This is a genomic window from Rhodococcus aerolatus, assembly GCF_054783215.1.
Window position 1 is genome coordinate 1 of the sequence record NZ_BAAGQZ010000030.1, and the last position, 57671, is coordinate 57671.

At 75.1% G+C, this 57671-nt stretch carries 55 protein-coding genes and 1 pseudogene (1 of these 56 running past the window's edge); 41 read left to right on the top strand and 15 right to left on the bottom strand.

Going from position 1 to position 57671, the window contains the following annotated elements:
* A pseudogene (locus ACYVOF_RS12340) lies at positions 1–776 on the top strand (primosome assembly protein PriA); the annotation flags it as partial.
* Here the strand turns inward: ACYVOF_RS12340 and ACYVOF_RS12345 are convergent.
* Positions 773–1261, bottom strand: coding sequence for an SRPBCC family protein (locus ACYVOF_RS12345; RefSeq protein ID WP_460866885.1), 489 nt, complete (start codon positions 1259–1261; stop codon positions 773–775). The pseudogene ACYVOF_RS12340 and the gene ACYVOF_RS12345 overlap by 4 nt on opposite strands.
* Positions 1262–1360: 99 nt before the next feature.
* On the opposite strand from ACYVOF_RS12345, the gene def reads away from it, so the two are divergent.
* From def to secG, 19 genes are all read left to right on the top strand, one after another.
* A complete protein-coding gene (gene def / locus ACYVOF_RS12350) occupies positions 1361–1909 on the top strand; it encodes a peptide deformylase (protein ID WP_460866886.1) in 549 nt (182 codons plus the stop codon).
* Position 1910: 1 nt separating this feature from the next.
* Positions 1911–2837, top strand: a complete 927-nt coding sequence (locus ACYVOF_RS12355; RefSeq protein ID WP_460866888.1) for a methionyl-tRNA formyltransferase — start codon at positions 1911–1913, stop codon at positions 2835–2837.
* On the top strand, positions 2834–4249 hold the full coding sequence (locus ACYVOF_RS12360) for an RsmB/NOP family class I SAM-dependent RNA methyltransferase (protein WP_460866890.1): 1416 nt from the start codon (positions 2834–2836) through the stop codon (positions 4247–4249). Before ACYVOF_RS12355 ends, ACYVOF_RS12360 begins: the two co-directional genes overlap by 4 nt.
* A 239-nt stretch (positions 4250–4488) precedes the next feature.
* Positions 4489–5175 carry a ribulose-phosphate 3-epimerase gene (gene rpe / locus ACYVOF_RS12365; RefSeq protein WP_460866892.1) on the top strand — a complete coding sequence of 229 codons (687 nt, stop codon included), beginning with the start codon at positions 4489–4491 and terminating at the stop codon, positions 5173–5175.
* A complete protein-coding gene (ribD, locus tag ACYVOF_RS12370) occupies positions 5175–6200 on the top strand; it encodes a bifunctional diaminohydroxyphosphoribosylaminopyrimidine deaminase/5-amino-6-(5-phosphoribosylamino)uracil reductase RibD (RefSeq protein WP_460866893.1) in 1026 nt (341 codons plus the stop codon). The genes rpe and ribD overlap by 1 nt, the downstream gene beginning before the upstream one ends.
* 1 nt (position 6201) lies before the next feature.
* The gene (locus ACYVOF_RS12375) at positions 6202–6852 is read left to right on the top strand and encodes a riboflavin synthase (RefSeq protein WP_460866895.1); all 651 of its coding nucleotides are present in this window, start codon (positions 6202–6204) and stop codon (positions 6850–6852) included.
* Positions 6849–8165, top strand: a complete 1317-nt coding sequence (locus tag ACYVOF_RS12380; protein WP_460866897.1) for a bifunctional 3,4-dihydroxy-2-butanone-4-phosphate synthase/GTP cyclohydrolase II — start codon at positions 6849–6851, stop codon at positions 8163–8165. Before ACYVOF_RS12375 ends, ACYVOF_RS12380 begins: the two co-directional genes overlap by 4 nt.
* Positions 8162–8650 carry a 6,7-dimethyl-8-ribityllumazine synthase gene (ribH, locus tag ACYVOF_RS12385; protein WP_460866899.1) on the top strand — a complete coding sequence of 163 codons (489 nt, stop codon included), beginning with the start codon at positions 8162–8164 and terminating at the stop codon, positions 8648–8650. Before ACYVOF_RS12380 ends, ribH begins: the two co-directional genes overlap by 4 nt.
* On the top strand, positions 8647–9171 hold the full coding sequence (locus ACYVOF_RS12390) for a PH domain-containing protein (protein WP_460866901.1): 525 nt from the start codon (positions 8647–8649) through the stop codon (positions 9169–9171). The genes ribH and ACYVOF_RS12390 overlap by 4 nt, the downstream gene beginning before the upstream one ends.
* Positions 9168–9584 carry a Rieske (2Fe-2S) protein gene (locus ACYVOF_RS12395; protein ID WP_460866902.1) on the top strand — a complete coding sequence of 139 codons (417 nt, stop codon included), beginning with the start codon at positions 9168–9170 and terminating at the stop codon, positions 9582–9584. The genes ACYVOF_RS12390 and ACYVOF_RS12395 overlap by 4 nt, the downstream gene beginning before the upstream one ends.
* A gap of 48 nt (positions 9585–9632) precedes the next feature.
* Positions 9633–11729: an excinuclease ABC subunit UvrC gene (gene uvrC, locus ACYVOF_RS12400; RefSeq protein ID WP_460866904.1), complete on the top strand. Its 2097-nt coding sequence runs from the start codon at positions 9633–9635 to the stop codon at positions 11727–11729.
* Positions 11726–12610: an RNase adapter RapZ gene (gene rapZ / locus ACYVOF_RS12405; RefSeq protein WP_460866906.1), complete on the top strand. Its 885-nt coding sequence runs from the start codon at positions 11726–11728 to the stop codon at positions 12608–12610. The genes uvrC and rapZ overlap by 4 nt, the downstream gene beginning before the upstream one ends.
* Complete coding sequence (locus ACYVOF_RS12410; RefSeq protein ID WP_460866907.1) at positions 12607–13644, top strand: gluconeogenesis factor YvcK family protein; 1038 nt, start codon at positions 12607–12609, stop codon at positions 13642–13644. The genes rapZ and ACYVOF_RS12410 overlap by 4 nt, the downstream gene beginning before the upstream one ends.
* Positions 13641–14618 (top strand): DNA-binding protein WhiA, encoded by a 978-nt coding sequence (whiA, locus tag ACYVOF_RS12415; RefSeq protein ID WP_460866972.1) that lies wholly within the window; start codon positions 13641–13643, stop codon positions 14616–14618. Before ACYVOF_RS12410 ends, whiA begins: the two co-directional genes overlap by 4 nt.
* A 187-nt stretch (positions 14619–14805) precedes the next feature.
* The gene (gene gap / locus ACYVOF_RS12420; protein ID WP_460866909.1) at positions 14806–15825 is read left to right on the top strand and encodes a type I glyceraldehyde-3-phosphate dehydrogenase; all 1020 of its coding nucleotides are present in this window, start codon (positions 14806–14808) and stop codon (positions 15823–15825) included.
* Positions 15826–15845: 20 nt separating this feature from the next.
* The gene (locus ACYVOF_RS12425) at positions 15846–17057 is read left to right on the top strand and encodes a phosphoglycerate kinase (protein WP_460866911.1); all 1212 of its coding nucleotides are present in this window, start codon (positions 15846–15848) and stop codon (positions 17055–17057) included.
* A gap of 3 nt (positions 17058–17060) precedes the next feature.
* Positions 17061–17846: a triose-phosphate isomerase gene (gene tpiA / locus ACYVOF_RS12430; RefSeq protein WP_460866913.1), complete on the top strand. Its 786-nt coding sequence runs from the start codon at positions 17061–17063 to the stop codon at positions 17844–17846.
* A 3-nt stretch (positions 17847–17849) separates the two neighbouring features.
* Positions 17850–18077 (top strand): hypothetical protein, encoded by a 228-nt coding sequence (locus tag ACYVOF_RS12435; RefSeq protein WP_460866914.1) that lies wholly within the window; start codon positions 17850–17852, stop codon positions 18075–18077.
* Positions 18078–18113: 36 nt separating this feature from the next.
* Complete coding sequence (secG, locus tag ACYVOF_RS12440; RefSeq protein ID WP_460866916.1) at positions 18114–18347, top strand: preprotein translocase subunit SecG; 234 nt, start codon at positions 18114–18116, stop codon at positions 18345–18347.
* A gap of 139 nt (positions 18348–18486) precedes the next feature.
* On the opposite strand, the gene pgl is transcribed toward secG, so the two are convergent.
* From pgl to tkt, 5 genes are all read right to left on the bottom strand, one after another.
* A complete protein-coding gene (gene pgl / locus ACYVOF_RS12445) occupies positions 18487–19212 on the bottom strand; it encodes a 6-phosphogluconolactonase (protein ID WP_460866917.1) in 726 nt (241 codons plus the stop codon).
* A gap of 43 nt (positions 19213–19255) precedes the next feature.
* Positions 19256–20215 carry a glucose-6-phosphate dehydrogenase assembly protein OpcA gene (opcA, locus tag ACYVOF_RS12450; RefSeq protein WP_460866919.1) on the bottom strand — a complete coding sequence of 320 codons (960 nt, stop codon included), beginning with the start codon at positions 20213–20215 and terminating at the stop codon, positions 19256–19258.
* 34 nt (positions 20216–20249) lie between these two features.
* Positions 20250–21788, bottom strand: coding sequence for a glucose-6-phosphate dehydrogenase (gene zwf, locus ACYVOF_RS12455; protein WP_460866921.1), 1539 nt, complete (start codon positions 21786–21788; stop codon positions 20250–20252).
* Between the two features lie 69 nt (positions 21789–21857).
* A complete protein-coding gene (gene tal, locus ACYVOF_RS12460; RefSeq protein ID WP_460866923.1) occupies positions 21858–22976 on the bottom strand; it encodes a transaldolase in 1119 nt (372 codons plus the stop codon).
* Between the two features lie 5 nt (positions 22977–22981).
* Positions 22982–25078, bottom strand: a complete 2097-nt coding sequence (gene tkt / locus ACYVOF_RS12465; protein ID WP_460866925.1) for a transketolase — start codon at positions 25076–25078, stop codon at positions 22982–22984.
* 323 nt (positions 25079–25401) lie between these two features.
* On the opposite strand from tkt, the gene ACYVOF_RS12470 reads away from it, so the two are divergent.
* The gene (locus ACYVOF_RS12470; RefSeq protein WP_460866927.1) at positions 25402–26358 is read left to right on the top strand and encodes a heme o synthase; all 957 of its coding nucleotides are present in this window, start codon (positions 25402–25404) and stop codon (positions 26356–26358) included.
* 43 nt (positions 26359–26401) lie between these two features.
* Here the strand turns inward: ACYVOF_RS12470 and ACYVOF_RS12475 are convergent, their stop codons facing one another.
* Positions 26402–27391, bottom strand: coding sequence for a quinone oxidoreductase family protein (locus tag ACYVOF_RS12475; protein ID WP_460866928.1), 990 nt, complete (start codon positions 27389–27391; stop codon positions 26402–26404).
* Between the two features lie 72 nt (positions 27392–27463).
* Here ACYVOF_RS12475 and ACYVOF_RS12480 point away from each other — a divergent pair, with 72 nt between their 5' ends.
* The 3 genes from ACYVOF_RS12480 (at position 27464) to ACYVOF_RS12490 (ending at position 29816) form a co-directional block, all read left to right on the top strand.
* Entirely contained in the window at positions 27464–27826 is a 363-nt protein-coding gene (locus ACYVOF_RS12480) for a hypothetical protein (protein WP_460866930.1), read from the top strand.
* A gap of 108 nt (positions 27827–27934) precedes the next feature.
* Positions 27935–28906 carry an IS481 family transposase gene (locus ACYVOF_RS12485; protein WP_460866932.1) on the top strand — a complete coding sequence of 324 codons (972 nt, stop codon included), beginning with the start codon at positions 27935–27937 and terminating at the stop codon, positions 28904–28906.
* Positions 28907–28910: 4 nt separating this feature from the next.
* Complete coding sequence (locus ACYVOF_RS12490; RefSeq protein ID WP_460866934.1) at positions 28911–29816, top strand: ATP-grasp domain-containing protein; 906 nt, start codon at positions 28911–28913, stop codon at positions 29814–29816.
* Here ACYVOF_RS12490 and ACYVOF_RS12495 read toward each other — a convergent pair.
* From ACYVOF_RS12495 to mptB, 4 genes are read right to left on the bottom strand one after another with little or no spacing between them, the layout of a single operon-like run.
* The gene (locus ACYVOF_RS12495) at positions 29735–30742 is read right to left on the bottom strand and encodes a COX15/CtaA family protein (protein ID WP_460866936.1); all 1008 of its coding nucleotides are present in this window, start codon (positions 30740–30742) and stop codon (positions 29735–29737) included. The two genes, ACYVOF_RS12490 and ACYVOF_RS12495, sit on opposite strands and share 82 nt — an antisense overlap.
* Positions 30743–30762: 20 nt before the next feature.
* Positions 30763–31587, bottom strand: a complete 825-nt coding sequence (locus ACYVOF_RS12500; RefSeq protein WP_460866938.1) for an ABC transporter permease — start codon at positions 31585–31587, stop codon at positions 30763–30765.
* A complete protein-coding gene (locus tag ACYVOF_RS12505; RefSeq protein ID WP_460866939.1) occupies positions 31584–32528 on the bottom strand; it encodes an ABC transporter ATP-binding protein in 945 nt (314 codons plus the stop codon). The genes ACYVOF_RS12500 and ACYVOF_RS12505 overlap by 4 nt, the downstream gene beginning before the upstream one ends.
* Complete coding sequence (gene mptB, locus ACYVOF_RS12510; protein ID WP_460866974.1) at positions 32525–34183, bottom strand: polyprenol phosphomannose-dependent alpha 1,6 mannosyltransferase MptB; 1659 nt, start codon at positions 34181–34183, stop codon at positions 32525–32527. Before mptB ends, ACYVOF_RS12505 begins: the two co-directional genes overlap by 4 nt.
* Positions 34184–34502: 319 nt before the next feature.
* Between mptB and ACYVOF_RS12515 the strand changes: the two genes are divergently transcribed.
* The 7 genes from ACYVOF_RS12515 to ACYVOF_RS12545 all read left to right on the top strand — a co-directional run bounded on the left by ACYVOF_RS12515 (position 34503) and on the right by ACYVOF_RS12545 (position 41019).
* On the top strand, positions 34503–35234 hold the full coding sequence (locus tag ACYVOF_RS12515) for a helix-turn-helix transcriptional regulator (protein WP_460866941.1): 732 nt from the start codon (positions 34503–34505) through the stop codon (positions 35232–35234).
* Positions 35231–36688 (top strand): Fe-S cluster assembly protein SufB, encoded by a 1458-nt coding sequence (gene sufB / locus ACYVOF_RS12520; protein WP_460866943.1) that lies wholly within the window; start codon positions 35231–35233, stop codon positions 36686–36688. The genes ACYVOF_RS12515 and sufB overlap by 4 nt, the downstream gene beginning before the upstream one ends.
* Positions 36689–36737: 49 nt before the next feature.
* Positions 36738–37943, top strand: coding sequence for a Fe-S cluster assembly protein SufD (gene sufD, locus ACYVOF_RS12525; RefSeq protein WP_460866975.1), 1206 nt, complete (start codon positions 36738–36740; stop codon positions 37941–37943).
* A gap of 76 nt (positions 37944–38019) precedes the next feature.
* Positions 38020–38823: a Fe-S cluster assembly ATPase SufC gene (sufC, locus tag ACYVOF_RS12530; protein WP_460866945.1), complete on the top strand. Its 804-nt coding sequence runs from the start codon at positions 38020–38022 to the stop codon at positions 38821–38823.
* A gap of 2 nt (positions 38824–38825) precedes the next feature.
* Positions 38826–40100: a cysteine desulfurase gene (locus ACYVOF_RS12535; RefSeq protein ID WP_460866947.1), complete on the top strand. Its 1275-nt coding sequence runs from the start codon at positions 38826–38828 to the stop codon at positions 40098–40100.
* Entirely contained in the window at positions 40100–40609 is a 510-nt protein-coding gene (gene sufU, locus ACYVOF_RS12540; RefSeq protein WP_460866949.1) for a Fe-S cluster assembly sulfur transfer protein SufU, read from the top strand. Before ACYVOF_RS12535 ends, sufU begins: the two co-directional genes overlap by 1 nt.
* Positions 40606–41019, top strand: a complete 414-nt coding sequence (locus ACYVOF_RS12545) for a metal-sulfur cluster assembly factor (RefSeq protein ID WP_460866951.1) — start codon at positions 40606–40608, stop codon at positions 41017–41019. The genes sufU and ACYVOF_RS12545 overlap by 4 nt, the downstream gene beginning before the upstream one ends.
* Before the next feature lie 48 nt (positions 41020–41067).
* On the opposite strand, the gene ACYVOF_RS12550 is transcribed toward ACYVOF_RS12545, so the two are convergent.
* Entirely contained in the window at positions 41068–42219 is a 1152-nt protein-coding gene (locus ACYVOF_RS12550) for a lycopene cyclase family protein (RefSeq protein WP_460866952.1), read from the bottom strand.
* 92 nt (positions 42220–42311) lie between these two features.
* On the opposite strand from ACYVOF_RS12550, the gene ACYVOF_RS12555 reads away from it, so the two are divergent.
* Together ACYVOF_RS12555 and ACYVOF_RS12560 are read left to right on the top strand one after the other, a co-directional pair.
* Positions 42312–42971, top strand: a complete 660-nt coding sequence (locus ACYVOF_RS12555; protein ID WP_460866954.1) for a hypothetical protein — start codon at positions 42312–42314, stop codon at positions 42969–42971.
* A gap of 2 nt (positions 42972–42973) precedes the next feature.
* Positions 42974–43639: an acVLRF1 family peptidyl-tRNA hydrolase gene (locus tag ACYVOF_RS12560; protein WP_460866955.1), complete on the top strand. Its 666-nt coding sequence runs from the start codon at positions 42974–42976 to the stop codon at positions 43637–43639.
* 12 nt (positions 43640–43651) lie between these two features.
* Here the strand turns inward: ACYVOF_RS12560 and ACYVOF_RS12565 are convergent, their stop codons facing one another.
* Entirely contained in the window at positions 43652–44449 is a 798-nt protein-coding gene (locus tag ACYVOF_RS12565) for an SDR family oxidoreductase (protein WP_460866957.1), read from the bottom strand.
* 129 nt (positions 44450–44578) lie between these two features.
* Here ACYVOF_RS12565 and ACYVOF_RS12570 point away from each other — a divergent pair, with 129 nt between their 5' ends.
* Both ACYVOF_RS12570 and ACYVOF_RS12575 read left to right on the top strand, forming a co-directional pair.
* A complete protein-coding gene (locus tag ACYVOF_RS12570; RefSeq protein WP_460866958.1) occupies positions 44579–46210 on the top strand; it encodes an ABC-F family ATP-binding cassette domain-containing protein in 1632 nt (543 codons plus the stop codon).
* A gap of 105 nt (positions 46211–46315) precedes the next feature.
* Positions 46316–46525 carry a helix-turn-helix domain-containing protein gene (locus ACYVOF_RS12575; protein ID WP_460866960.1) on the top strand — a complete coding sequence of 70 codons (210 nt, stop codon included), beginning with the start codon at positions 46316–46318 and terminating at the stop codon, positions 46523–46525.
* 58 nt (positions 46526–46583) lie between these two features.
* Here ACYVOF_RS12575 and ACYVOF_RS12580 read toward each other — a convergent pair whose 3' ends face one another.
* Positions 46584–47153: a TetR family transcriptional regulator gene (locus tag ACYVOF_RS12580; protein WP_460866961.1), complete on the bottom strand. Its 570-nt coding sequence runs from the start codon at positions 47151–47153 to the stop codon at positions 46584–46586.
* A 116-nt stretch (positions 47154–47269) separates the two neighbouring features.
* Between ACYVOF_RS12580 and egtA the strand changes: the two genes are divergently transcribed.
* The 5 genes from egtA (at position 47270) to ACYVOF_RS12605 (ending at position 53830) form a co-directional block, all read left to right on the top strand.
* Positions 47270–48508 (top strand): ergothioneine biosynthesis glutamate--cysteine ligase EgtA, encoded by a 1239-nt coding sequence (gene egtA / locus ACYVOF_RS12585; protein ID WP_460866963.1) that lies wholly within the window; start codon positions 47270–47272, stop codon positions 48506–48508.
* Between the two features lie 23 nt (positions 48509–48531).
* Positions 48532–49860, top strand: a complete 1329-nt coding sequence (gene egtB, locus ACYVOF_RS12590; protein WP_460866976.1) for an ergothioneine biosynthesis protein EgtB — start codon at positions 48532–48534, stop codon at positions 49858–49860.
* Between the two features lie 10 nt (positions 49861–49870).
* Positions 49871–50713, top strand: coding sequence for an ergothioneine biosynthesis protein EgtC (gene egtC / locus ACYVOF_RS12595; RefSeq protein WP_460866965.1), 843 nt, complete (start codon positions 49871–49873; stop codon positions 50711–50713).
* A complete protein-coding gene (gene egtD, locus ACYVOF_RS12600) occupies positions 50710–51681 on the top strand; it encodes an L-histidine N(alpha)-methyltransferase (protein WP_460866967.1) in 972 nt (323 codons plus the stop codon). The genes egtC and egtD overlap by 4 nt, the downstream gene beginning before the upstream one ends.
* A 292-nt stretch (positions 51682–51973) precedes the next feature.
* Complete coding sequence (locus ACYVOF_RS12605) at positions 51974–53830, top strand: BCCT family transporter (protein WP_460866978.1); 1857 nt, start codon at positions 51974–51976, stop codon at positions 53828–53830.
* Between the two features lie 235 nt (positions 53831–54065).
* Here the strand turns inward: ACYVOF_RS12605 and acnA are convergent, their stop codons facing one another.
* A complete protein-coding gene (gene acnA / locus ACYVOF_RS12610) occupies positions 54066–56864 on the bottom strand; it encodes an aconitate hydratase AcnA (RefSeq protein ID WP_460866968.1) in 2799 nt (932 codons plus the stop codon).
* Positions 56865–57123: 259 nt separating this feature from the next.
* Between acnA and ACYVOF_RS12615 the strand changes: the two genes are divergently transcribed.
* Positions 57124–57671, top strand: partial view of an AMP-binding protein gene (locus ACYVOF_RS12615; protein ID WP_460866969.1) — the 5' portion only. The gene runs 994 nt beyond the window's last position; only the first 548 of its 1542 coding nucleotides appear in the window; the start codon lies at positions 57124–57126; its stop codon lies off the right edge, out of view.

The following is a 57671-nucleotide window of genomic DNA, read 5'->3' on the forward strand; positions in this document are numbered from 1 at the left end:
GCCGCGACGGGGAGCCCGCCGCCCCCCGCTGCCGGTGGTGCGGGATCGTCGAGCCCGCGTTCCGGTGCGCGGCCTGCGGCGGCCGCGGCCTGCGGGCGCGCATCACCGGCTCGGCGCGGACCGCCGAGGAGCTGGGCCGGGCCTTCGCCGGGGTGCGGGTGCGGGTCGCCGGCAGCGGGGACGACGGCGCGGTCGAGGTGCCCGACGACGTCGCCCCCGGCGAGCTCGTCGTCGCCACCCCGGGGGCCGAGCCCACCGTGCCCGGCGGCTACGGCGCCGCCCTGCTGCTGGACGCGTGGGCGCTGCTGGGCCGGGAGGACCTGCGCGCGGGGGAGGAGACGCTGCGCCGCTGGATGGCCGCCGCCGCCCTGGTGCGCCCGGCCGGGAGGGGCGGGCAGGTGGTGGTGGTCGCCGAGGCCGACCTCGCCCCCGTGCAGTCGTTGGTGCGGTGGGACCCCGTCGGGGCGGCCGCGGCCGAGCTGGCGGGCCGCGCCGAGGTCGGGTTCCCGCCCGCGGTGAGCCTGGCCGCGGTCGAGGGGTCCGCGGCGGCCGTGGCGGCCGTCGTCGGGGCCGCCGTCGCCGAGCTGGGGGACGACGCCCCCGGTGTCCTCGGCCCGGTCGACGCCCCCGACGGCCGGGAGCGCACGATGCTGCGCGCCGCGCGGGGGCAGGGGTGGCGGCTGGCCGCGGCGCTGGCCCACGCCCAGGCGGCCCGGACGGCCCGCAAGGACCCCGACCCGGTGCGGGTGCAGGTCGACCCGCACGAGGTGGGCTAGCGCCCCGCCCCGGCGGCCAGGGTGCGGTCGAGGATCCCCAGGGTGGCCTTGAGCCCGGCCTCGGGTATCACCGGGAAGATCCCGCGGTCCCGGACCTCCTGCCGGATGCGGCTCCAGTCGTAGTACGAGGTGACCCGCGTGCCGGTGCCCGCGGGCTCGAGCCGGTAGCCGTAGCGGTGCTCGATCGGCGGCTGCACCGTGCCCGAGATCGACCACTCCAGGTGCCGGTCGGGCTCGAACGCGGTGATGATCACGGTGACGTCGTAGCGGCCCATGGGCAGGTCGCCCAGCGACTCCCGGTCCATGTGGACGACGAAGGTGTCGCCGACACCGGTGACGCGCTCACCCTCCGCGGACTGCAGCATCCCCGAGCTGTCGATGGCCACGTGGCCCTCCGGCCAGCAGAGCAGCGCAAACACCAGCTCCGGCGGGGCGCCCACCACCCGCGACACCTCGAACCGCTCGGACCCGCCCGTCGTCGTCACGCCGCCATCATCACCCTCGCTCCGGTGGGCGGCACCCGGCGGCTCACTAGACTGGGCCGGTCAGTCCCGACCGCCCGACCCCCCAGGAGCGTCCCCCGCGTGAGCGTGCTGCCCGTCCGGCTCTTCGGCGACCCCGTGCTGCGCACCCCCGCGGTCCCGGTGACCGACTTCGACGCCGAGCTGGCGACCCTGGTGCGCGACCTCACCGACACCATGCACGCCCAGGGCGGGGCGGGGATCGCGGCGCCGCAGCTCGGGGTGGGCCTGCGGGTGTTCACCTGGACCGTCGAGGGCGTGGACGGCCACCTGGTCAACCCCACCGTCGAGGTGGTGGGGCAGGACTCGCAGCTCGGGCCCGAGGGGTGCCTGTCCATCCCGGACCTCAAGTTCGACTGCCTGCGCCACCTGCAGGTGCGGGCCACCGGGTTCGACGTGCACGGCGAGCGGCTGGTGGTGCCGGCCGAGGGGCTGCTGGCCCGGGCGGTGCAGCACGAGGTCGACCACCTCGACGGCGTGCTGTTCGTCGACCGGCTCGACCCGGCCACCCGCAGGGAAGCCATGCGGGCGATCCGGGCGGCCGAGTGGTTCGGCGAGGCCCCGCCCGTGGTCAAGCAGAACCCGCTCGGCCTGCACGGCACGGCCCGCTGAGGTGCGCCTGGTCTTCGCCGGCACCCCCGCCCCGGCCGTCCCCTCGCTGCGCCGACTCCTGGCCGCCGACCGCCACGACGTCGTCGCCGTGCTCACCCGCCCCGACGCGGTCGCCGGGCGCGGCCGGAAGGTCTCGCGCTCACCCGTCGCCGAGGTGGCCGACGAGGCGGGGGTGCCCGTGCTGACCCCGGCGCGGGCGTCGGACCCCGACTTCCTCGCCGAGCTGGCCGGGCTGGAGCCGGACTGCTGCCCCGTCGTCGCCTACGGCGCGCTGCTGCGGCCCGCCGCCCTCGCGGTGCCCGTCCACGGCTGGGTCAACCTCCACTTCTCGCTGCTGCCCGCCTGGCGCGGCGCGGCCCCCGTGCAGGCCGCGATACGCGCGGGGGACGAGGTGAGCGGGGCCAGCACCTTCCGCATCGAGGAGGGCCTCGACACCGGGCCGGTGTACGGCGTGCTCACCGAGGAGGTCCGCCGCACCGACACCGCGGGCACGCTGCTGGGCCGGCTCGCCGAGGCCGGGGCCGCGCTGCTGGAGGCCACGCTGGACGGCATCGCCGACGGTGCGCTCGACCCCGTGCCGCAGCCCGCCGACGGGGTCTCCCACGCCCCCAAGCTCACCCCCGACCTCGTCCGGGTCCGCTGGGACACCCCCGCCACCGCCGTGGACCGCGGCGTCCGGGCCGCGACCCCGGACCCGGGGGCGTGGACCACCCGCGGCGACGTCCGCCTCAAGCTCGGGCCCGTCACCGTCGAGGAGCGCGACGACCTGGCCCCCGGCGAGCTGGCCGTCGACCGCCGCGGGGTGTCGGTGGGCACCGCCACCACCGCCGTCCGGCTCGGGGACGTGCAGGCCCCGGGCGGGCGGGCGCTGCCGGCCGCCGACTGGGCCCGCGGCGCGCGGGTCGCGGTGGGGGAGCGGCTCACGTGAGCGAGTCCCGCCGCCCGGCCCGGCGCACCGGGGGGACGTCGCGACCCCGCCCGGGTGGCCCGCAGGGCCCCGCCGCCGTCGACCTCGCCCGCACCGCCGCCCGCGACGTGCTGCGCGCCGTCCGCGAGCGCGACGCCTACGCCAACCTCGTGCTGCCCGGGCTGCTGCGCGAGCGCCGCATCACCGGCCGCGACGCCGCCCTGGCCACCGAGCTCGCCTACGGGGCCTGCCGGGCGCAGGGGCTGCTCGACGTGGTCCTCGGGGCCGCCGCGGGTCGGCCGGTCGCCGACATCACCCCGCCCAGCCTGCTCGACGCGCTGCGCCTCGGGGCCTACCAGCTGCTGCGCACCCGGGTCCCCGCCCACGCCGCGGTGTCCGGTGCGGTCGACCTGGTGCGCGCCGAGGGCGGGTCCGGCCGGGCGGGGTTCGTCAACGCCGTCCTGCGGAAGGTCGCCAGCCGCGACGAGGCCGCCTGGGTCGCCGAGCTCGGCCCCGCGGACGACCCGGTCGGGGCGCTCGCCCTCGCCACCGCGCACCCCCGGTGGATCGCGCAGGCCTTCGCCGACGCGCTGGGTGCGGACGCGGGTGAGCTCGGGGACGCGCTGCGCGCCGACGACGCCCGACCGGTCGTGCACCTCGTCGCGCGGCCGGGGGAGATCACGGCCGACGAGCTGGCCGCGGTCACCGGGGGCGAGCCGGGGCGCTTCTCGCCCTACGCCGTGCACCTCGACGACGGCGGGGACCCCGGCGTGCTCGACCCCGTCCGCGACGGCCTGGCCGGGGTGCAGGACGAGGGCAGCCAGCTGGTGGCCCGGGCGCTGACCCTGGCCCCGCTCGACGGCCCCGACGGGGGGCGCTGGCTCGACCTGTGCGCCGGGCCCGGGGGCAAGGCCGCGCTGCTGGGCTCGCTGGCGGGCATCGACGGGGCGCACCTCGACGCGGTGGAGCCCAGCGCGCACCGCGCGGAGCTGGTGCGCACGGCCTGCGCCGGGATGCCCGTCACCGTGCACGAGGTCGACGGCCGCTCCAGCGGGCTGGCCCCCGGCTACGACCGGGTGCTCGTCGACGCGCCGTGCACCGGTCTCGGGGCGCTGCGCCGCCGGCCGGAGGCGCGGTGGCGGCGGCAGCCGTCGGACGTGGCCGAGCTGGTGGCGCTGCAGCGCGATCTGCTGGCCGCGGCGCTGGACCTCGTGCGGCCGGGCGGGGTGGTGCTCTACGCCACGTGCAGCCCGCACCTGGCCGAGACCACCGGGGTGGTGGGGGACGCGCTGCGACGGGGTGGGCTGACCGCGCTCGACACCCGGGAGCTCGTGCCGGAGGTGCCGCGGCTCGGCGACGGCCCGCACGTGCAGCTGTGGCCGCACCGCCACGGCACGGACGCCATGTTCGCGGCCGCGCTCCGCCGCACCTGAGCCCCGCTCACTGCGGGCACTGTGCGTCCCCCCGGGCGCGCCCCCGGCCACACCGCGGGCAGTGTGCGGTCCCCCGGGCGCGCCCCCGGCCACACCGCGGGCAGTGTGCGGTCCCCGGCCGTTCGCATGTAGCGGGCTTCTTGCGGTCGGGGGCGGGGGATCGGGCGCGTGTAGCGGGCTACCTGCAGGCGTGACGGGGTGCGCGGACCGGGGGACGGCCGCCGGTAGGGTCCTCGTCCGTGGCCGCGCCGATGATCGCCCCGTCCATGCTCGCCTCCGACTTCGCCCGCCTCGCGGACGAGGCCGAGCGGGTCCGGGGCGCGGACTGGCTGCACGTCGACGTCATGGACGCCCACTTCGTGCCCAACCTCACGCTGGGCCTGCCGATCGTGCAGAGCCTGCTCGCAGCCACGGACACCCCGCTCGACTGCCACCTCATGATCGACGACCCGGCCCGCTGGGCCCCGCCGTACGCCGAGGCCGGCGCCCACAACGTCACCTTCCACGTCGAGGCCGCCGCCGAGGCCGGGAACGACCCGCGCGCCGTGGCCCGCGACATCCGCGCGGCCGGCGCCAAGGCCGGGCTGAGCGTCAAGCCCGGCACCCCGATCGAGCCCTACCTCGAGCTGCTCACCGACTTCGACACCCTGCTGGTGATGAGCGTGGAGCCCGGCTTCGGCGGGCAGTCGTTCATGCCCGAGGTCCTCGACAAGGTCCGCACGCTGCGCCGCCTGGTCGACACCGGGCACCTGCAGCTGCTCGTCGAGATCGACGGGGGCATCGCCGCGGACACCGTCGAGGCTGCCGCCGAGGCCGGGGTGGACTGCTTCGTCGCCGGGTCCGCGGTCTACGGCGCCGACGACCCCGCCGCGGCCGTGGCCGCGCTGCGGGCCCGGGCCGCCGCCGCCTCGCCCCACCTGGGCTGATGCCCGCCGACCTGCAGCACGCCCGCGACCTCGCCGTCGCTGCGTCGCAGCAGGTCCGCGGCACCACCTCGCCCAACCCGCCCGTCGGCGCGGTCGTCCTGGACGCGGACGGACGGGTCGTCGGGGTCGGGGCCACCGCACCCCCGGGCGGGCCGCACGCCGAGGTGCTGGCCCTGCGCGAGGCCGGGGAGCGCGCCCGCGGCGGGACGGTCGTCGTGACCCTGGAGCCGTGCGCGCACACCGGCCGCACCCCGCCCTGCACCGGCGCGCTCCTGGCCGCCGGGGTCGCCCACGTCCACCTCGCCGTCGCCGACCCCAACCCCGTCGCGGCCGGCGGCACGGCCGTCCTCACCGCGGCCGGCGTCGAGGTGACCCGCTGGCCGGACCCCGCGCCCGTCACCCGGGGCCCGCTGCGCGCCTGGCTGCACCACGCCCGCACCGGCCGCGCCCACGTCACCTGGAAGGTCGCCACCAGCCTCGACGGCCGGGTCGCCGCCGCCGACGGCACCAGCCGCTGGATCACCGGGGGCCCCGCCCGCGCCGAGGTCCACGCCGAGCGCGCCCGGCTCGACGCGGTCGTCGTCGGCACCGGCACCGTCCTCGCCGACGACCCCTGGCTGACCGCGCGCGACGCCGACGGCGGCCTCGCCGCCCACCAGCCCACCCGCGTCGTCGTCGGGCGCACCCCGCTGCCCGCCGGTGCCCGGGTGCTCGACGCCGCGGCCCCCACGGTCCTGGTGACCAGCCACGACCCGGCCGACGTGCTGTCCGCCCTGCCCGGCTGCGTCGACGTGCTCCTCGAGGGCGGGCCCACCCTGGCCGGCGCGTTCGCCCGGGCGGGGCTCGTCGACCGCGTGCTGCACTACGGGGCGCCGGTGCTGCTCGGCGCGGGGCCCCACGCCCTCGCCGACGCGGGGGTCGGAACGATCCGCGACGCGCTGCGGTTCTCCCTGGAGAGCGTCGAGCGCGTGGGCGAGGACGTCCGCACCAGCCTGGTGCGACGCGACGAGCAGGAGGCGGGCTGAGATGTTCACGGGGATCGTCGAGGAGCTCGGCGAGGTGGTCTCGCGCGACGAGCTGGCCGACGCCGCACGGCTGCGGCTGCGGGGACCGGTGGTGACCGGTGACGCCCGCCACGGCGACTCCATCGCCGTCAACGGGGTGTGCCTGACCGTGGTCGACGTCACCGACGGCGCGTTCACCGCCGACGTGATGGACGAGACGCTGCGCCGCAGCAGCCTCGGCGCGCTGGCCCCCGGCAGCCGGGTCAACCTGGAGCGGGCGGCCACGCTGGGCTCGCGGCTGGGCGGGCACCTGGTGCAGGGCCACGTCGACGCCACCGGCGAGGTGCTCTCCCGCACCCCCTCGGAGCACTGGGAGCTGGTGCGCATCTCGTTGCCGCAGGCCATCTCCCGGTACGTGGTGGAGAAGGGGTCGATCACCGTGGACGGGGTGTCGCTCACCGTCGCCGCGCTCGACGAGGAGAGCCTGACCGTCTCGCTGATCCCCACGACGCTGGAGCTGACCACCCTCGGCCGCGCCGCGGTGGGCACCACGGTCAACCTCGAGGTCGACGTCATCGCGAAGTACGTGGAGCGCCTGGGCGCGGCCGGGCCGGGAGCCGGTGCCGGGGGCCCGTGGCAGCATGGCGGGGGAGACCAGGAGGCCACACGGTGAGCGAGACCGGGCAGGACAGCAGGTTCGACAGCATCGAGCGGGCGATCGCCGACATCGCGGCGGGCAAGCCGGTCGTGGTGGTCGACGACGAGGACCGCGAGAACGAGGGCGACCTCATCTTCGCCGCGGAGAAGGCGACCCCGGAGCTGGTGGCCTTCATGGTCCGCTACACCTCCGGCTACCTGTGCGTGCCGATGGTGGGTGAGGACTGCGACCGGCTCGGGCTGCCGCCGATGTTCTCCACCAACCAGGACAAGCACGGCACGGCCTACACCGTCACCGTCGACGCCCGCCTCGGGATCGGCACCGGCATCTCCGCCGCCGACCGGGCCGCGACCATGCGGCTGCTCGCCGACCCCACCTCGGGCGCGTCGGACTTCACCCGGCCCGGGCACGTCGTGCCGCTGCGCGCCAAGGAGGGCGGGGTGCTGCGCCGCGCCGGCCACACCGAGGCCGCGGTGGACCTGGCCCAGCTGGCCGGCCTGCGCCCCGCCGGGGTCATCTGCGAGATCGTCAGCCAGAAGGACCCGGGCGAGATGGCCCGCACCGACGAGCTGCGCGTCTTCGCCGACGAGCACGAGCTGGCCCTGGTCAGCATCGCCGACCTCATCGCCTGGCGGCGCCGCCACGAGAAGCTGGTGCGCCGGGTGGCCGAGGCCCGGGTGCCCACGCCGCACGGGGACTTCCGCACCGTCGGCTACGAGGCCATGTACGAGGAGGCCGAGCACGTCGCCCTCGTCGTCGGGGACGTCGCCGGCCCGCCCGCCGGGGGCGGCGACCCGGGCAGCGACGTGCTGGTGCGGGTGCACTCGGAGTGCCTCACCGGGGACGTCTTCGGCTCGCTGCGCTGCGACTGCGGCGCCCAGCTCGACGCGTCGCTGGCCGCGGTGGCCGCCGAGGGCCGCGGCGTGGTGCTCTACATGCGCGGGCACGAGGGCCGCGGCATCGGCCTGCTGCACAAGCTGCAGGCCTACGCGCTGCAGGACCTGGGCCAGGACACGGTGGACGCCAACCTCAACCTGGGCCTGCCCGCCGACTCCCGCGACTACGGCATCGGCGCGCAGATCCTCGTCGACCTGGGCATCCGGTCGATGCGGCTGCTGACCAACAACCCGGCCAAGCGGGTGGGTCTGGACGGCTACGGCCTCGACATCACCGAGCGGGTGCCGATGCCGGTGCGGGCCAACCCGGAGAACATCCGGTACCTGCGCACCAAGCGCGACCGCATGGGCCACGACCTGACGGGCCTGGGCCAGGAGGGTGACGCGGCCGCCGACGCCCCGCCGGCCACGGCCGGGGACCCCGCCCGGTGAGCGGGCAGGGCCTGCCCGACGTCCCCGTGCCCGACGCGTCGGGCACCACCCTCGGGGTGGTCGCGGCCCGGTGGCACACCGAGCTGTGCGAGGCGCTGCTCGCCGGCAGCCTGCGCGCCGCCACCGAGGCGGGCGTGGCCGAGCCCGTCGTGGTCCGCGTGGCCGGGGCCGTGGAGCTGCCCGTCGTCGCCCAGGAGCTGGCTCGGCGCTGCGACGCGGTCGTGGCCCTCGGCGTCGTGGTCCGCGGCGGTACCCCGCACTTCGAGTACGTCTGCGACGCGGTCACCGCGGGGCTGACCCGGGTGGCGCTCGACGAGTCGACGCCCGTCGGCAACGGCGTGCTCACCACCGACACCGAGGAGCAGGCGGTGGCCCGCGCCGGGCTGCCGGGCTCCACCGAGGACAAGGGCTACGAGGCCACCCTGGCCGCGCTCGACACCGCCGTCGGCCTCGCCGTGCTCCGCACCGGGGGCGGCCCGGCGTGAGCGCCCCCACGGCCGACGCGCTGGTCGTCCGCCCGCACCGCGTGCGCTGGGTGGCGGGGGTGACCGCGGTCGCCGTGGTCGCCGTCTTCACGGTGGTGGCGGTGCTGCTGCGCGGCGACGGCACGGGCGTGTACTTCCGACCCGCCGACCAGGTGTCGATGGTCCTGCTGGGCCTGCTCATCGGCGGGGCGGCGCTGCTGCTCACCCGGCCGCGGCTCCGCGTCGTCGACGACGGCCTGCTGGTGCGCAACGTGCTGGGGGAGCGGCTGTTCCCCTGGGACCTGGTGCAGGACGTCACCTTCCCCGACGGCGCGTCCTTCGCCCGGCTCGAGCTGCCCGACGACGAGTACGTGGCCGTGATGGCCATCCAGGCCGCCGACGGGGAGAAGGCCGTCGCCGCCATCCAGGGGGTCCGCACCCTGCACCGCACGCACGCCCGGGCCGCCGGCCCCGACCCCACCGGCCCCGACCCCACCGGCCCCCGGCCCGACCAGGCCCCCGACGACAGGAGCCCCACGTGAGCCCCTCCCGCCGCACCGTCCTCTGCGGCCTGGCCGCCGGCGCGCTCGCCCCCGGCCTGCTGGCCGCGTGCGCCTCCGGCGGGGGAGCGTCGAGCACCGCCACGCCCACCGCGGCCGCGGGCACGCCCGTCACGCCGCTGGCCGACGTCCCCGTGGGCGGGGGCGTCGTGGTCACCGGCGGCAGCGTCCCGCTGCTCGTCGTGCAGCCCACCGCCGGGACGGTGGCCGCCTTCAACGCCCGCTGCCCCCACGCCGGCACCGCCGTCGACGCGCCGGTGGACGGCGTGGTCGTGTGCCCCAACCACGGCAGCAGGTTCGACCTCACCACCGGGGCCGTCGAGCAGGGGCCGGCGCGGACCGGGCTGACGCCCGTCGCGGTGCGCGTCGAGGGCGACCAGGTCGTCACCGCCTGAGCCCCGGGCGGCCCGGCCGTGTCGGTGGGGCGGACTAGCCTCGGAGACGTGCCCGACCCGTCCAGCTACCGCCCGGCGACGGGCTCCATCCCCGAGCGGCCCGGCGTCTACAAGTTCCGCGACCCGCACGGCCGCGTCATCTACGTCGGCAAGGCCAAGAGCCTGCGCAGCCGGCTCAACTCCTACTTCGCCGACCTCTCCGGGCTGCACCCCCGGACCCGGCAGATGGTCACCACCGCGGGCAGCGTCGAGTGGACCGTCGTCGGCACCGAGGTCGAGGCGCTGCAGCTCGAGTACAACTGGATCAAGGAGTTCGACCCGCGGTTCAACGTCCGCTACCGCGACGACAAGACCTACCCGGTGCTGGCCGTCTCCGTGGGCGAGGCCTACCCGCGGCTGTTCGTCTACCGCGGCCCGCGCCGCAAGGGCGTCCGGTACTTCGGCCCCTACGCCCACGCCTGGGCCATCCGGGAGACCCTCGACACCCTGCTGCGGGTGTTCCCGGCGCGGACCTGCTCCGCCGGGGTGTTCAAGCGCCACGGCCAGATCGGCCGGCCCTGCCTGCTCGGCTACATCGACAAGTGCTCCGCGCCCTGCGTCGGCCGGGTCAGCGAGGAGGAGCACCGCGGCATCGTCGAGGACTTCTGCGACTTCCTCGCCGGGCGCACCGACAAGCTGGTACGCCAGCTCGAGCGGGAGATGGCCGGGGCGGCGGACGACCTGGACTTCGAGCGGGCCGCCCGGCTGCGCGACGACCTCGGTGCCATGCGCCGGGCCATGGAGAAGCAGGCCGTGGTCATCGGCGACGGCACCGACGCCGACCTGGTCGCGTTCGCCACCGACGAGCTCGAGGCGGCCGTGCAGGTGTTCCACGTCCGCGGCGGCCGGGTGCGCGGGCAGCGCGGCTGGGTCGTCGAGCGCACCTCCGCCGAGCCCGACCAGGAGCCCGCGCACGCCGTGTCCGAGCTGGTGGCGCAGTTCCTCACCCAGTTCTACGGCGAGCAGGCCGCCCTGGCCGAGGGCGACGCGGCCGTCAACGCGGTGCCGCGCGAGGTGCTGGTGCCCGAGCTGCCCGACGACGCCCCCGCCATCGAGGACTGGCTGTCGGGCCTGCGCGGCGCGCGGGTGAGCCTGCGGGTGCCCCAGCGCGGGGACAAGCGCGCGCTGGCCGAGACCGTGCGCCGCAACGCCGAGGAGGCCTTCGCCCAGCACAAGCTGCGGCGGGCGGGGGACCTGACGGCGCGCTCGGCCGCGCTGCAGGACATCCAGGACGCGCTGGGTCTCGACGCCGCCCCGCTGCGCATCGAGTGCATCGACGTCAGCCACGTGCAGGGCAGCGACGTCGTCGCCTCGCTGGTCGTGTTCGAGGACGGCCTGGCCCGCAAGTCCGACTACCGCCACTACGCCATCCGCGAGGCCGCGGGGGACGGGCACTCCGACGACGTGGCCAGCATCGCCGAGGTCGTGCGCCGGCGCTTCCTGCGCCACCGCGCGGCGGAGGACGGGGCGGGGGCGGCACCGGAGGACCTGCCGCTGGAGCCCGACGCGGCCCCCATCCCCGAGCCCACCCCCGGCATCGACCCCACCACCGGCCGGGCCCGGCGCTTCGCCTACCCGCCCAACCTGTTCGTCGTCGACGGCGGCCAGCCCCAGGTCACCGCGGCGGCCGCGGTGCTCGACGAGCTGGGCGTCACCGACGTCGCGGTGGTCGGCCTGGCCAAGCGGCTCGAGGAGGTGTGGGTGCCCGGGGAGGACGACCCGGTCATCCTGCCCCGCACCTCGGAGGGGCTCTACCTGCTGCAGCGGGTCCGCGACGAGGCGCACCGCTTCGCCATCACGTTCCACCGGTCCAAGCGCTCCAAGCGGATGACCGCCTCCGCGCTGGACTCGGTGCCCGGGCTGGGGGAGACGCGCCGCACCGCGCTGGTGCGCCACTTCGGCTCCGTGGCCCGGCTGCGCAGCGCCAGCGTCGAGGAGATCACCGAGGTCCCCGGCATCGGCCCGGCCACCGCGGCCGCCGTGCTCACCGCCCTGGGTGGCGGCGACGGGACCGGGACGGCGGGCAGCGGGACGGCGGGCAGCGGGACGGCGAGCATCGGGCAGGCCGACCCCGCCCCCGAGCCGACGGCAGGAGCCCGCACGTGAGCACCCCCGCAGCAGCAGGACCGGGCATCGAGGTCGCGCTGGTGACCGGTCTGTCCGGCGCCGGTCGCAGCACCGCGGCCAAGGTGCTGGAGGACCTCGGCTGGTACGTGGTGGACAACCTGCCGCCCGAGCTGATCGCCACCATGGTCGACCTCGGGGCGCGGTCCAGCGGCACCATCACCCGGCTGGCCGTGGTGATGGACGTCCGCAGCCGCGCCTTCTCGGGGGACCTCGCCTCCGTGCTGGCCGACCTCGACTCCCGCGGCGCCCGGCCCCGGGTGCTGTTCCTCGAGGCCTCCGACCCGGTGCTGGTGCGCCGCTTCGAGCAGGTGCGCCGCGGGCACCCGCTGCAGGGCGGCGGTCGCCTCTCCGACGGGATCGCCGCGGAGCGCTCGCTGCTGGCCCCGCTGCGCGCCGACGCCGACCTCGTCGTCGACACCAGCACCCTGTCGGTGCACGACCTGCGCTCCACCCTGGAGGCCGCCTTCGGCGGGGCGCAGACGCCGGCCACCAAGGTCACCGTGCTCTCGTTCGGCTACAAGTACGGGCTGCCCATGGACTCCGACCTCGTGGTCGACGTCCGCTTCCTGCCCAACCCGCACTGGATCCCCGAGCTGCGCGAGCACACGGGGCGCGACGCCGACGTCCGCGACTACGTGCTCGCGCAGGACGGGGCGGTGGAGTTCCTCGACCGCTACCACGAGCTGCTGCGGCTCATCGGCGCCGGCTACCACCGCGAGGGCAAGCGGTACCTCACCATCGCGGTCGGCTGCACCGGCGGCAAGCACCGCAGCGTCGCGATCTCCGAGCAGCTCGCCGCCCGGCTGGAGGGGGACGGTCTCGAGGTGCGGACCGTCCACCGCGACCTGGGCCGGGAGTGAGCGCGCCGGCCGGGCCCGCGCTCGTCGCCCTGGGCGGCGGGCACGGCCTGCACGCCACCCTCCGCGCCGCCCGCACCCTGACCGACGACGTGACCGCCGTGGTCACGGTGGCCGACGACGGCGGGTCCTCGGGCCGGCTGCGCCGCGAGCTCGACGCGCTGCCACCGGGGGACCTGCGCATGGCCCTCGCCGCGCTCGCCGACGACCACGGCCCGGCCGCGTCCTGGTCGCAGGTGCTGCAGCACCGCTTCGCCGGGTCGGGTGCGCTCGCCGGGCACCCGGTGGGCAACCTGCTGCTCGCCGGGTTCGCCGAGGTCCTCGGCGACCCGGTCGCCGCGCTCGACGCCGTCGGCCGGGTGCTCGGGGTGCGGGGCCGGGTGCTGCCGATGAGCTGCGCCGCGCTCGACATCGAGGCCGACGTGGTGGGCCTCGCGGACGACCCGCGGGTGAGCAGCAAGATCCGCGGCCAGGTGGCGGTGGCGACGACCCCGGGGCAGGTCCGCCGGGTGCGGCTGCTGCCGGAGGAGCCCCCGGCCTGCCCGGAGGCCGTGGCCGCCGTCGGCCGCGCCGATGCGGTGCTGCTCGGGCCGGGGTCCTGGTTCTCCAGCGTCATCCCGCACCTGCTGGTGCCCGGGCTGCGCGACGCGCTGCAGACCTGCCGCGGCCGTCGGGTCGTGGTCGCGAACCTGGGCCCGGAGGCGGGCGAGACCGCCGGCTTCACCACCGAGCGGCACCTGCACGTACTCTCCCAGCACGCCCCGGACCTCCGGGTCGACACCGTCGTCCTGGACCCCGGCGCGGTGCCGGCAGGTCGGGACCGCGAGCACCTCGACCGTGCCGCGGCCGCGCTCGGGGCCCGGGTCCACGTGGCCCCCGTCGCCGGTGCCGGGGGTGTCCACGACCCGGCCCTGCTCGCCGCCGCGCTCGGTAGCGTGCTGGGCGGGGACGATCACGGGGCAGCCGCACCCGCACCGGGTGGCGGCGGGACGGCCGGGCGACGGCACGAGCACGAGGAGGCGGGACGGTGGCGATGACCGCTGCGGTGAAGGACGAGCTGAGCAGGCTCGTCATCACCCGGACGAGCTGCCGCCGTGCCGAGGTGGCGGCCCTGCTGCGCTTCTCCGGCGGGCTGCACATCGTCTCCGGGCGGGTGGTGGTGGAGTCCGAGCTGGACGCCGGCGTCATCGCGCGGCGGCTGCGCAAGGAGATCCACGAGCTGTTCGGATACCCCGCCGACGTGCACGTACTCGCCCCGGGCGGGCTGCGCAAGCAGACCCGCTACGTGGTGCGGGTGGTCAAGGACGGCGAAGCCCTGGCCCGCCAGACCGGGCTGCTCGACCAGCGGGGACGCCCGGTGCGCGGCCTGCCCGCGCAGGTGGTCTCGGGCGCGGTCGTCGACTCCGCCGCGGCGTGGCGTGGCGCGTTCCTGGCCCACGGGTCGCTCACCGAGCCCGGCCGGTCCTCCGCGCTCGAGGTCAGCTGCCCCGGCCCGGAGGCCGCGCTGGCGCTGGTCGGGGCGGCCCGACGGATGGGCATCTCGGCCAAGGCCCGCGAGGTGCGCGGTGCCGACCGCGTCGTGGTCCGCGACGGGGAGGCGATCGGGGCCCTGCTCACCCAGATGGGGGCGCAGGACACCCGGCTGACCTGGGAGGAGCGGCGGATGCGGCGCGAGGTCCGGGCCACCGCCAACCGGCTCGCGAACTTCGACGACGCGAACCTGCGCCGCTCCGCCCGGGCCGCGGTCGCCGCGGCCGCGCGGGTCGAGCGGGCGCTGGCCATCCTCGGCGAGGACGTCCCCGACCACCTGGCCACCGCCGGGTCGCTGCGGGTGACGCACCGGCAGGCGTCGCTGGAGGAGCTGGGGCAGCTCGCGGTGCCGCCCATGACGAAGGACGCCGTGGCGGGCCGCATCCGCCGGCTGCTGTCCATGGCCGACCGCAAGGCCCGCGAGACCGGGGTGCCCGACACCGAGTCGGCCGTCACCCCGGACATGCTCGACGACGCGTAGCGCAGCGGAGCCGGAGCGACGGCACGACGCGTGGCGCAGCGGAGCCTGAGCCGCTGGTGCGTGACCGTCACCACGTGGGACCGCTGCTCACCCGTGGTCGGCTACCCGGCGGTAGCCGATAGGGTCGTCCCCGGCGCGCCCGGACACCCCGGGCGTGGTCACGGACAGCCACGGTGAGGGAGCAGCAGTGACGGTGCGCGTAGGGGTCAACGGGTTCGGCCGGATCGGCCGCAACTTCTTCCGGGCGGTCGAGGCGCAGAACGCGCTCGGCACGACGGACGTCGAGATCGTCGCGGTCAACGACCTGACCGACAACGCCTCGCTGGCGCACCTGCTGAAGTACGACTCGATCCTCGGCCGCCTCCCGCAGGACGTCTCGGTCGAGGGCGACGAGATCGTCGTCGGCTCGCAGCGCATCAAGGCCCTCGCCATCAAGGAGGGCCCCGCGGCCCTCCCCTGGGGCGACCTGGGCGTCGACGTCGTCATCGAGTCGACCGGCATCTTCACCAACGCCGAGAAGGCGCGCGGCCACATCGAGGCGGGCGCCAAGAAGGTCATCGTCTCCGCGCCGGCGACCAACGAGGACGTCACCATCGTCATGGGCGTCAACCACGAGGACCTGCAGGCGAGCCACGACGTCATCTCCAACGCCTCCTGCACCACCAACTGCCTGGGCCCGATGGCCAAGGTGCTCGACGAGACGTTCGGCATCGAGCGTGGCCTCATGACCACCATCCACGCCTACACCGCCGACCAGAACCTGCAGGACGGCCCCCACAAGGACCTGCGCCGCGCCCGCGCCGCCGCGCTCAACGTGGTGCCCACCTCCACCGGTGCGGCCAAGGCCATCTCGCTGGTGCTGCCGCAGCTCAAGGGCAAGCTCGACGGCTACGCGCTGCGCGTCCCCGTGCCCACCGGCTCGGCCACCGACCTCACCGTCGACGTGGGCGGCTCGCCCACCGTGGAGTCCGTCAACGCCGCGTTCAAGGCCGCCGCCGAGGGCCCGCTCAAGGGCTTCCTCGTCTACACCGAGGCGCCGATCGTGTCGTCGGACATCGTGACCGACCCGGCGTCGTGCATCTTCGACTCGGGCCTGACCAAGGTCATCGGCAACCAGGTCAAGATCGTCGGCTGGTACGACAACGAGTGGGGCTACTCCAACCGCCTCGTGGACCTGACGGGCCTCGTCGGCTCGCTGATCTCCTGAGCGCGGGGACGACGCAGCCGATGGCCGTGCGGACCCTGACCGAGCTCCTCGACGCCGGCGTGGCCGGGCGCACCGTGCTGGTGCGCTCCGACCTCAACGTCCCGCTCGACGAGGGCACCATCACCGACACCGGGCGCATCGACGCCTCGGTGCCGACGCTGCGGGCCCTGGCCGAGGCCGGCGCACGGGTCGTCGTCACCGCCCACCTGGGGCGACCGAAGGGCGAGCCCGACCCGCAGTTCTCGCTGGCCCCCGTGGCCGCGGCGCTCGGCTCGGCGCTCGGCCGCGAGGTCACCCTCGCCGGTGACGTGGTCGGGGAGGGCGCCCGGTCGGCGGTGGGCGACCTGGCCGACGGCGGCGTCGTCCTGCTCGAGAACGTCCGCTTCGACGCCCGCGAGACGTCGAAGGACGACGCCGAGCGGGGCGCGCTGGCCAACGAGCTCGTCGCCCTGACGGGCCGCGACGGTGCGTTCGTCTCCGACGGGTTCGGGGTGGTGCACCGCAAGCAGGCGTCGGTCTACGACGTCGCGTCCCGGCTGCCCGCCTACGCCGGCGGCCTGGTCGCCACCGAGGTCGACGTGCTGCGCAAGCTGACCGAGGACCCGGCCACGCCGTACGCGGTGGTGCTGGGCGGCTCGAAGGTGTCGGACAAGATCACGGTCATCGAGGCCCTGGCACCCAAGGTCGACGGCCTGTTCATCGGCGGCGGGATGTGCTTCACCTTCCTCGCCGCGCAGGGCCACGGCGTCGGGGACTCGCTGCGCCAGGACGAGATGCTCGACACCTGCCGCGACCTGCTGGACCGCTTCGGCGACAAGATCTACCTGCCCGTCGACGTCGTCGTGGCCGAGGCGTTCTCCGGGACGGTGCCGGTGCACACCGTGCCCGCCACCGAGATCCCCGACGGCCACATGGGCCTCGACGTCGGCCCGGCCACGGTCGAGCGCTTCGGCGGCGGCCTCGGCACGGCGCGGACCATCTTCTGGAACGGGCCGATGGGCGTGTTCGAGATGGCGAACTTCGCCGGCGGCACCCGAGGGGTGGCCCAGGCGATCATCGACGTCACCGCCCAGGGCGCGTTCTCCGTCGTCGGCGGCGGCGACTCCGCCGCGGCCGTGCGGCAGCTCGGCCTGGCCGAGGACGGCTTCTCCCACATCTCGACCGGTGGCGGCGCGTCGCTGGAGTACCTGGAGGGCAAGACCCTCCCCGGTCTGTCCGTCCTGGAGGCCTGACCCGTGGCGCGCACCGTGCTCATCGCCGGCAACTGGAAGATGAACCTCAACCACCTCGAGGCCATCGCCCTGGTGCAGAAGATCAGCTTCAGCCTGCCCGAGAAGTACCTGACGAAGGTCGACGTCGCCGTCATCCCGCCGTTCACCGACCTGCGCAGCGTCCAGACCCTGGTCGACGGGGACAAGCTCGGCCTCGTCTACGGCGCACAGGACGTCAGCACCGAGGACGCGGGCGCGTTCACCGGGGAGATCAGCGCGGCCATGCTGGCCAAGCTGGGCTGCACCTACGTGGTGGTCGGGCACTCCGAACGGCGCACCCGCCACGAGGAGTCCGACGCCACCGTGGCCGCGAAGGCGGGCAAGGTCCTCGCGGCGGGCATGACCCCGATCGTGTGCGTCGGCGAGGGGCTCGAGGTCCGCGAGGCCGGCACCCACGTCCAGCACACCGTGGACCAGCTCCGCGGCTCGCTGGCGGGGCTCAGCGCCGAGCAGGTGGCGCAGGTCGTCGTCGCCTACGAGCCGGTGTGGGCCATCGGCACCGGCCGGGTCGCCACCCCCGCCGACGCCCAGGAGGTGTGCGGGGCGCTGCGCGGCGCGCTCGCCGAGCTGGGTGGTGCCACCGCGGGTGACGCCGTCCGCGTGCTGTACGGCGGGTCGGTGGCGTCCAAGAACGTCGGCGAGATCGTGGCGCAGGACGACGTCGACGGCGCACTCGTCGGCGGTGCGAGCCTCAAGGCGGACGAGTTCGCCCAGCTCTGCGCCATCGCCGCCGGCGGTCCGCTGCTCTAGCCCGTGACCGGCCCCGCCGTGGTGGCCCTGCGGGTCGGGGTCTGGGCGTTCACCCTGCTCGTCGTCGGCTACACCGTGGTGGTCGGCGTCGCCGTGGCCCGCGGTGGGGTCGACCGGGTCGGCCCCACCGTCGCGGCGCTGGCCGTGCTGCTCGGTCTGGCGGTGCTCGCCCACGTCGTCCGCCGCCGGGTGGACCGTCGCCCGGCGGGGGCACGTCGCCGCACCCGTTAGGCTGGTCGACGGCCCGCACTCGACCGAGGGAAGTCCATGCAGCTGTTCCTGCAGATCGTGCTCATCGTCGCCAGCCTCGGGCTGATCCTGTTGATCCTGCTGCACCGCGGCAAGGGTGGCGGGCTCTCGACCCTGTTCGGCGGCGGCGTGCAGTCGAGCCTGTCCGGGTCCAGCGTGGTGGAGAAGAACCTCGACCGGCTGACCCTGTTCGTGGGGCTGGTCTGGATCGTGTCCATCATCGGGATCGGCCTCATCGTCAAGCTCGGCTAGGCCCCCGCGCCGCGCTGGGCGCACTTTCCGCGGTCCAGGGGCGTCCCGGCCAGCGCTGGGCGCACTGTCCGCGGTTCAGGGCCGTCCCGGGCCGCGTTGGGCGCACTGTCCGTGGTCCGGCCTGGGTGGCCCGCCGGGGTCAGGGGAGCCGGGACGCGGCCTCGCGGTCGACGAGCCACAGCGTGCGCTCGGCCCCGCGGGCGCCCGCGGCGGGCCAGTCGACCTCCGAGGCCCCGCCCACGGCGGCGGCCACGGCCTCGGCCTTGCCCTCCCCGGCCACGCACAGCCACACCTCGCGGGCGGTGCGGATCATGGGCAGGGTCAGGGTGATCCGCGTCGGCGGCGGCTTCGGGCAGTCCCGGACGGCGACGACGCCCGCCTCCGCCGAGTGCACGGCGGGGGAGTCGGGGAACACCGAGCCCACGTGGCCCTCGGGCCCCATCCCCAGCATGAGGACGTCGATGCCGGCCACGGGGGCGGTGCGCGCGTAGTCCGTGGCCGCGGCGTCCACGTCGTCGCCGAACGGCCCGTCCGACGCCGGGATCGGGTGCACCCGGGCGGGGTCGACGTCGACGTGGTCGAGCAGGGCCTCGCGCGCCTGGCCCTCGTTGCGCTCCGGGTCGTCGGCGGGGACGAAGCGCTCGTCGCCCCACACCACGTTCACCCGGCTCCAGTCGACGGCCACCGAGGCGGGCGACTCCCGCACCGAGCGCAGCAGCGCGGTGCCCACCCCGCCGCCGGTCAGCGCCACCGTGGCCTCCCCGCGGTGGGACTGGGCGTCGATGATGGCCACGACCAGCCGGGCGGCGATGGCGGCGGCCAGGGTGTCGGTGTCGGGGTGGACGACCACCTCGTGGCGGCTCACGGCGTTGCTCCTCCGGTCGGGGTGGGGTCGGGCGGCGTCGGGGTCACTCGGTGTCGCGGCCGGCGCGCGACCGGCTGCCGCCGGAGCGGGACCGGCGCACGTCGGCCAGCCCCGTCAGGGCCTCGGCGTAGACGTCGTCCGCGTCGAGCCGGCGCAGCTCCTCGGCCAGGCAGTCGCGCAGCGAGCGGCGGTTCAGCACCACCCGGCGCTCCGGCTGGCCGGGCTGGGTCAGCGACGCCACGCCGCCCGGCGGGCGCTGCAGCGTCACCGAGCCCCCGGCGCGCTTGAGCTCGACGGAGCGGATGCCGCCCTCGCCCTCCCGGACCCGCCGCACCGGCGCGCGCAGCGAGGCCGCCAGCCAGCCGGCGATGATCTCGGTCGACGGCGACTCGGCGCCGCCGGTGACGGTGGCCGCGGTGACCGGCGCGTACGGCGGCTGGTCGAGCGCCGAGGCCAGCAGCGCCCTCCAGGTGGTGATCCGGGTCCACGACAGGTCTGTGTCGCCCTCGCTGTACCCGGTGGCGCGCGCGGTCAGCGACTTCACCGGGTGCCTGGCCATGGAGGCGTCGGTGATGCGGCGGGTGGCGAGGCGGCCGATGGGGTCCTGCGCCGGGACCGCGGGCGGCTCGCCCGGCCACCAGGCGACGACGGGGGTGTCGGGCAGCAGGAAGGGCACGACGACGCTGTCGCCGTGGTCGGCCAGCGGGCCGTAGAGCCGCAGCACCACGACCTCCGACGCCCCGGCGTCCCCGCCGACCCGCACCTGGGCGTCGAGCCGCGTCCGCGCCTGGCGGGACCCGCGGGCCACGACGATGACCCGGCAGGGGTGGATGCGGCTGGCGTCGTTGGCCGCGTCGATGGCGGCCTCGGTCTGCTCCCCGTCGTCGGTGGGGATGACGAGGGTCAGGACGCGCCCCAGGGTCACCGCGCCGCCGCTCTCGCGCAGCTCGACCAGCCGCTTGTTCACGGCCCCGGTGGTGGTGGACGGCAGGTCGATGATCACCGGTCGGTCTCCTCGCTGGTGGTCGGTGCGGCCCTCACGGTCGGCGCCAGACGCGCCCGGAGCGGGCCATCATCTCGTCGGCCGACGCCGGGCCCCACGTGCCCGCCGGGTACGCCTCGGGCGTGCCCTCGGCCGCCCACGCCTCGATGACGGGGTCGAGGATCCGCCAGGACAGCTCGACCTCGTCGTTGACCGGGAACAGCGACGGCTCGCCCAGCAGCACGTCGAGGATGAGCCGCTCGTAGGCCTCGGGGGAGGACTCGGTGAACGCCGAGCCGTAGTTGAAGTCCATGTTCACGTCGCGGACCTCCATGCTGTTGCCCGGCACCTTCGAGCCGAACCGCATGGTCACGCCCTCGTCGGGCTGCACCCGCACCACCAGCGCGTTCTGGCCGAGCTCCTCGGTCATGGTCGCGTCGAACGGCAGGTGGGGGGCGCGCTTGAACACCACGGCGATCTCGGTGACGCGCCGGCCCAGCCGCTTGCCGGTGCGCAGGTAGAACGGCACCCCGGCCCAGCGCCGGGTGTCGACCTCGAGGGTGATGGCGGCGTAGGTCTCGGTGGTGGAGTCCGAGGCGAACCCCTCCTCCTCGAGCAGCCCGACGACCTGCGACCCGCCCTGCCAGCCGCCGGCGTACTGCCCGCGGGCCGTCGTCGCCGCCAGCGGCTGCGCCAGGCGGACGGCGGAGAGCACCTTGACCTTCTCCGCGCGCAGCTCGTCGGGGTCGAAGCTGACGGGCTCCTCCATGGCGGTGAACGCCAGCAGCTGCAGCAGGTGGTTCTGGATGACGTCGCGCGCCGCGCCGATGCCGTCGTAGTAGCCGGCGCGCCCACCGAGGCCGATGTCCTCGGCCATCGTGATCTGCACGTGGTCGACGTAGTGGGCGTTCCAGATCGGGTCGAACAGCTGGTTGGCGAAGCGCAGCGCCAGGATGTTCTGCACCGTCTCCTTGCCGAGGTAGTGGTCGATGCGGAACACCGACTCCTCGGGGAAGACCTCGTTGACCACCTTGTTCAGGTCCTTCGCCGAGGCGAGGTCGTGGCCGAACGGCTTCTCGATGACCACCCGGCGCCACTGGTCCCCGGACTGCTTGGCCAGCCCCGAGCGCGACAGCTGCTCGCAGACCACGGGGAACGCGCTGGGCGGCACCGAGAGGTAGAAGGCGTGGTTGCCGCCCGTGCCCCGCTCGGCGTCGAGCCGGGCCAGGGTGTCGGCCAGCTCGTCGAAGGCCGCGTCGTCGTCGAAGCTGCCCTCGACGAAGCGGATGCCCTCGGCGAGGCGGTCCCACACCTCCTCGTGGAACTCGGTGCGGGCGTTCTCCCGCACCGCGTCGTGCACCACCTGGCCGAAGTCCTGGTCCGACCAGTCGCGCCGGGCGAACCCGACCAGGGCGAAGCCGGGCGGCAGCAGTCCCCGCGCGGCCAGGTCGTACACGGCGGGCATGAGCTTCTTGCGCGCCAGGTCACCGGTCACGCCGAAGATCACCAGGCCCGAGGGCCCGGCGATCCTCGGCAGCCGCTTGTCCCGGCCGTCCCGCAGCGGGTTCACCCAGGGGGTGGACGCGATGGTCACGGTGCTCTCCTCGGGAACGCTGGGACTCAGGACGAGGGGGACCCGGCGACGCTGCGCGGGCGGGGGTCGCTACTTCGCGGCGTCGAGCTGGCCCTGCACGGTCTCGCCGAGCTCGGTCCAGGACGCCTCGAACTTGCTCACGCCCTCGTTCTCGAGGGTGAGGAACACGTCGGTGAGGTCGATGCCGAGCGCGGAGATCGCGTCGAACACCTCCTGCGCGGCCTGGGCGGTCCCGCTGACGGTGTCGCCGGTGATCTCGCCGTGGTCGGCGACGGCCTCCATCGTCTTCTCCGGCATGGTGTTCACCGTGTTCGGCCCGACCAGCTCGGTGACGTAGAGCGTGTCCGGCAGCGTCGGGTCCTTGACGCCGGTGGACGCCCACAGCGGGCGCTGCGGGGCGACGCCCGCGGCGGCGAGCTGCTGGAAGCGCGGCGCGACCTCGAACACCTCCTGGTAGGCGCCGTAGGCGAGGCGGGCGTTGGCCAGGGCGGCCTTCGACTTCAGCGCGGTCGCCTCGGGGGTGCCGATGGCGTCGAGCCGCTTGTCGACCTCGGTGTCGACGCGGGAGACGAAGAACGACGCGACGCTGGCCAGCCGGGTGACGTCGTGCCCGGCGAGGATGGCGGCGTCGATGCCGTCGAGGAACGCCTCCATGACCAGCTTGTGGCGCTCCACGGAGAAGATCAGGGTGACGTTGACGCTGATGCCCTCCCCGATGACGCGGGTGATGGCGGGCAGGCCCTCCTGCGTCGCCGGGATCTTGATCATCGCGTTGGGCCGGTCGACGATCTTCCACAGCTCGATCGCCTGGGCGACCGTCTTCTCCGTCTCGTGGGCGAGGCGGGGGTCGACCTCGATGGAGACGCGGCCGTCGCGGCCGTTCGTGGCCTCCCACTGCGGGCGGAGCACGTCGCACGCCTCGCGCACGTCGTCGGTGGTCAGCGAGCGCACCGCGGCGTCGACGTCGGCGCCCTGGGCGGCGAGCTCGCGCACCTGGGCGTCGTAGGCCTCGCCGTCGCCCAGCGCCCCGGCGAAGATCGTCGGGTTGGTGGTGACGCCGACGACGCTGCGGGTGGCGACGAGCTCGGCGAGGTTGCCGGTGCGCAGCCGCTCGCGGGAGAGGTCGTCGAGCCACACGGACACGCCCTCCTCGCTGAGCCGGGCGAGGGTGCTGTTCTGGTCTGCCATTGCTGTCATCCCTTCGTCGTGGCGAGCGAGCGCTGCGCCGCGGCCGCGACGGCCTCGGCGGTGAACCCGAACTCGCGGAAGAGGGTCGCGGCGTCCGCCGAGGCCCCGTAGTGCTCGATGGAGACGACCTCGCCTGCGTCACCGACGAAGCGGTGCCACGGCATGGCGATGCCCGCCTCGACGGCCACGCGGGCCCGCACCGTCGGGGGCAGCACCTGGTCGCGGTAGGACTGGTCCTGCTCGAGGAACCACTCGACGCACGGCATGGAGACCACGCGGGTGGCGACGCCCTGGCCCTCGAGCTGCTCGCGCGCCTCGACGGCCAGCTGCAGCTCGGAGCCGGTGGCGATGACGACCACCTCGGGCGCCCCGGAGGACGCGTCGGCCAGCACGTAGCCGCCCTTGGCGACGCCGTCGCGGTCGGTGCCCGCCAGGACGGGCAGGTTCTGCCGGGTCAGCGCCAGGGCGTTGGGGCCCTCCGGGCGCTGCAGCAGCGCTGCCCAGGCGTGGCTGGTCTCGTTCGGGTCGCCGGGGCGGATCACGTCCAGGCCGGGCATGGCCCGCAGCGCGGCGAGGTGCTCGATCGGCTGGTGGGTGGGGCCGTCCTCGCCGAGGCCGATGGAGTCGTGGGTCCAGACGTAGACCACGGAGGACTTCATCAGCGCGGCCAGGCGCACCGCCGGGCGCATGTAGTCGCTGAACACGAGGAACGTGCCGCCGTAGGGGCGGGTGGGCCCGTGCAGGGCGATGCCGTTGAGGATCGCGCCCATGGCGTGCTCGCGGATGCCGAAGTGCAGCGTGCGGCCGTAGGGGTTGGCGGTGAACTTGCCGGTCGAGATCGACTCGGGACCGAACGAGTCCGCGCCCTTGATGGTGGTGTTGTTGGAGCCGGCCAGGTCGGCCGAGCCGCCCCACAGCTCCGGCATGACGGGCCCGAGCCCGGCCAGCACGGCCTCGGAGGCCTTGCGGGTGGCGAGCGCGTCGTCGTCGGTGGTCCAGGACGGCAGCGCGTCGGCCCAGCCGTCGGGCAGGGTGCGGCCCAGCAGCCGGTCGAGCAGCGCCTTGCGGTCGGGCTCGCGGTCGGCCCAGGCGGCGAACTGCTCGTCCCAGGTGCTGCGCAGCTCCTTGGCGCGCTCGCCGACGTCGCGGGTGTGGGCGATGACCTTCTCGTCGACCTCGAAGGTCTGCTCGGGGTCGAAGCCGAGGGCCTCCTTGACGCCGCGGACCTCGTCGTCGCCGAGCGCGGCGCCGTGCGCGTCGCCGGAGTTCATCTTGTTCGGCGCGGGGTAGCCGATGATCGTCCGCAGCAGGATGAGCGAGGGCTTGCCGGTCTCGGCCTTGGCCGCGAGCAGGGCCGCCTCGATCGCGGTGACGTCCTCGCCGCCCTCGACGACCTGCACGTGCCAGCCGTAGGCCTCGTACCGGGCGGCCACGTCCTCGCTCAGCGCGATGTCGGTGTCGTCCTCGATGGAGATCTTGTTGTCGTCGTAGACCAGCACGAGGTTGCCCAGCTGCTGGGTCCCGGCAATGGACGAGGCCTCGGAGGTGACGCCCTCCTCGATGTCCCCGTCGGAGGCGATGACGAACACGTGGTGGTCGAACGGGCTCTCTCCCGGGGCCGCGTCCGGGTCGAACAGGCCACGCTCGCGGCGGGCGGCCATGGCCATGCCCACGGCGGAGGCCAGGCCCTGCCCGAGCGGGCCGGTGGTGATCTCGATGCCCGGGGTGTGGCGGTGCTCGGGGTGCCCGGGGGTGTTGGAGCCCCAGGTGCGCAGCGCCTTGAGGTCGTCGAGCTCGAGGCCGTAGCCGGCGAGGTAGAGCTGGATGTAGAGGGTGAGGCTCGAGTGGCCGCAGGAGAGCACGAAGCGGTCGCGGCCGATCCAGTCCTGGTCGGACGGGTCGTGGCGCATGACGCGCTGGAAGAGGGTGTAGGCGAGCGGGGCCAGGCTCATCGCGGTGCCGGGGTGGCCGTTGCCGACCTTCTGCACGGCGTCGGCGGCGAGCACGCGCACGGTGTCGACGGCACGGGTGTCGAGCTCGGTCCAGTCGTCCGGGTGGCGGGCGGTGGTGAACTCGCGGATCTGTTCCTCGGTGACCGGCACGGGGTGATCGACTCCTGACCTGGGTGGGTGTCCGGCGGGGTGCGCCGGACGGTGGCGGGGTGGGACCGGCGCGCACGGCCGCGTCAGCCCTGGGTCCTCCCCGAGCCTAGTGCTCGGGCGCGCCGGTGACGATCTCGTGGACGCGGGCCCGGGGGCGACCGGGCTCACGCCGGTCGGCCGGGCCCGGGCACCGTGCCCCGGCTACCATCGGGTGGCGCTCCTGCCAGCCGGTCCACGGCGCGGTGGCGACCGAGAAGAGCAGGCGACGAGCCGCCCCCGACGGTGCCCGGGCGGGCACGGTGCGGGGCGCGTGAGGAGATGTGGTGCGGGCAGCCGAGCAGACCGGGCACGGGTCGCGTCCGGGCACCCCCGCCACGGGTACCGCGCCGCGCGGTGGCGCGGCCGGCCGGGTCGCCGCCTACGTCGCGCTCACCAAGCCCCGCGTCATCGAGCTGCTGCTCATCACGACCATCCCGGCGATGCTGCTGGCCCAGCGCGGCGCCATCTCCCTCGGCCTCATCCTCGCGACGCTGGTCGGCGGGCTGATGGCCGCGGCCAGCGCGAACACGCTGAACTGCGTCGCCGACGCGGACATCGACCAGCTCATGCGCCGCACCCGCAAGCGCCCGCTGGCCACCCACTCGGTGCCCACCCGGCACGCGCTGGTGTTCGGCCTGGCCCTGGGCGTGGGCTCCTTCGGCTGGCTGTGGGCGACGGCCAACCTGCTCTCCGGCGTGCTCGCCGTGGGCACCATCGCCTTCTACGTCCTGCTGTACACGCTGGTCCTCAAGCGCCGCACGGCGCAGAACGTGGTGTGGGGCGGTGCCGCGGGCTGCATGCCGGTGGTCATCGGCTGGTCGGCCTCGACGGGCTCGCTGGCCTGGCCCGCCGTGGTGATGTTCGCGATCGTGTTCTTCTGGACGCCACCGCACACCTGGGCGCTGGCCATGCGCTACAAGGACGACTACGCCGCCGCCGGGGTGCCGATGCTCCCGGTGATCGCCACCCCCCGGCAGGTCACTCGCAAGATCCTCAGCTTCAGCTGGGTGATGGTCGCGGTCAGCCTGCTGCTCGCGCTGGCCACGAGCTGGGTCTACGCGGTGGTCGCGGTCGCGGCCGGGGCGTGGTTCCTCGTCATGGCCCACCGGCTGCACGCCGAGGTCGTCGCCGGCCGCGAGCCGCAGCCCATGAAGCTGTTCCACCTGTCGAACAGCTACCTGTCGCTGCTGTTCGTCGGGCTCGCCGTGGACTCGGTGCTCGCCCTGCCCGTCCTGGGTTGACCGGCACCGGCTGACCGGCACCGTCTGACCGGCACCGGCCGGCTCAGTCGCCGGCGCCCTGGGGGAGCAGCACCAGCGAGCCCGTCGTCGCCCGGGCCTGCAGGTCGCGGTGGGCCTGCTCGGCCTCGGCCAGCGGGTAGCGGTGCCCCACCCGCAGGGACAGCGACCCGTCGGCCACCGCGTCGAGCACCTCGCCGGCCCGCCAGCGCATCTCCGCGTCGTCGGCGACGTAGTGCGCCAGCGTCGGCCGGGTGAGGAACACCGAGCCCGCGGCGTTGAGCCGCTGCGGGTCGACCGGGGGCACGGGCCCGCTGGCCGCGCCGAACAGGGCCAGGGTGCCGCGCCGGCGCAGGCTGGCCAGGCTGGCGTCGAAGGTGCTGGCACCGACCCCGTCGTAGACCACGGCCACCCCCTCGCCGTCGGTCAGGTCGCGCACCGCGGCGGCGAGGTCGAGCCCGGGGTCGTCGTAGCGCAGCACCTCGGCTGCGCCCGCCCCGCGGGAGAGCTCCGCCTTCTCGGCCGAGGACGCCGTGGTGATCACCCGGACGCCGCGCGCCACCGCCAGCTGGGTCAGCACCAGCCCGGTGCCCCCCGCCCCGGCGTGGACCAGCACGGTGTCCCCGGCCTGCACCCCGCCGATGGAGGCGATGAGGTAGTGGGCGGTCATGCCCTGCAGCAGCACGCTGGCGGCCTCGGCGTCGGGCAGCAGGTCGGGCACCCGCACGGCCCGGCTCGCCGCCAGCACGACCCGCTCGGCGTAGCTGCCCGGCGCGTCCGACCAGGCCACCCGGTCGCCGACCGCGAGCCCGGTGACGCCCTCGCCCAGCTCGACGACCGCGCCGGCGCCCTCGACGCCCGGCACGTGCGGCAGCTCGACGGGGTAGGTGCCGTCGCGGCGGTAGGTGTCGATGAAGTTGACCCCCGCCGCGGCGACGGCCACGACCACCTCGCCCGGCCCGGGCCGGGGGTCCTCGACCTCGGAGTACTGCAGGACCTCGGGGCCGCCCGTGGCGGACATCACGATCGCGTGCACCCGGCCAGTGTGGCGCACCACGACGGGGCGCCGCGGACGGGCCCCGCCGCGCGGTCCCGCTACGCTCCGGTCATGGCGACGAGCGACGCGCAGGAGTCTGAGAAGAGCGTGTTGGAGGAGACCAAGGAGGCCACCCCGGACGGGCCCGACGCCCGCGAGGTGTCCCGCTCGGCGAAGGCCGTCACCCGGTTCGCCGCGGCCCACGGCGGGTCGACCCGCGCCGTGGTGCAGGGCGTCGCCGCGCACGCGTTCCGCATCACCCTGGTGGGCGCCGACGGCATCCTCGGCGACGTCGTCGTCGCCGACGCCGAGACCGCGGACGCGGTGCTCGCCGAGGCGGGCGTCGAGGCGGCCGAGTGGGACCGCGAGCTGTCCGCCTCCGTCGAGCTCTCCGCCGCCCACCGCGCCCGCATGGCCGGTCGGGCCGGCTGCTAGCTGTAGTGCCCATGACCGTTGTTGACAGCGTGGCGGTCTGAGGGTGGGTGAGGCCTCCGGGTCATGGTGTGGGTGCTGACGCCACATCCCCTGCACCCGGAGGCCTCGATGTCCCACGCTAATGCCGCGTTGACCGTGATCGGACGCGCCGAGCTCGTCCGCCGTGTCCTGCAGGACCACCGCCCCGTCGCGCACGTGGTCAAGGAGATGCACTGCTCGCGGACCACGGGCTACAAGTGGGTGGCCCGCTTCGCGGCCGAGGGGCCCGCCGGGCTGCTCGACCGCCCGTCGCACGCCCGCCACCACCCGAACCGCACCCCGGCCGAGGTCGAGGCCCATGTCGTCGAGCTACGCCGGACCCGCAAGCTCGGACCGGCCCGCATCGGACCGCTGCTCGACCTCGCCCCCTCCACGGTCCACGCGGTCCTGACCCGTCACGGGCTGCACCGGCTGGCCTGGCTCGACCGCCCCACCGGCACCCTGATCCGCCGCTACGAGCGTGACCGGCCCGGCGAGCTGGTCCACGTCGACGTCAAGAAGCTCGGCCGGCTCCGCGACGGCGGCGGGTGGTGGGCCACCGGGCGGGACTCCGAGCAGCACCGCCGCGCCCGCCGAGCCCCCCGCGTCGGGTTCGACTACGTCCACTGCGCCGTCGATGACCACACCCGCCTGGCCTACGCCGAGATCCACCCCGACGAGACCGGCCCCACCTGCGCAGCATTCCTGCGCGCCGCCGCCGCCTTCTTCGCCGCCCACGGCATCCCCCGCATCGAGCGGGTCCTCACCGACAACGCCCTGACCTACCGACGCAGCACCGCCTGGGCCCAAGCCATGACCGACATCGGCGCCAGCCCCCGCTTCACCCGCCCCTACAGGCCACAGACCAACGGCAAGGCCGAACGGTTCAACCGCACCCTCGCCGACGAGTGGGCCTACAGCCGCCCCTTCACCAGCTCAGCCGACCGCGCCGCCGCCCTGCCACCATGGCTGCACACCTACAACCACCACCGCACCCACACCGGCATCGGCGGACACCCACCCATCAGCCGCGTCAACAACGCCCCTGGGCACTACAGCTAGCCCGGTGGCCCGGCCGCCGCGTCGGGTCGTCCTGGCCAGCTGCGCGGCGCTGCCCACCGCCGACGGCGACGACGACGACCTGCCCGGCGCCCTCGCCGCGCGGGGCCTCGACGTGCGGTGGTCACCCTGGGACGACCCGGGCGCCGCGGACGCCGACCTGGTGGTGCTGCGGGCGACGTGGGACTACACCGAGCGGCTCGCCGAGTTCCTCGCCTGGTGCGACCGGGTGCCCCGGTTGGCGAACCCGCCCGCGCTGGTTCGGTGGAGCACCGACAAGGCCTACCTGCTCGACCTGGCCGCGGCGGGGGTCGCCACGGTGCCGACCACCCGCTCGGCCCCGGGCGAGCCGGTGCGGCTGCCCGCCGGCGCCCCCGAGGTGGTCGTCAAGCCTGCGGTGGGGGCGGGCTCGCGGGGCGCCGCACGCTTCGTCGACCCCGCCGCGGCGCGGGCGCACGCCGCCGCGCTGCACGCCCGCGGCCTGCCCGTGCTGGTGCAGCCGTTCCTGCCCGTCGTCGACGCCGAGGGGGAGACGGCGCTGGTGCTCGTGCGCGGCGAGCCGTCGCACGCCTTCACCAAGGGCGCGATGCTCGCCGCCCCTGGGGCAGGCACCGGGGCGACGGACGGGTCCGGGCTCTTCCTCACCGAGACCCTCGGCCCGGCCGCGCCGCCGGCCCGGGCGTGGGCGTTGGCCCGCGCCGCCCTCGAGGTGGCCGCGGCCCGCGCCGGGCTGCGGCCGGCCGACGTGCTGCAGGCGCGGGTCGACGTCCTGGGCGCCGACGAGCCACGGGTGCTCGAGCTCGAGCTCGTCGAGCCGTCGCTGGGCTGGCGTCAGGTGGCGGAGCCGGCCCGGGCTGCGGCGCTGGCGTCGTTCGCCGACGCGGTCGCGGCGCTCGCGAGCGCGCCCACCTGAGTGGTGGTGGCCGCCCACACCGCGGCCAGGGCGGCGGTCACGGCCCCGGCCCCGGCGACGTGCACGGCGACGAGCACCTCGGGCACCCCGGTGTAGTACTGCACGAGCCCGACGAGACCCTGGGCGAGGACGACCGCGAGCAGCAGCCAGGTCCGGCGCAGCAGGGCCGTGGCCCCCGCGCGGCGCAGCAGCACGGCCAGGGCCCCGACGGCCACGAGCAGCGCGACGACGAGGTCGCCGTGCAGGTGCACCAGCGCGGTGATGGCGACGTCGAGGCGCGGGGTCGTCGCGTCCCCCGCGTGCGGCCCCGCCCCGGTCACGGTCGTCCCCGCGGCGAGCACGAGCGCGAGCAGCACGGCCGCGGCCACGACGACCCGGCGGACCACCGGCGCGACGACCACCGCGCTGCGGGCGCCGTCGGGCACGGCCACCCCCACGTGGAGCTGCACGGCCAGCCAGACCAGCACCATCGACAGCAGCAGGTGCAGCGCGACCGTCCACCACACCAGCCCGGTGAGCACGGTGATGCCGCCCAGGACGGCCTGCGCGACCGTGCCCAGCGGCAGCGTCCACGCGTAGCGGCGCAGCGCGGGGCGCCGGCCCCCGCGGACCACGACCAGCACGGCGGCGACGGCGGCGAGGGTGACGAGGTAGGTGAGCATCCGGTTGCTGAACTCGATCGCCTGGTGCAGCGCGGGCACCGTCTCCCCGGTGGGCACGAAGCTGCCGGGGAAGCACTGCGGCCACGTCGGGCAGCCCAGGCCGGAGCCGGTCACCCGCACCACGGCACCGGTCACGGCGATGCCCGCCTGGGTCAGCGCGGCGACGAACGTGAACCGGCGCTGGGCGGTGACCGAGGGCTCCGGCAGGCGGTGGACGAGGGAGGAGACGGGTCCTCGGGGCCGGGTGCTCGCGACGCTGCTCACGGCTCCCAGGGTAGGGCCGGTCAGGTGAACTTGAAGGTGCGAGCGGCGGCGACGCCCGCCACAGCACCCCACACCACGAGCGCGCCCAGGCCCAGCAGGTCGACCCGGCCGAGCAGCGCCTCGCGCAGCGACTCGACCAGCGCCCCCGAGGGCAGCAGCGTCGCCACGGTGGCCAGGCTGCCCGGCAGCTTCGCCAGCGGCACCACGACCCCGCCCAGGCCCAGCAGCACGAACCAGGCGATGTTGGCCACGGCGAGCACCACCTCGGCCTTGAGCGAGCCCCCGAGCAGCAGGCCCAGCGCCCCGAAGGTGACGGTGCCGAGCGCGAGGACGACGGCCCCGAGCGCGAGCCCGGCGACCGACGGGCGCCAGCCCAGCCCGACGCCGATGAGCCCCAGCACGACGGCCTGCATCGCGACGACGACGAGCACGGCCGCGGACTTGCCGCCCAGGATCCCCCAGCGGGGCAGCGGGGTGGCCCCGAGCCGCTTGAGGGCGCCGTAGCGGCGGTCGAACCCGACCGCGATGGCCTGCCCGGTGAACGCGGTGGAGATGACGGCGAGGCCGACGATGCCGGGGACGACCGTGTCGACCCGCTTGCCCTCGAGCTCGACGATCGGCAGCAGCGTCAGCCCGACCAGCAGGGTGATGGGGATGAGCAGGGTGAGCAGCAGCTGCTCGCCGTTGCGCAGCAGCAGCCGCAGCTCGAGGGCGGCCTGCGCGGCGAGCATGGCGGGCACGGCGGCCGGGTCCGGGTCGGGGGAGAAGGTGCCGGCGGGGAAGCGCGTGGCCCGGTCCGGCGCGGCGTCCGTCCCCGTGGCGGCGGGCTCGCGGGGTGGGGTCACGGCCGCAGCTCCCGTCCGGTCAGCTCGAGGAACACGTCCTCCAGGCTGCGCCGCGCGACGCGCAGGTCCCGGGCGAGGACGTCGAGCCGCGCGCACCAGGAGGTGACGGTGGCCAGGGCCTGGGGGTCCACGGGGCCCTCCACGAGGTAGCTGCCGGGCTGCGGCTCGGTGCACCGGTAGCCCTCCGGCAGGGCGCTGCGCAGCAGCTCGAGGTCGAGCGAGGCCGGGGCGGAGAAGCGCAGCTGGCGCTCGGCGCCGTCGGTGGTCAGCTCGGTGGGCGTGCCGCGGGCCACGACGGCGCCGTGGTCGACGATGACGACGTGGTCGGCCAGGGTCTCGGCCTCGTCCATGAGGTGGGTGGTGAGCAGCACCGCCACCCCGTCGCGGGCCAGGCCGGCGACGAGGTCCCACACCAGCAGCCGCGCCTGGGCGTCGAGGCCCGCGGTGGGCTCGTCGAGGAAGACCAGCTCGGGGCGCCCGACGATGGCGCAGGCCAGCGCGAGCCGCTGCTGCTGGCCCCCGGAGAGCCTGCGGTAGGACGTCCCGGCCGCCTCGGTCAGGCCCAGCACGTCGAGCAGCCAGTCCGGGTCGAGCGGGCGGGCGCAGTAGGCGGCGACGAGCCGCAGCATCTCCCCGGCCTTGGCCCCCGGGTAGGCACCGCCGCCCTGCAGCATCACGCCGATGCGCGGGCGCAGCCGGGCCGACTGGCGCACCGGGTCCAGGCCGAGGACCGACACGGTGCCCTCGTCGGGGGTGAGGAAGCCCTCGCACAGCTCGACGGTCGACGTCTTGCCCGCCCCGTTCGGCCCGAGCAGGGCGAGGACCTCGCCGCGGGCCAGGTCGAGGTCGAGGCCGGCGACGGCGCGGGTGGTGCCGAAGTGCTTGACGACGCCGCGCAGGCTGACCGCGGTCCCCGCCGCGGCCGACGGGCTCGTGGTCACGAGGGTCCAGCGTAAGCGTGCTCGGCGGGTCCGGCCGGTCCGGCCGTCCGGGGGCTGCGCAGCACCCGGACCTGGTCGAGCCACGGCACCGCCCGGTTGCTGGCCGCGGCGATGACCAGCACGGCCAGCACGGCGGCCACCACGGCCTGCAGGATCACGAAGGGCGGCTGGTCCCCGCCGTTGGGCATGAGGATCACCGAGATGACGGCCGAGACCACGACGGCGGGCCGGCGGAACGCGGGGGCCGAGGCCCACGCCGCCAGCGGGATCGCCGCCCACAGCAGGTACCAGGGGTGCACGACGGGGAACAGCAGCACGACGGCGCCGAGGGTGATGCCGAGCCCGCCGACCGCGTGCAGCCGTCCGGAGCGCACCGCCAGCAGCATCCGCACCCCGACGGCCGCCGCGACGAGCGCGCCGATGAGGCGGGTCAGGGTCAGCACCGCGGAGGTGTGGTCGCCGAGGCCGAGCAGCAGCCCGACCCGACCGGTGGCCATCCCGGCCAGGGTCGACAGCGACATCCAGCTGCGCACCGCGTTGGCCGTGCCGAGGGTCCCCAGCCAGCCGAACCCGAGCCCGGTGGCCTCGCTGACGGCGACGCCCACGACGGCGGCCACCGCGCCGAGCACCGCCCCGGCGCGGAGCACGGCGGGCCACCCCCCGCCCCAGCGCCGGGCCAGGGCCATCCCGACGAAGCCGAGCGCGATGAGGGTGGGCAGCTTGACCAGCGCGGAGAGCACGACCAGGCCGGTGCCCGCGGCCAGGGTCAGCGCCGTGGTGCCGGTGAGCGGCCGGGAGGACTCGACCGCGACGAGGCACACCTCGAGCCCGGCGAGCACGAGGCCGAGCATGAGCGCCTCGTTGTGGATGCCGGAGACGAGGTGGAACAGCACAAGCGGGTTGAGCACCCCGAGCCAGAGGGCGGGGACGGGGGCGACCCCGCAGCGGCGGGCGAGCCGGGGCAGCGACCACGCGATGAGCGCCACGCCGGCCAGCGCCAGCAGCCGGTGCAGGAAGATGCCCTCCAGGATCGCGTTGCCGGTGATCGAGGAGATGCCCTTGCCCAGCCACAGGAACACCGGGCCGTAGGGGGCGGGGGTGTCGCGCCAGATCGTCGGCACGGTGCGGGTCAGCACGTCGTCCACCCCGAGGGCCTGCGCGGGGCCCAGCGCGTACGGGTCGAGCCCGCGGGCGGCGATCTCGGACTGCGCCAAGTAGCTGTAGACGTCCTTGCTGAACATCGGCGGCGCCACGCACAGCGGCAGCGCCCACAGCAGCAGGGTGCGGTAGAGCTGGCGCACCGTCATCCGCCGCGGGGCCTCCCCGCGGGCGAAGCGGCCGACCACCAGCCAGCACGCGGTGACGACGACCATGCCGGTGACCGTGACGGCCAGCGACGCGCTGGGCAGCCGGGCGGGCAGGCCCAGCACCCGCACCCCCTGCGTCGGGTTCTGCAGCACGGGGTTGGCCCCGGCCCCGAGCGAGCCGATGGCCATGAGCAGGGTGCCGAGCACGCCGAGGCGGCGGGTGGAGCGCAGCAGCGCGGTCTCGGTGACGTCGAGCGGGGGCGCGGTGGCCTCGACCCCGTCGCCGTGCAGCACCGACACCCGCGAGCCGGCCGGGGCGCGGGAGCCGCGCGCGGCAGGGGCCTGCACGGGGGAGTCCTGCGCGGTGGGGTCCGGCGCGGGGGGGTCCTGCGTGGTGGTGGGCTGGGCCGCAGGGGCCCGGGTCACGCCGGACGTGGCACGTCGAGCCACGTCCTCGGGTGCCGCCACGGGGCCGAGCGTAACCGCGGCACGGCCGCCGGCCCCGCTCGTCCGGGGGAGCCCGCCGCGCCGGCGACCGGCCCCGGTGGACCGCAGCCGGTAATTGCGTCACACTGGTGTGGTGAAATACGACCAGGCGGTGACGGCGGGCCACGGCCCCGCCGCGTCCGGTCGTACCGTGCCCGGTCGCCCAGTGCCCGGTCGCCCAGTGCCCGGTCGCACCGTGCCCGGCCGCGGGGTCGACCCGCTCGGCCAGACCCGCGACGCGGTGGCCCGCACCCTGCTCGAGCACGGCCCGGTCTCGGCGGCCGACGTCGCCGAGCGGCTCGGGGTGAGCCCGGCCGGCGTGCGCCGCCACCTCGAGGCCCTGGTCGACGCGGCGGAGGCCACCAGCGCCCCCACCCCGGTGCGCCGCGACCGCGGCCGGGGCAGGCCCGCGCGCCGCTACCTGCTCACCGCGGCCGGCCGCTCCCGCTTCGGCCACGCCTACGACGACCTGGCCGTCGACGCGCTGCGCCAGCTGCGCGAGCTCGGGGGCGACGACGCGGTGCGGGCCTTCGCCCGACGCCGCGTCGACACCGTCACCGCGCCCGCCCGCGCCGCGGGGACCGACCAGCGCGAGGTGGCCCGCACCCTGGCCGGGGCGCTCACCGGGGCTGGGTACGCTGCCTCGGTCCGCGACGTCGGCAGCGGTGTGGAGCTGTGCCAGCACCACTGCCCGGTGGCCCACGTGGCCGCGGAGTTCCCCGAGTTCTGCGAGGCCGAGCGCGAGGTGTTCGCCGAGCTGCTGGGCACGCACGTGCAGCGCCTGGCCACCATCGCCAACGGCGACCCGGTGTGCACCACCCACGCCCCCGGCCCCACGCAGACCAGCCCCACCCAGACCAGTCCCGCCCAGACCCGCACCACCACGACAGATCTCCGGAAGGAGCTCGCATGACCCTCACCCCCGAGCAGGTCACCGCAGGGACCACCGACGTGCCGAAGCTGACCCAGGACGAGACGATCGCCTCGCTCGGCCAGTACGAGTACGGCTGGTCGGACTCCGACGTGGCCGGGGCGAGCGCCAAGCGCGGTCTGTCCGAGGCCGTGGTCCGCGACATCTCGCAGAAGAAGTCCGAGCCGGAGTGGATGCTGGAGAAGCGGCTCAAGGCGCTGGCGACCTTCGACCGCAAGCCCATGCCCAGCTGGGGCTCCGACCTCGGCGGCATCGACTTCGAGAACATCAAGTACTTCGTGCGCTCCTCGGAGAAGCAGGCCGCCACGTGGGACGACCTGCCCGCCGACATCAAGAACACCTACGACAAGCTCGGCATCCCCGAGGCGGAGAAGCAGCGCCTGGTCTCCGGCGTGGCCGCCCAGTACGAGTCCGAGGTCGTCTACCACTCGATCCGCGAGGATCTCGAGGCCCAGGGCGTGCTGTTCCTCGACACCGACTCCGGGCTGCGTGAGCACCCCGAGCTGTTCGAGGAGTACTTCGGCTCCGTCATCCCGGCCGGGGACAACAAGTTCTCCGCGCTCAACGCCGCGGTGTGGTCGGGCGGGTCGTTCATCTACGTCCCCAAGGGCGTGCACGTCGACATCCCGCTGCAGGCCTACTTCCGCATCAACACCGAGAACATGGGCCAGTTCGAGCGGACGCTGATCATCGTCGACGAGGGTGCCTACGTGCACTACGTCGAGGGCTGCACGGCGCCGATCTACAAGTCGGACTCGCTGCACTCCGCGGTCGTGGAGATCATCGTCAAGAAGGGCGGCCGCTGCCGCTACACGACCATCCAGAACTGGTCGAACAACGTCTACAACCTCGTCACCAAGCGCGCCAAGGCCGAGGAGGGCGCGACGATGGAGTGGATCGACGGCAACATCGGCTCCAAGGTGACGATGAAGTACCCCGCGGTGTGGATGACCGGCCCGCACGCCCACGGCGAGGTCCTGTCCATCGCCTTCGCCGGCGAGGGCCAGCACCAGGACGCCGGGGCCAAGATGCTGCACCTGGCGCCGCACACCAGCTCCACGATCGTGAGCAAGTCCGTGGCGCGCGGCGGGGGTCGCACCTCCTACCGCGGCCTGGTGCAGGTCAACAAGGGCGCCCACGGGTCGAAGTCGACGGTCAAGTGCGACGCGCTGCTCGTCGACCAGATCAGCCGCTCCGACACCTACCCCTACGTGGACGTCCGCGAGGACGACGTGTCCATGGGCCACGAGGCGACGGTGTCGAAGGTCAGCGACGACCAGCTCTTCTACCTGATGAGCCGCGGGCTGAGCGAGGACGAGGCCATGGCCATGATCGTGCGCGGGTTCATCGAGCCCATCGCCCGCGAGCTGCCCATGGAGTACGCCCTCGAGCTCAACCGCCTGATCGAGCTGCAGATGGAAGGGGCCGTGGGCTGACGTGAGCGCACCCTCAGCACCCGCCGCCTCCTCCGGCGACGAGGCCGCCGTGGCCGTCGCCGGCACCGACGCGGTGGCGCACCGCTACAGCGCGGCCCCGGCCGCCAGCCGCGGCGAGGCCTTCCGCTCCCGCGACGTCGAGGCCTTCGAGGTCCCGTCGTCGCGGGACGAGGCGTGGCGGTTCACCCCGCTGCGCCGGCTGCGCGGCCTGCACGACGGGTCCGCGCCGGCCACCGGCCGCGTCACCGTCGAGGTCACGGCCCCGCAGGACGCGACGGTCGAGACCGTCGGCATGGACGACCCGCGCCTCGGTGACGGCGGCACCCCCGCCGACCGGGTCGCCGCCCAAGCGTGGACCTCGGCCCCCGAGGCCACCGTGGTCTCGGTCGGCCAGGACACCGAGCTCACCGAGCCGGTCGTGGTCACCATGTCCGGGCCGGGGGTCGACCAGGTCGCCTACGGGCACCTGCAGGTGCGCCTGGCGCCGTTCGCGCGCGCCGTGGTCGTGCTCGACCAGCGCGGCTCCGGCACCTACGCCGAGAACGTCGAGCTCGTGGTGGGCGACTCCGCGCACCTGACCTTCGTCGCGGTGCAGGACTGGGCCGACGACGCCGTGCACGTCACCGCGCACCACGCCAGCGTGGGCCGCGACGCCACCCTGCGGCACACCGCGGTCAGCCTCGGCGGCGACGTCGTCCGGCTCAGCCCGACGGTGAGCTACGCCGCGCCGGGCGGGGACGCGGAGCTGCTGGGCCTGTACTTCGCCGACGCCGGCCAGCACCTCGAGCAGCGCCTCTTCGTCGACCACTCGGAGAAGCACTGCAAGTCGAGCGTCGTCTACAAGGGCGCCCTGCAGGGCGTGCCCGACGGCGACCAGCAGGCCCCCGGCCAGCGGGTCCCCGACGCGCACACCGTGTGGATCGGCGACGTGCTCATCCGCGCCGCCGCCGAGGGCACGGAGACCTTCGAGCTCAACCGCAACCTCGTCCTCACCGACGGGGCGCGGGCGGACTCGGTGCCGAACCTGGAGATCGAGACCGGGGAGATCGTCAGCGCCGGGCACGCCAGCGCCACCGGGCGGTTCGACGACGAGCAGCTGTTCTACCTGCGCTCCCGGGGCATCCCCGAGGACCAGGCGCGCCGGCTCGTGGTCCGTGGCTTCTTCCACGAGGTCATCAACAAGATCACGCTGCCCGAGCTGCGCGAGCGCCTCGAGGACGCGATCGAGGCCGAGCTCGCCGCCGTCGGCGTCTGAGCACCGGGCGCCGGGCTCGAGCCCCCGCCCCCCACAGCACCTGACCAGCACCACCGCACGAGAGAGGGGACCGACCGTGTCCACCCTGGAGATCAAGGACCTGCACGCGAGCGTCAGCACCGGTGACGCCACCGAGCCCACCAAGGAGATCCTGCGCGGGGTCAACCTCACCGTCCGCTCCGGCGAGACCCACGCGATCATGGGCCCCAACGGCTCGGGCAAGTCGACGCTGTCCTACGCCATCGCCGGGCACCCCAAGTACGAGGTGACCTCGGGGTCGATCACCCTCGACGGCGAGGACGTCCTCGCCATGACCGTCGACGAGCGCGCCCGGGCCGGGCTGTTCCTGGCCATGCAGTACCCCGTCGAGGTGCCCGGCGTCTCGATGTCGAACTTCCTGCGCTCCGCGGCCACCGCGACCCGCGGCGAGGCCCCGAAGGTGCGGCACTGGGTCAAGGAGGTCAAGACCGCGATGTCCGACCTCGACATCGACCCCACCTTCGCCGAGCGCAGCGTCAACGAGGGCTTCTCCGGCGGCGAGAAGAAGCGCCACGAGATCCTCCAGCTGGGCCTGCTCAAGCCGAAGGTGGCCATCCTCGACGAGACCGACTCCGGCCTGGACGTCGACGCGCTGCGCATCGTCAGCGAGGGCGTGAACCGCTACAAGGAGACCGAGGACGGCGGGGTCCTGCTGATCACGCACTACCAGCGGATCCTCAAGTACATCAAGCCCGACCACGTCCACGTGTTCTCCGGCGGGCGCATCGTCGAGTCCGGCGGCCCCGAGCTGGCCGAGGAGCTCGAGACCAACGGCTACGTGCGGTTCACCGACGCCGACAAGGCCGCGGCCCTCGACGAGGCAGCCTCGGCGGCGGTCTGAGCATGACCGCCACCAGCGAGCGCACCGCCACGGCCGGCCTCGACGTCGCCCGGCTGCGTGCCGACTTCCCGATCCTGGGCCGCACGGTCCGGGACGGGAAGCCGCTGGTCTACCTCGACTCGGGGGCGACCTCGCAGCGGCCGGTGCAGGTGCTCGACGCCGAGCGGGCGTTCCTCACCACCAGCAACGCCGCCGTCCACCGCGGCGCCCACCAGCTCGCCGAGGAGGCGACCGACGCCTACGAGGCGGCGCGGCGCACCATCGCGTGCTTCGTCGGCGCGGCCGTGGACGAGCTGGTGTTCACCAAGAACGCCACCGAGGCGCTCAACCTCGTCGCGTACACCCTGGGCGACCCCCGGGCCGGTGAGCTGGCCGTGGGGGAGGGCGACGAGGTCGTCGTCACCGAGCTCGAGCACCACGCGAACCTGGTGCCGTGGCAGGAGCTGTGCCGCCGCACCGGGGCCACCCTGCGCTGGTACGGCCTCACCCCGGACGGCCGCATCGACCTCGACTCCCTCGAGCTCACCGGTCGGACGAAGGTGGTCGCGTTCGCCCACCAGTCGAACGTCCTGGGGTCCGTGGCCCCCGTGGCCGAGCTGGTCCGCCGCGCCCGCGCCGTCGGCGCCCTCACCGTGCTCGACGCGTGCCAGTCGGTGCCGCACGCCCCGATCGACGTCGCCGCCCTCGGGGTCGACTTCGCCGCGTTCTCCGGGCACAAGATGCTGGGCCCCTCCGGGGTGGGGGTGCTCTACGGCCGCAACGCCCTGCTCGCCGCGCTGCCCCCGTTCCTCACCGGCGGCTCGATGATCGAGAAGGTCGAGATGGCCGTCTCCACCTACGCGGCACCGCCGCAGCGCTTCGAGGCCGGGGTGCCCATGACCTCGCAGGCCGTGGGCCTGGGTGCGGCCGTCGACTACCTGACGGCCATCGGCATGGACCGCGTGGCCGAGCACGAGCGCGCGCTGACCGCGGCCACCCTGGCCGGGCTCGCCGAGCTGCCGGGGGTCCGCGTCGTCGGGCCGACCGACACCACCGACCGCGGCGGGGCCGTGAGCTTCGTCGTCGACGGGGTGCACGCCCACGACGTCGGGCAGGTCCTCGACGACGAGGGCGTCGCCGTGCGCGTCGGGCACCACTGCGCGTGGCCGCTGCACCAGCGCCTCGGCGTCGCCGCGACGGTGCGGGCGTCGTTCGCCCTCTACAACACCCTCGACGAGGTCGACGCGCTGCTCGCCGCGGTGCGCCGGGCCCAGGAGTTCTTCGGGGAGGCCCGCTGATGCGGATGGACCAGCTCTACCAGCAGATCATCCTCGACCACTACAAGCTCCCGCACGGCCGCGGCCTGCTCGAGGCGGGGGACGGCCAGCCCAGCGCCGACTCCCACCAGGTCAACCCGACCTGCGGGGACGAGGTGACGCTGCGGGTGAGCCTGACCCCCGACGGCGAGCGCGTCGTCGCCGTCACCCACGACGGGCAGGGCTGCTCGATCAGCCAGGCGTCGTCGTCGGTGCTGGTCGACCTCGTCGACGGCGAGCCCGTGGCCGAGGCCATGGCCACCCTCGCCGCGTTCGAGGAGATGGTCACCAGCCGGGGCACCGTCGAGGGCGACGCCGAGGTCCTCGGTGACGCGGTCGCCTTCGCCGGCGTCGCGAAGTACCCCGCCCGCGTGAAGTGCGCCCTGCTCGGGTGGGTGGCGTTCAAGGACGCCGTCTCCCGGGCCACCGCGACCGGAGCGCAGGCCAGCCCGACCGCCAGCACCCCCCAGCCAGGAGGACACCCCCAGTGAGCGAGACCACCACCGACCCGACCGCCCGCGCCGGGCGCACCGCCGCCGACCTGGACGCGGCCGCCACGCCGCCCGCGCCCGCGTCGGGGGCCGCGCTGCCGGCCATCGACGAGGTCGAGGAGGCCATGCGCGACGTGGTCGACCCCGAGCTCGGCATCAACGTCGTCGACCTCGGCCTGGTCTACGACCTACGCGTCGACGAGGACCGGGTCGCCATCATCGACATGACGCTGACCTCGGCGGCCTGCCCGCTCACCGACGTCATCGAGGACCAGGCCCGCTCGGCGCTCACCGCCGACGGCCTGTGCGACGACATCAAGATCAACTGGGTCTGGATGCCGCCGTGGGGCCCGGACAAGATCACCGAGGACGGCCGCGAGCAGCTCAGGGCGCTCGGCTTCACCGTGTAGGGCCCCGCCCCTGGGTGTGATAACTGCACCCAGGGCGCGAGGGTGCGTTCACAGCCCCGGCACGGCCGCGGCGCCCACCAGCCGTCGGCGCATGCGGCCGTCCAGGTGCGGCAGCAGCGCGGTCATCGCGCCCGCGGTGCCCGCCGGGTCGGTGCGGCCGAGCAGGTAGGCGCGCTGCCGGTCCGGGTCCAGGGCGAAGAAGGCGTGGAAGAAGGCGTCCGTCTCCGCCGCGTCGAACCCGACCAGGGCGCGCAGCCCCCGCAGCCGCAGCGCGTGCACGGCGCGGGCCCGGGCCGACCACAGCACCCGGTGCAGGTCCGCGGCGCCAGCCCCCGCGGCGACGAGCTCGGCCAGCCGCGGCGCGAGGCCGAGCGCCGCGGCCACGCTGTACCCGGTCGCCGGGTGGACCAGGGGCGCGGCCGCCCCGAAGCGCACCACCGCGGGGGCCGCCCCCAGCCACTCGCGGCGCGGCAGCGGGGTGTCCAGCGCGAAGCGCACCCGCTCGGTGCGCTCCCCGCCGGTGAGCACCACCCCGCGCCGCTGGAGCCGGGCGGCCAGCCGCGACCGCAGCTCGGCCCCGGGCAGCCCCGGGCCGGCCAGCGACGTCTCCTCCAGCAGCACCTCGTCCCCGCCCAGCGGCACCGCGTAGCAGAAGGTGGGCGCCGCCGCGGTGCCGCGGCCGTGGTCCGGCCGCCAGTCCATGAACAGCCCTGCCGCCCCGTCGAGCAGCGGCGCCGCCTGCGCGGTGGTGACGACCACGCCGTGCGCGGTCTGCACGGTGCGGCCCCGGGTGCCCGCACCCCGGGCGTCCACCACCACCCGGGCGGGCACCTCGGTGCCGTCCGCGGTGCTCACCCCGTCGGGCCGCAGCGCCGTCGCCCGCGCGGCGACGACCCGCACCGCGTCGAGGCGCAGGCCGTCCTGCAGCGCGGGCACGTCGAGCACGGCGTAGGCGCCGGGTGCGGGGGCGTCGCCGCCGGCCGCGGTGCGCACCACCGGGTGCTCCACGCGGGCGGCCACGGGCACGCCCGGGTCGAGCTCGGCGGTGAACGCGCCGTAGGTCGACGTCCAGCGCCGGTGCGGTGCGGGGTCGACGAGCACGACCGTGAGACCCAGGCCGGCCGCGGACGCCGCGAGCGACCGCCCGGCGGGTCCCGCGCCGACCACGGCGAGGTCGGCGGGCGGGTCGGCGGGGCTCACGAGCGCTGATCCCACCACGGTCCGGGCCCCGCCGCGCGAGCCCCAGGCGTGGCGCGCGTCGAGCCCGCGCGGGCCGTCCTAGGGTGGGGGCAGTGAGCACCGAGCAGAACGGTCCGGCCGGGAGCGGCGGCGAGGAGATCACGCCCGCCGCGGTGCGGCGCCAGCTCTCCGCCGTGGCCGACGCGGTGCTCGGCCGCGCGGACCGGATCGAGGTCAACCTGCTCGAGCTCGGGGCCCGCCAGCCCGGCTCCGCCGCCGCCGACGTGGTGTGGGCGGGTGCGGACGACCTGCCGCGCCTCGTCGCCGCCGACACGCTGCCCGACGCGCTGCGCGGGGCCCGCGGGGTGCTGCGTCCCGGTGGCCTGGTGGTGCTGGCCGCGCCCGACCCGGCCGAGCTCGCGGCGCTGCACGCGGTGGACGCCACCGGCCGCGACGACGCCGGCGCCACCGTGCTGCCGGCCTGGGAGTTCTCCACCGACGGCCTGCGCTACTCCCGCCACGACCTGCGCCTCACGCTGGTCGACGGCACCTGGACCTGCACGGCGCAGGCCCCCGTGGCCCACCGGGTGCCGACCGCGGACGAGGTGGCCACCGCGCTGACCCACGCCGGGTTCTGGTCGCCCCAGCTGCTGGGACGCTCCGAGACCGGGCTGGCGGTGCCCGTGTGGGCCGCGGTGGCGCCGGGGGACGAGGACCCCAACGGCCCGGCCGCCCGGTCCGGCGCGGACCCCGTCGGCGCGGCGACCGGCTAGGGGTGGCCGCGCGGGTCCACGCCCTGCCCGGCGGGGGCCGGCGCGTCGAGGTCGACCGCGACCGGCTCGGCCGCTTCCTCGACGGGGTGGCGGCACGGCACGGCGGCGTCCTGTCCACCGAGGGCACGGCCGACGGGGTCGTGCTGCGCACCGGGGACGCCACCACCGTCACCGTCCGCGCCACCACGGGGGGCCTCGCGCCGCACCCGCCCGTCCCCGGGCCTGCGGTGGCCGACCTGCTGGCGCACGTCGCGTTGCCGCGGCGCACCGGCCTGCTCCTGGTCCGCGCCGGCGGGCACACCGCCGGGGTGGCCGTGGCGGGCCGCGTGGTGGTGTCGTCCACCGACCACCGGCTGGTGCAGGGCCGCAGCGCGGCCGGGGGCTGGTCGCAGCAGCGCTTTGCCCGGCGGCGGGCCGGGCAGCTGCGCGACGCGCTCGCCCAGGCCGCCGACACCGCCGCGCGGGTGCTGCTCGACGCGGACCTCGCGGTCCTGGTCACCGGTGGGGACCGCGGCCACCTCGACGCCGTGCTCGCCGACCGCCGGCTGGCCCCGCTGCGCGCGCTGCGGGCCGAGCGGAACCTCGAGGTGGGGGAGCCGCGGCGGGTGACCCTGGACGAGGCGGCCCGCCGGGCGGACGGCGTGGTGGTCGACCTCGTCCCCGGCTGAGGCCGGTCGGGGCTACAGCCCGCCGGTGGCGAGCAGCCCGCCGTCGACGCGCACGCACTCGCCGGTGATCCAGGAGGCGGCGTCGGAGGCCAGGAACCCGACGAGGCCGGCGACGTCCTCCGGGGCACCGAGCCGCTTGGCCGGGTACTTCGCGGCCACGTCGTCCTCGCCGGCGGAGTACAGGGCCTCGGCGAAGCGGGTCTTGACCACGGCGGGGGCGACCGCGTTGACGCGGATGCCGGGGCCGAGCTGCCAGGCGAGCTCCTCGGTCAGCCGGATGACGGCCGCCTTGGACGCGCCGTAGGCCGAGATCACCCCGGTGGAGCGCAGCCCGGCCACGCTGGCCACGTTGACCACCACGCCGCCGTTCTCGGCCATCCACGCGGCGTGCGCCTGCTGCACGAACCCCAGCATGGCCACCACGTTGACGTCGAAGATCTTCTTGACGCCCACGAGGTCGGCGGTCATGAGGTCGCCGTAGACGGGGTTGATGCCGGTGTTGTTGACGAGCACGTCGAGCGAGCCGTGCGTCTCGACGGAGCGGCGGACGGCGTCGGCGCGGTGCTCGGCGTCCCCGGCGTTGCCCGCGACCGCGAGGACCCGTGCGCCCGGGACCTCCTGGCGCAGCTCCTCGGCGGCCTGCTCGAGCTCGGGGAGCTTGCGCGCGGTGATGGTGACGGCGGCGCCGCGGCGCGCCAGCTCGGCCGCGATCGCCCGGCCAATGCCCCGGCTGGCCCCGGTGACGAGGGCGGACCGCCCGTCCAGGCTGGTGTGGTCGGCGGGCTCGCTGGGCAGCATCGCGGAGGTCATGCGCGCACGCTAAACCACGTCTGTGACCCCGGTCGCAGGCCGGTCCCCGGTAGGCTCGCCGGGTTCGGGGCTGTGCTGCGCGGTGCCCGCGCCCCCCTGTGACACCCCCGACGTCTGGAGCCCCCCGAAGTGATCACCGCGACCGACCTGGAGCTGCGCGCCGGGGCCCGGACCCTGCTCTCCGCGCCCGGGCCGGCGCTGCGCATCCAGCCGGGGGACCGCATCGGCCTGGTCGGGCGCAACGGGGCGGGCAAGACGACCACCATGCGGGTGCTGGCGGGGGAGGGCGAGCCCTACGCCGGGTCGGTCACCCGCAGCGGCGACCTCGGCTACCTGCCGCAGGACCCGCGCGAGGGCGACCTGGCCATCACCGCCCGGGAGCGCGTGCTGTCCGCCCGCGGCCTCGACGAGCTGCTCCGCGACCTGGAGAAGCAGCAGATCGTCATGGCCGAGGTGGCCGGGGGCGCCGCGCAGGACAAGGCGGTGCGCCGCTACGGGGCGCTGGAGGAGCGGTTCGCCTCGCTCGGCGGCTACGCCGCGGAGAGCGAGGCCGCTCGCATCTGCGCCAACCTGTCCCTGGCCGACCGCATCCTGGCCCAGCCGCTGTCCACCCTGTCCGGCGGGCAGCGCCGCCGCGTCGAGCTGGCCCGGATCCTGTTCGCGGCCTCCGACGGCAGCGGCGCGCGCTCGGACACCACGCTGCTGCTCGACGAGCCGACCAACCACCTCGACGCCGACTCCATCACGTGGCTGCGCGGCTTCCTGCAGAACCACGAGGGTGGCCTGGTCGTCATCAGCCACGACGTGGACCTGCTGGCCGCCGTCGTCAACCGGGTGTGGTTCCTCGACGCCGTCCGCGCCGAGGCCGACGTCTACAACATGACGTGGCAGCGCTACCTCGACGCGCGCGCCACCGACGAGCAGCGCCGCCGCCGGGAGCGCGCCAACGCGGAGAAGAAGGCCGGGGCGCTGCGGGCGCAGGCCGCGAAGATGGGGGCCAAGGCCACCAAGGCCGTGGCCGCGCAGAACATGGCCAAGCGGGCCGACAAGCTCATGGCCGGCCTCGACGAGGTCCGCGTCTCGGACAAGACGGCGCGCATCCGGTTTCCCGAGCCCGCGTCCTGCGGCAAGACGCCCCTCATGGCGTCCGGGCTGACGAAGGTCTACGGCTCGCTGGAGATCTTCACCGGGGTGGACCTGGCCATTGACCGGGGCTCGCGCGTGGTCGTGCTCGGGCTGAACGGCGCGGGCAAGACGACCCTGCTGCGGCTGCTGGCCGGCACCGAGAAGCCCGACGCCGGACGGCTCGAGCCCGGCCACGGGCTGAAGATCGGCTACTTCGCCCAGGAGCACGAGACCCTCGACCACCGGGCGAGCGTGTGGGAGAACATCCGTCACGCCGCGCCGGACACCCCGGAGCAGCAACTGCGCAGCCTGCTCGGGGCGTTCCTGTTCACCGGGGACCAGCTCGACCAGCCCGCGGGAACGCTGTCGGGCGGCGAGAAGACCCGGCTGGCGCTGGCGGGCCTGGTGTCCTCGGCGGCCAACGTGCTGCTGCTCGACGAGCCGACCAACAACCTCGACCCCGTCTCCCGCGAGCAGGTGCTCGACGCGCTGCACAGCTACGCGGGCGCCGTCGTGCTGGTCACCCACGACCCGGGCGCGGTGGAGGCGCTGTCCCCGGAGCGGGTGATCCTGCTGCCCGACGGCTCGGAGGACCACTTCTCCGCCGAGTACATGGAGCTCATCGAGCTGGCCTGACCGGGCCGCGGACCACCCGCACCGAAGATCGAACCGCCCGCGGGGACGGCTGCGAAGACCGGGTACACCGACCGTCGGTGGAACCCGAGCAGCTGGAGGAAACCCGTGACGACGATCAGCAAGGGCACCCGCATCACCGGTCAGTCGCGCGACAAGCTCGCGGCCGACCTGCGTCGCGAGTACGAGGGTGGCGCGAGCATCCGGGCGCTCGCGGAGCAGACCGGTCGCTCCTACGGCTTCGTGCACCGCGTCCTGACGGAGTCCGACGTGGCCCTGCGCGGCCGCGGCGGTGCGACCCGGGGCAAGAAGGACTGACGCGGCTCCCGACGGGACGACCCACCGCGCGGGGGCGGTGGGTCCCCCGGGGACCGGGTCAGCGGGCGCCGGGCCGCACCGACTCCTCCACGAGGTCGAGCACGGCGCCGAGGTGCGTGGTGGGCAGGCCCATCGCCAGGTGCGAGACCAGTCCCTCCAGCACCAGCTCCAGGTAGCCGGCCAGCACGTCCACGTCCACGTCGTCGCGCAGCCGTCCCTCGGCGCGGCGGCGCAGCAGGCGCTCCGAGGTCGCCTCCGGCAGCGCCGCGGAGCGCTCGCTCCACCGCCGCCGGAACTCCGGGTCGGTGCGCAGCCGCCGGGCCACCTCGAGCCTGGTCCGCATCCACTCCTGGTCGTGCGGGTCCGCCAGGACGTCCCGCATCACCTGCACCAACCCCTCCTCGGCGACGACGTCGGCCATCCGCCGCGCCTCCTCCTGCGCCAGCGCCAGGAACAGCGCCTCCTTGTCGCGGAAGTGGTGGAAGATCGCGCCGCGGGACAGCCCGGTCGACTCCTCGAGCCGGCGCACGGTGGCGCCCTCGTAGCCGTGCGCGGCGAAACAGGCCCGGGCGCCGTCGAGGATCTGGCGGCGACGCGCGTCGAGGTGGTCCTGGCTCACCCGCGGCACCCGACCAGCGTAGCCACCACCGGACGCCCGTACGGCTTGCCGCCCGCCCGGCGCGTGCCCCGCGGCGTGTGTACGGTCGGCCGGGTTCGCAGAACCCAGGCGGGAGAACAGCAACCGTGACCACCCTGTCCGAGCGACCGGCCACCCTGAGCGGCCGCACCGCAGCCGAGGCGCACGTGGGCCTGGTCTGCTTCAAGCTGGGCCCACCCGCGCTGGTGGGTGCCGAGCTCGAGTGGCTCGTCGCCCCCTCCGCCCCCGGTCCCGACCGCCGCCCCTCGCTCGACGAGCTGGCCGCGGCCCTCGGTGACCACAGCCCCCGCTCCATCGCCGCCACCTCGCCCGCGCTCCCGCTGCCGGGGGGCAGCGTCGTCACCGTCGAGCCCGGTGGTCAGGTCGAGCTCTCCAGCTCCCCGTTCCCCGGCTCGCGGGACCTCGTCGAGGCCCTCGACGACGACACCGCCGTGCTCGCCCGCCTGCTGGGCGCCCGGGGCCTGCGCCTGCTGGACACCGCCGCGGACACCCGCCGCCCACCGGCCCGGCTGCTGACCCTGCCGCGCTACTGCGCGATGGAGGAGAGCTTCGACCGGGTCGGGCCGTACGGCCGGCTCATGATGACCAGCACCGCCGCGGTCCAGGTCAGTGTGGACGCGGGTCGTGACGTCGCCGAGGTGGGACGCCGCTGGGCGTTGCTGCACGAGGCGGCGCCCGCGCTGCTCGCCACCTTCGCGCGGTCCCCGGAGCTCGTCGGCGCGCCGCCGGGACGGTGGGCCTCGCAGCGGATGCGCACCTGGCTGGAGCTGGACTCCGCCCGCACCACCGCCCCGCCGCTGGACGAGGCGGACCCGGCCGGGTCCTACGCCCGGTGGGCGCTGGACGTGCCGCTGCTGTGCGTGCGCCGCGACGGCGGCTCGTGGACCGCGCCGCCGGGGGCGACGTTCCTCGACTGGGTGGAGGGCCGCCTCGACGACGAGCTGGGGCGCCGGCCCGACACCGCCGACCTCGGCTACCACCTCTCGACGCTGTTCCCCCCGGTGCGGGCGAGCGGCTACCTCGAGGTGCGCTACCTCGACGCCCAGGCGGGACGGGACTGGCACGTCCCGCTCCTCGAGCTCGAGGCGCTGCTCTCCGGCGACGCCGCCACCGCCGCGGCCCGCGAGCTCGCGGCACCCACCGCGCACCGGCTCGCCGACGCGGCCCGCCTCGGCCTGGCCGACCCGGAGCTGCGGGCCACCGCCGTCGCCCTGCTCACCCTGGCCACCGACCACACCCCCGACGCCCCGTCCCGCGACGTCCTGCGTGCGGCCACCGCACGCGTGGCCGCCGGGCGCCCACCAGGTCTGGAGATGACCCCGTGACCGACACCACCCCCACCACCGGCGTGCCCACCGACCGCGAGGGCCTGCGCGCCCACGTCGCCGCCACCCTCGAGCGCAGCCGCCGCCGCAGCGCGGCCCTGACGGCCGTGGAGGAGGACGAGCTCACCGCCCAGCACTCCCCGCTGATGAGCCCGCTGGTGTGGGACCTCGCCCACGTCGGCAACCAGGAGGAGCTCTGGCTGGTCCGCGACGTCGGCGGCCGGGACCCGGTGCGCGCCGACATCGACCAGCTCTACGACGCGTTCCAGAACTCCCGCGCCAGCCGGGTCTCGCTGCCCCTGCTCAGCCCCGCCGAGGCCCGCGGCTACGTCGCCGAGGTCCGCGCCAAGGTGCTCGACGTCCTGGGCTCGAGCCCGCTGGAGGGCCGGCCGCTGGAGCGCGACGCCTTCGCCTTCGGCATGGTCGCCCAGCACGAGCAGCAGCACGACGAGACGATGCTGGCCACCCACCAGCTGCGCGCCGGCGGCCCCGTCCTCGACGCCCCGCCCGCCCCCCGCACCGGGGTCGCGCTGCCCCGCGAGGTCGTCGTCCCCGCCGGCCCGTTCACGATGGGCACCTCCACCGAGGCGTGGGCGCTGGACAACGAGCGGCCCGCGCACGCCGTGCACGTCGACGGGTACGCCATCGACACCGTGCCGGTCACCAACGGCGACTACCGGGCGTTCGTCGCCGACGGCGGGTACTCCCGCCCCGAGCTGTGGACCGCGGCGGGCTGGGCGCACCGCGTCGAGGCGGGCCTCGTCGCACCCCAGTTCTGGGCCCGCGACGGCGCGGCGGGGGAGTCCGACGGCTGGACCCGGCGGCGCTTCGGCCGCGTGGAGCCGCTGGTCGACGCCGAGCCGGTGGTCCACGTCTGCGCCCACGAGGCCGACGCGTACGCCCGCTGGGCGGGGCGCCGGCTGCCCACCGAGGCCGAGTGGGAGAAGGCGGCGCGGCACGACCCGGCCACCGGGCGCTCGCTGCGCTTCCCGTGGGGCGACGAGAACCCGGGCGAGCAGCACGCCAACCTCGGCCAGCGCCACCTCGGGCCCGCCGTCGTCGGCGCCTACCCGGCCGGGGCATCGCCGCTGGGCGTGCACCAGCTCGTCGGTGACGTGTGGGAGTGGACCGCGTCGGGCTTCGAGCCCTACCCGGGCTTCACGGTGTTCCCGTACGAGGAGTACTCGCAGGTGTTCTTCGGCGGGGACTACCGGGTGCTCCGCGGCGGCAGCTTCGGCACCGACGAGGTCGCCGGGCGCGCCAGCTTCCGCAACTGGGACCACCCGGTGCGCCGGCAGATCTTCACCGGGTTCCGCACCGCCCGGGACCTCACCGCCGACGAGCGGGGCTGAGCCGCTCCCGATGTGCCGCCACCTGGCCTACCTCGGCCCCGCCACGTCCGTGGCCGGGGTGCTGCGCGCCGGTCCGACGTCGCTGCTGACCCAGTCCTTCGCGCCGCGGGACATGCGCGGCGGCGGGACGGTCAACGCCGACGGCTGGGGGGTGGCCTGGTGGTCCGACGGGGACGGCGCCGGTGCCCCCGCCGTGCACCGCTACCGCAGCGAGCGTCCGATGTGGACCGACGAGCCGGGGCTGGCCGCCGCCGCGTCGGTGCGGAGCCCGGCCGTGCTGGCCGCGGTCCGCTCGGCCACGGTCGGCATGCCGGTGGTGCACACCGCCTGCGCCCCGTTCGTCCACGGCCGCTACGCGTTCAGCCACAACGGGGTGGTGCGGGGCTGGCCCGGCTCGCTGGCCCCGCTGGCCGCCGCGCTGCCCACCACGGCGCTGATGACGCTGCCCGCACCTACCGACTCGGCCGTGCTGTGGGCGCTGCTCGCGGCCCGGCTCGACCGCGCCGGGGCCGACCCGGGCACCGAGCTGGCCCGGCTGTGCGTCGAGGTGGGCGCGGCCGCCCCCGGCTCGCGGCTGAACCTGCTGCTCTCCGACGGCGCCACCGTGTGGGCCACCACCTGGGACCACGCCCTGTCCGTCCGCGACGCCGGCACGTCCGTCGTCGTGGCCTCCGAACCGACCGACACCGGACCGACCGACACCGGACCGACCGACACCGACGCCGGACCGGCGTCGGACCACCCCGGTGCCACCACCCCCGGCACCACCCCCGGCTGGGCCGCCGTGCCCGACCGCAGCCTGGTCACCGCCCGTCCGGGCTCGGTGGCCGTGACACCCCTGGAGGGTCTGTGAGCGCGCCCGTGCTCGACGTCCACCTCTCGCCCGACGAGGCAGGCACCGCCCTGCGTCACGACGCCGTCGCCGGCCTCACGGCGACCCCGAAGACGTTGCCGCCCAAGTGGCTCTACGACGCCCGAGGCAGCGAGCTGTTCGACCGCATCACCACCCTGCCGGAGTACTACCCCACGCGGACCGAGCGCGCGCTGCTGCTCGACAACGCCGACGCCATCGCCGTGACCACGGGCGCCGACACCCTGGTCGAGCTCGGCTCCGGCTCGTCGGAGAAGACCCGCGCCCTGCTCGACGGGCTGCAGCGGGCGGGCACCCTGGCCCGTTACGTCCCCCAGGACGTCTCGGTCTCCGCGCTCGAGGCGGCCGCGCACGAGGTGGCGGGGGAGTACCCCGGCATCGAGGTGCACGGCGTGGTCGGCGACTTCACCCGTCACCTGGGCGAGCTGCCCGGCGGGCAGCGGCGCCTGCTCGCCTTCCTCGGCGGCACGCTGGGCAACCTGCTGCCCGCCGAGCGGGCGGAGTTCCTGGCCTCGGTGCGCTCGGTGCTGGTGCCGGGCGAGCACCTGCTGCTCGGGGTCGGGCTGGTCGTCGACGAGTCCGTCGTCGTCCCGGCCTACGACGACGCGCAGGGCGTCACCGCGGAGTTCAACCGCAACGTGCTGCGGGTGCTGAACCGCGAGCTGGGCGCGGACTTCGACGTGGACGCCTTCGAGCACGTCGCGCTGTGGGACGCGGAGAACGAGTGGATCGAGATGCGGCTGCGGGCCCGCGGCGCGCAGCACGTCCGCCTGCCCGAGGTGGACCTCGAGGTCGACGTGGCCGACGGTGAGGAGATCCGCACCGAGATCTCCGCGAAGTTCCGGGTCGCGGGTATCCGTGCGGAGCTGGAGACGGCCGGGTTCGACCTCGCCGCGCACTGGGTCGACCCCGACGAGCGCTTCACCCTGCTGCTGGCCCGCGCGGCCTGAGGTCCGCAGCCCCCCGGCGTCCGGATCGACGCCGGGGGGCCACGGCGGGTAACGTGCCGGCCTGCTCCGGGCAATACCCTGGTCAAGACCTGGTCAGCCCGAGCGCCAGGGCTCGACCAGGGCGTGACCCGCTGCGCCGACGACGACCGTGCGCGCACCCCTGCGGTCGAGCCGACACCCTCGACCCGAGGAGCAGCACGTGACGACCAAGGACGCACCACCGGACCGGGACGGCGCGGGCCCCGGCCCACGCACCGGGCTGACCGGCCAGCTCACCGAGGCCTGGGCCGCGATGAAGAAGCCCGTCTTCATCCCCGCCTCGATCATCATCCTGGGCCTCATCGCCTTCGCCGCGGTGTACGGCGCCACCGGCGGTGGCGAGCTGTTCAGCACCCTGAACAGCGCCGTCACGGCCGGGGTCGGCTGGTGGTACATCCTCGCCGCGACCGGCTTCGTCGTCTTCGCCGTGCTGTGCGGGGTCACCCGCATCGGCGCCATCCGGCTGGGCCGCGACGACGAGCAGCCCGAGTTCGGCCTGCTCTCCTGGTTCGCCATGCTCTTCAGCGCGGGCATGGGCATCGGCCTCGTCTTCTACGGCGTCGCCGAGCCGCTCTCGCACTACGTCACCCCGCCGGAGGCCGGGGGCGTCGCGGGGTCGACTGACGCCGCGGCCAACCAGGCGCTCGAGCTGACGATGTTCCACTGGGGCCTGCACGCGTGGGCCATCTACGTCGTCGTGGGCCTGGGCCTGGCGTACATGACCTACCGCCGCGGCCGGCCGCTGTCCGTGCGCTGGCTGCTCGAGCCGCTGCTCGGCCGCCGGCGCGTGGAGGGCTGGATCGGGCACACCGTCGACACCGTCGCGATCGTGGGCACCCTGTTCGGCGTCGCCACCTCGCTCGGGTTCGGCGTGCAGCAGATCCTCGCCGGCCTCGGCTACCTCGGCTGGCTCGACTACTCGACCCTGGCCGTGGTGGTCCTCATCGCGATCATCACCGGTGTCGCGATCTTCTCGGTGCTCTCCGGGGTGGACAAGGGCCTGAAGTGGCTCTCCAACACCAACATGGGCCTCGCGGCCGCGCTCGCGGTGTTCGTCCTGCTGCTCGGCCCCACGCTGTTCCTCACCCAGTCCTGGGTGGAGAACCTGGGCGGCTACCTGCAGGCGCTGCCCGAGATGGCCCTGCGCACCGCCCCGTTCTCCGACGACGGCTGGGCCGGCGACTGGACCATCTTCTACTGGGGCTGGTGGATGAGCTGGGCGCCGTTCGTCGGCATGTTCATCGCCCGCATCTCCCGCGGCCGCACCATCCGCGAGTTCATCGCCGGCGTGCTCATCACCCCGACGGTCATCGGCTCGCTGTGGTTCACCATCTTCGGTGACGCCGCCATCCTGCGGCAGCGCGACGGCGCCTCGCTGCTCGTCGACGGGGAGGTCAACAACGACACGTCGCTGTTCCAGTTCCTCGAGGGGCTGCCGCTGGGCACCATCACCAGCGTGCTGGCCATCGCGGTCATCGTGTTCTTCTTCGTCACCAGCTCCGACTCGGGCTCGCTGGTCATCGAAATCCTCTCCACCGGCGGGGACACCGAGACCCCGAAGGCGACGCGGGTCTACTGGGCCACGCTCGAGGGGGTGGCCGCGGCCGTGCTGCTGCTGGTGGGCGGCTCGGCGTCGCTGACCGCGCTGCAGACGGTGTCCATCGCGACGGCCGTGCCGTTCTCGATCGTGCTGGTGCTCGCGTGCGTCTCGCTGTACCGGGCGTTCCGGTACGAGGTCGCGGTCATGCCGCGCTACCTGCGGGTCAGCACCACCCGCGGCGAGGAGGAGCAGGTCCACGACGGCGAGGGCGGCGCCGCCGCGGCCGGGCAGTCCGGACCGGGCACGGCCGGGACCGACGCGCCGGCACCCGGTCGGCGTCGGGAGGTCTCCGCCACGTTCGCGGGGCTGAGCCGGTCGCGCCCGGGCTCCCGGGGGCCCGCGTCCGACGTGGTCGTGGCCGTGCACGAGGTGCCGCACCACCAGGTGCGCTCGGACGGGTCGGGCCGGCTCACGGCCGACGAGGTCACCACCGACGACGACCCGCTGGCCGGCGAGCACTTCGACACCCCGGAGTTCGCCGACTCCGCGGAGGGTCAGCAGCGCTCCTGACCGGCTGCCGACGGCCCCGGACCCCGCTCGGGGTCCGGGGCCGTCGCCGTCGGTGGCCGTCGCCGCCGGTCGGGCAGCGCGCGTGGTCGGGGTGACGACGCGTGCTGCCGGACCGCGCGGGACGCCCCTGGACGCACCGCGGCCCCGCACCGGGTGAGGTGCGGGGCCGGGTGGTGCGCGTCAGGACCGTGAACGGAACCTCGCGCCCTGGGTGCAGTAATCACACACAGGGGCGTCAGCCCACCATGTTGCGGAGCACGTACTGCAGGATGCCGCCGTTGCGGTAGTAGTCCGCCTCGCCGGGGGTGTCGATGCGGACGACCGCGTCGAACTCGACGGTGTCGCCGCCCTCCTTGGTCGCCGTGACGTGGACCGTGCGCGGGGTGGTGCCCGAGTTCAGCTCGGTGATGCCCGCGATGTCGAACGTCTCGGTGCCGTCGAGGCCGAGCGAGGAGGCGCTCTCACCCTCGGGGAACTGCAGCGGCACCACGCCCATGCCGATCAGGTTCGACCGGTGGATGCGCTCGAAGGACTGCACGATGACCGCGCGCACCCCGAGCAGCGAGGTGCCCTTGGCCGCCCAGTCCCGCGAGGACCCGGAGCCGTACTCCGTGCCGCCGAGGACCACCAGCGGAGTGCCCTGCTCGGCGTAGTGCTGCGCGGCGTCGTAGATGAACGCCTGCGGCCCGCCCTCCTGGGTGAAGTCGCGGGTGTAGCCGCCGGAGACGTCCTCCAGCAGCTGGTTGCGCAGCCGGATGTTGGCGAAGGTCCCGCGGATCATCACCTCGTGGTTGCCGCGCCGGGAGCCGAAGGAGTTGTAGTCCTTGCGGTCCACGCCGTGGGAGTCGAGGTACTGCGCCGCGGGGGTGTCCTTCTTGATGGCACCGGCGGGGGAGATGTGGTCGGTGGTGACCGAGTCCCCGAGCAGGGCCAGCACGCGCGCCCCGCTGATGTCGGTGACCTCCGCGGGCTCGGCGGGCATGCCGTCGAAGTACGGGGGCTTGCGGACGTAGGTGGACTCGGCGTCCCAGTCGAAGGTGTCACCCTCCGGGGTGGGCAGCGACTTCCACCGGTGGTCCCCGGCGAAGACGTCGGCGTAGTCCTTGGTGAACATGTCCTGGGTGATCGCGGACTCGATGGTCTCCTGGATCTCGTGCGCCGAGGGCCAGATGTCGCGCAGGAACACGTCGGAGCCGTCGGTGGCCTGCCCCAGCGGCTGGGACTCGAAGTCGAAGTCCATCGTCCCGGCCAGGGCGTAGGCGATGACCAGCGGCGGCGAGGCCAGGTAGTTCATCTTCACGTCGGGGTTGATGCGGCCCTCGAAGTTGCGGTTGCCCGAGAGCACGCTGACCACGGAGAGGTCGTTCTCGTTGACCGCGGCCGAGACCTCCTCGGGCAGCGGGCCCGAGTTGCCGATGCACGTGGTGCAGCCGTAGCCGACGAGGTTGTAGCCGAGCTTGTCCAGGTACGGCCACAGGCCGGCCTTGTCGTAGTAGTCGGTGACCACCTGCGAGCCCGGGGCCATCGAGGTCTTCACCCACGGCTTGACGGCCAGGCCCTTGTCGACGGCGTTGCGGGCGAGCAGGGCCGCGCCCAGCATCACCGACGGGTTGGACGTGTTGGTGCACGAGGTGATCGAGGCGATGACGACCGCACCGTGGTCGAGCTCGGTCTCGGTGCCGTCGGCCAGGGTGACCGCGACCTTCTTGTGCGGCCGTCCGGTGGCCGAGTCACCGCCGTCGGGGCCCTGCCCGGAGGGCTGCGCGCCGCCCACCTCGGAGCCGGGGGAGTCCGAGCCCGGGAAGGAGCCCTGCTCGTCGGCGGTGACCGGGTCGTCGACGTAGTCGCCGATGGCGCCGCGGAACTTGGCCTTGGCCTCGGTCAGCGCGATGCGGTCCTGTGGGCGCTTGGGTCCGGCGATGGAGGGGACCACGGTGGACAGGTCGAGCTCGAGGTACTCCGAGAACACCGGCTCGCTCTCGGGGTCGTGCCAGAGGCCCTGCTCCTTCGCGTAGGCCTCCACGAGCGCCACCGACTCCTCGCTGCGCCCGGTCAGGCGCAGGTAGCGGGTGGTCTCGGCGTCGATCGGGAAGATCGCGGCGGTGGACCCGAACTCCGGGCTCATGTTGCCGATGGTGGCGCGGTTGGCCAGGGGGACCTCGGCCACGCCGGCGCCGTAGAACTCGACGAACTTGCCGACGACGCCGTGCGCGCGGCACATCTCGGTGATGGTGAGGACCACGTCGGTGGCGGTGACGCCGGCGGGGATCTCCCCGGTCAGCTTGAAGCCGACGACGCGGGGGATGAGCATCGAGACGGGCTGGCCGAGCATCGCCGCCTCGGCCTCGATGCCGCCGACGCCCCAGCCGAGCACGCCGAGGCCGTTGACCATGGTGGTGTGGGAGTCGGTGCCCACGCAGGTGTCGGGGTAGGCCTGCACGGTGCCGTCGTCGGCGGGCCGCACCATCACCGTGCGGGCCAGGTGCTCGATGTTGACCTGGTGGACGATGCCGGTGCCCGGGGGGACGACCTTGAAGTCGTCGAAGGCGCCCTGGCCCCAGCGCAGGAACTGGTAGCGCTCGCCGTTGCGCTGGTACTCGAGGTCGACGTTGCGCTCGAAGGAGTCCGGCGTGCCGAACGAGTCGATGATGACGGAGTGGTCGATGACCAGCTCGGCCGGCGCGAGGGGGTTGACCTTCTCCGCGTCGCCGCCCAGCTCGGTCACGGCCTCGCGCATGGTGGCCAGGTCGACGATGCACGGCACCCCGGTGAAGTCCTGCATGACCACCCGCGCGGGGGTGAACTGGATCTCGGTGTCCGGCTCGGCCGAGGGGTCCCACGACGCGAGCGCGCGGACGTGGTCGGCCGTGGTGTTCGCGCCGTCCTCGGTCCGCAGCAGGTTCTCCGCCAGCACCTTCAGGCTGTACGGCAGCTTCTCGGTGCCCGGTACCGCCGAGAGGCGGAAGATCTCGTAGGAGTTCTCGCCCACCTCCAGGGCGCCCCTGGCACCGAAGGTGTCCTTGCTGCTGCTCACATCAGCTCCCGCTCGTCTCGAGGCGCCGACCGTGCTGGGCCGACGGGTCCGCAGGTGAGTCTGTCCCATCCCGGACGGCTCTGCCTCGTTCCGACCCAAACAGTACGCGCGTCCTGTGATCGTGGTCCAGGAGCCCGCCCGCGCGTCGGGCGGGCCTGCCGCGGGGAGCCCCGGCGTGCCTAGGGTGTGACCTGGCGCACGGAGCCGGCCCCGGCCCGCCCGGCCGCGCCACCGACGGACGCGACGAGGAGACACCGCTGTGCGAGTACCGCTGACGACGCTGGACTTCCTGTACCGGGCCGAGGAGGTGTGGGCCGACGCGACGGCCGTCGTCGACGAGCCCGACCAGCCCGCCGACCCCGTCACCACGACGACCTACCGCGAGCTGGCCCGGCGGATCCGCGCCTGGCAGGCCGGCCTCGACGCGCTCGGGGTGGGGGAGGGCGAGCGGGTCTGCGTCGTCAGCCACAACTCCGCCCGGCTGCTCGAGCTGCTCTACGCCGTGCCCGCGTCCGGCCGGGTGTGCGTGCCGGTGAACTTCCGGCTCACCGCCGACGAGATCTCCTACATCGTCGACCACTGCGGGGCGTCGGTGCTGCTGGTCGACCCCGAGCTCGACGAGAAGCTGCGCGGGGTGACCGCGCGGCACCGCTTCGTCCTGGGCGAGGAGAGCGAGCGCGAGGCGATGCGGTTCGACGTCGACCCCGTCGCGTGGGCGACGCCGGACGAGGACGCGACCGCCACGATCAACTACACCTCCGGCACCACCGCCGCCCCCAAGGGCGTGCAGATCACCCACCGCAACTC

What these genes read in the sequence shown, in the direction of transcription:
- ribD (WP_460866893.1), top strand. Translation starts at nt 5,175, where the DNA reads ATGCCCGCCGACCTGCAGCACGCCCGCGACCTCGCCGTCGCTGCGTCG.
- ACYVOF_RS12375 (WP_460866895.1), top strand. Translation starts at nt 6,202, where the DNA reads ATGTTCACGGGGATCGTCGAGGAGCTCGGCGAGGTGGTCTCGCGCGAC.
- whiA (WP_460866972.1), top strand. Translation starts at nt 13,641, where the DNA reads ATGACCGCTGCGGTGAAGGACGAGCTGAGCAGGCTCGTCATCACCCGG.
- ACYVOF_RS12425 (WP_460866911.1), top strand. Translation starts at nt 15,846, where the DNA reads ATGGCCGTGCGGACCCTGACCGAGCTCCTCGACGCCGGCGTGGCCGGG.
- secG (WP_460866916.1), top strand. Translation starts at nt 18,114, where the DNA reads ATGCAGCTGTTCCTGCAGATCGTGCTCATCGTCGCCAGCCTCGGGCTG.
- tal (WP_460866923.1), bottom strand. Translation starts at nt 22,976, where the DNA reads ATGGCAGACCAGAACAGCACCCTCGCCCGGCTCAGCGAGGAGGGCGTG.
- ACYVOF_RS12480 (WP_460866930.1), top strand. Translation starts at nt 27,464, where the DNA reads ATGGCGACGAGCGACGCGCAGGAGTCTGAGAAGAGCGTGTTGGAGGAG.
- ACYVOF_RS12485 (WP_460866932.1), top strand. Translation starts at nt 27,935, where the DNA reads ATGTCCCACGCTAATGCCGCGTTGACCGTGATCGGACGCGCCGAGCTC.
- sufB (WP_460866943.1), top strand. Translation starts at nt 35,231, where the DNA reads ATGACCCTCACCCCCGAGCAGGTCACCGCAGGGACCACCGACGTGCCG.
- ACYVOF_RS12535 (WP_460866947.1), top strand. Translation starts at nt 38,826, where the DNA reads ATGACCGCCACCAGCGAGCGCACCGCCACGGCCGGCCTCGACGTCGCC.
- sufU (WP_460866949.1), top strand. Translation starts at nt 40,100, where the DNA reads ATGCGGATGGACCAGCTCTACCAGCAGATCATCCTCGACCACTACAAG.
- ACYVOF_RS12565 (WP_460866957.1), bottom strand. Translation starts at nt 44,449, where the DNA reads ATGACCTCCGCGATGCTGCCCAGCGAGCCCGCCGACCACACCAGCCTG.
- egtC (WP_460866965.1), top strand. Translation starts at nt 49,871, where the DNA reads ATGTGCCGCCACCTGGCCTACCTCGGCCCCGCCACGTCCGTGGCCGGG.
- ACYVOF_RS12605 (WP_460866978.1), top strand. Translation starts at nt 51,974, where the DNA reads ATGAAGAAGCCCGTCTTCATCCCCGCCTCGATCATCATCCTGGGCCTC.